This is a genomic window from Tissierella sp. P1 (assembly GCF_002266425.1).
In the GTDB taxonomy this organism is placed as follows: domain Bacteria; phylum Bacillota; class Clostridia; order Tissierellales; family Tissierellaceae; genus Tissierella; species Tissierella carlieri.
In genome coordinates this window covers 57672-115342 of the sequence record NZ_NPMN01000007.1, presented here as the reverse complement: position 1 = coordinate 115342, position 57671 = coordinate 57672, and the positions used below count along the sequence as shown (strand labels likewise).

68 protein-coding genes and 2 pseudogenes (2 of these 70 cut by a window edge) are annotated in these 57671 nt (G+C 30.2%); all 70 read right to left on the bottom strand.

The genetic code is table 11. The features are described 5' to 3' along the window. Window positions 1–3947 carry the 5' portion of a PolC-type DNA polymerase III gene (locus CIW83_RS06935; RefSeq protein WP_094900114.1) on the bottom strand. Its footprint begins 328 nt before the window's first position, so only the first 3947 of its 4275 coding nucleotides appear in the window; the start codon lies at window positions 3945–3947; the stop codon falls past the left edge of the window. A 40-nt stretch (window positions 3948–3987) separates the two neighbouring features. Beyond that, window positions 3988–5037: a flavodoxin-dependent (E)-4-hydroxy-3-methylbut-2-enyl-diphosphate synthase gene (gene ispG / locus CIW83_RS06930; RefSeq protein ID WP_094900113.1), complete on the bottom strand. Its 1050-nt coding sequence runs from the start codon at window positions 5035–5037 to the stop codon at window positions 3988–3990. A gap of 12 nt (window positions 5038–5049) precedes the next feature. Continuing rightward, window positions 5050–6057: an RIP metalloprotease RseP gene (gene rseP / locus CIW83_RS06925; protein ID WP_094900112.1), complete on the bottom strand. Its 1008-nt coding sequence runs from the start codon at window positions 6055–6057 to the stop codon at window positions 5050–5052. Between the two features lie 18 nt (window positions 6058–6075). Next, window positions 6076–6852 (bottom strand): phosphatidate cytidylyltransferase, encoded by a 777-nt coding sequence (locus CIW83_RS06920; protein ID WP_094900111.1) that lies wholly within the window; start codon window positions 6850–6852, stop codon window positions 6076–6078. Next, window positions 6853–7602 (bottom strand): isoprenyl transferase, encoded by a 750-nt coding sequence (locus tag CIW83_RS06915; RefSeq protein WP_255374300.1) that lies wholly within the window; start codon window positions 7600–7602, stop codon window positions 6853–6855. 51 nt (window positions 7603–7653) lie between these two features. Further along, window positions 7654–8211: a ribosome recycling factor gene (gene frr, locus CIW83_RS06910; protein WP_094900110.1), complete on the bottom strand. Its 558-nt coding sequence runs from the start codon at window positions 8209–8211 to the stop codon at window positions 7654–7656. Window positions 8212–8213: 2 nt separating this feature from the next. After that, window positions 8214–8927: a UMP kinase gene (gene pyrH / locus CIW83_RS06905; protein WP_094900109.1), complete on the bottom strand. Its 714-nt coding sequence runs from the start codon at window positions 8925–8927 to the stop codon at window positions 8214–8216. Window positions 8928–8994: 67 nt separating this feature from the next. Further along, window positions 8995–9642, bottom strand: a complete 648-nt coding sequence (gene tsf / locus CIW83_RS06900; protein WP_094900108.1) for a translation elongation factor Ts — start codon at window positions 9640–9642, stop codon at window positions 8995–8997. A 72-nt stretch (window positions 9643–9714) separates the two neighbouring features. Beyond that, complete coding sequence (gene rpsB / locus CIW83_RS06895; protein WP_094900107.1) at window positions 9715–10422, bottom strand: 30S ribosomal protein S2; 708 nt, start codon at window positions 10420–10422, stop codon at window positions 9715–9717. 222 nt (window positions 10423–10644) lie between these two features. Continuing rightward, complete coding sequence (locus CIW83_RS06890; protein ID WP_094900106.1) at window positions 10645–11088, bottom strand: hypothetical protein; 444 nt, start codon at window positions 11086–11088, stop codon at window positions 10645–10647. A 12-nt stretch (window positions 11089–11100) separates the two neighbouring features. Continuing rightward, the gene (locus CIW83_RS06885) at window positions 11101–11412 is read right to left on the bottom strand and encodes a hypothetical protein (RefSeq protein WP_094900105.1); all 312 of its coding nucleotides are present in this window, start codon (window positions 11410–11412) and stop codon (window positions 11101–11103) included. An 11-nt stretch (window positions 11413–11423) separates the two neighbouring features. After that, window positions 11424–12809 (bottom strand): DUF342 domain-containing protein, encoded by a 1386-nt coding sequence (locus tag CIW83_RS06880; protein WP_094900104.1) that lies wholly within the window; start codon window positions 12807–12809, stop codon window positions 11424–11426. A 10-nt stretch (window positions 12810–12819) separates the two neighbouring features. After that, window positions 12820–13569 carry a sigma-70 family RNA polymerase sigma factor gene (locus tag CIW83_RS06875; protein ID WP_094900103.1) on the bottom strand — a complete coding sequence of 250 codons (750 nt, stop codon included), beginning with the start codon at window positions 13567–13569 and terminating at the stop codon, window positions 12820–12822. 20 nt (window positions 13570–13589) lie between these two features. Next, on the bottom strand, window positions 13590–14078 hold the full coding sequence (locus CIW83_RS06870) for a chemotaxis protein CheD (RefSeq protein ID WP_094900102.1): 489 nt from the start codon (window positions 14076–14078) through the stop codon (window positions 13590–13592). A 1-nt stretch (window position 14079) separates the two neighbouring features. Continuing rightward, window positions 14080–14694 carry a chemotaxis protein CheC gene (locus CIW83_RS06865; protein ID WP_201259712.1) on the bottom strand — a complete coding sequence of 205 codons (615 nt, stop codon included), beginning with the start codon at window positions 14692–14694 and terminating at the stop codon, window positions 14080–14082. Window positions 14695–14706: 12 nt separating this feature from the next. Next, window positions 14707–15138 carry a chemotaxis protein CheW gene (locus CIW83_RS06860; protein ID WP_094900101.1) on the bottom strand — a complete coding sequence of 144 codons (432 nt, stop codon included), beginning with the start codon at window positions 15136–15138 and terminating at the stop codon, window positions 14707–14709. 12 nt (window positions 15139–15150) lie between these two features. Next, complete coding sequence (locus CIW83_RS06855) at window positions 15151–17148, bottom strand: chemotaxis protein CheA (protein ID WP_094900100.1); 1998 nt, start codon at window positions 17146–17148, stop codon at window positions 15151–15153. Window positions 17149–17150: 2 nt separating this feature from the next. After that, window positions 17151–18191, bottom strand: coding sequence for a chemotaxis response regulator protein-glutamate methylesterase (locus CIW83_RS06850; RefSeq protein ID WP_094900099.1), 1041 nt, complete (start codon window positions 18189–18191; stop codon window positions 17151–17153). After that, window positions 18192–18857 (bottom strand): flagellar brake protein, encoded by a 666-nt coding sequence (locus tag CIW83_RS06845; RefSeq protein ID WP_094900098.1) that lies wholly within the window; start codon window positions 18855–18857, stop codon window positions 18192–18194. Then, a complete protein-coding gene (locus CIW83_RS06840) occupies window positions 18858–19751 on the bottom strand; it encodes a MinD/ParA family protein (protein WP_094900097.1) in 894 nt (297 codons plus the stop codon). Beyond that, window positions 19744–20451 (bottom strand): 50S ribosome-binding GTPase, encoded by a 708-nt coding sequence (locus tag CIW83_RS06835; protein WP_094900096.1) that lies wholly within the window; start codon window positions 20449–20451, stop codon window positions 19744–19746. Before CIW83_RS06835 ends, CIW83_RS06840 begins: the two co-directional genes overlap by 8 nt. A 13-nt stretch (window positions 20452–20464) precedes the next feature. Continuing rightward, the gene (locus CIW83_RS24270; RefSeq protein ID WP_255374299.1) at window positions 20465–20587 is read right to left on the bottom strand and encodes a hypothetical protein; all 123 of its coding nucleotides are present in this window, start codon (window positions 20585–20587) and stop codon (window positions 20465–20467) included. 101 nt (window positions 20588–20688) lie between these two features. Beyond that, window positions 20689–20829, bottom strand: a complete 141-nt coding sequence (locus CIW83_RS22725) for a hypothetical protein (protein WP_201259711.1) — start codon at window positions 20827–20829, stop codon at window positions 20689–20691. Further along, window positions 20829–22856 (bottom strand): flagellar biosynthesis protein FlhA, encoded by a 2028-nt coding sequence (flhA, locus tag CIW83_RS06830; RefSeq protein ID WP_094900095.1) that lies wholly within the window; start codon window positions 22854–22856, stop codon window positions 20829–20831. The genes CIW83_RS22725 and flhA overlap by 1 nt, the downstream gene beginning before the upstream one ends. 11 nt (window positions 22857–22867) lie before the next feature. Then, window positions 22868–23950, bottom strand: a complete 1083-nt coding sequence (flhB, locus tag CIW83_RS06825; RefSeq protein WP_094900094.1) for a flagellar biosynthesis protein FlhB — start codon at window positions 23948–23950, stop codon at window positions 22868–22870. A 15-nt stretch (window positions 23951–23965) separates the two neighbouring features. Next, complete coding sequence (gene fliR / locus CIW83_RS06820; protein WP_094900093.1) at window positions 23966–24733, bottom strand: flagellar biosynthetic protein FliR; 768 nt, start codon at window positions 24731–24733, stop codon at window positions 23966–23968. An 11-nt stretch (window positions 24734–24744) separates the two neighbouring features. After that, entirely contained in the window at window positions 24745–25014 is a 270-nt protein-coding gene (gene fliQ, locus CIW83_RS06815) for a flagellar biosynthesis protein FliQ (protein ID WP_094900092.1), read from the bottom strand. A gap of 10 nt (window positions 25015–25024) precedes the next feature. Next, on the bottom strand, window positions 25025–25786 hold the full coding sequence (fliP, locus tag CIW83_RS06810; protein WP_235601248.1) for a flagellar type III secretion system pore protein FliP: 762 nt from the start codon (window positions 25784–25786) through the stop codon (window positions 25025–25027). After that, window positions 25767–26273 carry a flagellar biosynthetic protein FliO gene (locus tag CIW83_RS06805; RefSeq protein ID WP_094900091.1) on the bottom strand — a complete coding sequence of 169 codons (507 nt, stop codon included), beginning with the start codon at window positions 26271–26273 and terminating at the stop codon, window positions 25767–25769. The genes fliP and CIW83_RS06805 overlap by 20 nt, the downstream gene beginning before the upstream one ends. Window positions 26274–26276: 3 nt before the next feature. Beyond that, complete coding sequence (locus CIW83_RS06800) at window positions 26277–26639, bottom strand: response regulator (RefSeq protein ID WP_094900090.1); 363 nt, start codon at window positions 26637–26639, stop codon at window positions 26277–26279. 24 nt (window positions 26640–26663) lie between these two features. Next, entirely contained in the window at window positions 26664–27854 is a 1191-nt protein-coding gene (gene fliY / locus CIW83_RS06795) for a flagellar motor switch phosphatase FliY (protein WP_094900089.1), read from the bottom strand. Next, entirely contained in the window at window positions 27844–28842 is a 999-nt protein-coding gene (gene fliM / locus CIW83_RS06790; RefSeq protein ID WP_094900088.1) for a flagellar motor switch protein FliM, read from the bottom strand. Before fliM ends, fliY begins: the two co-directional genes overlap by 11 nt. A 13-nt stretch (window positions 28843–28855) precedes the next feature. Beyond that, complete coding sequence (gene fliL, locus CIW83_RS06785; RefSeq protein WP_094900087.1) at window positions 28856–29272, bottom strand: flagellar basal body-associated protein FliL; 417 nt, start codon at window positions 29270–29272, stop codon at window positions 28856–28858. Between the two features lie 22 nt (window positions 29273–29294). Beyond that, window positions 29295–30011 (bottom strand): flagellar motor protein MotB, encoded by a 717-nt coding sequence (locus CIW83_RS06780; protein WP_094900086.1) that lies wholly within the window; start codon window positions 30009–30011, stop codon window positions 29295–29297. Next, complete coding sequence (locus CIW83_RS06775; protein WP_094900085.1) at window positions 30011–30799, bottom strand: motility protein A; 789 nt, start codon at window positions 30797–30799, stop codon at window positions 30011–30013. The genes CIW83_RS06780 and CIW83_RS06775 overlap by 1 nt, the downstream gene beginning before the upstream one ends. Before the next feature lie 3 nt (window positions 30800–30802). Then, a complete protein-coding gene (locus CIW83_RS06770) occupies window positions 30803–31015 on the bottom strand; it encodes a flagellar FlbD family protein (RefSeq protein WP_094900084.1) in 213 nt (70 codons plus the stop codon). 56 nt (window positions 31016–31071) lie between these two features. Continuing rightward, window positions 31072–32448 carry a flagellar hook protein FlgE gene (locus tag CIW83_RS06765; protein WP_094900083.1) on the bottom strand — a complete coding sequence of 459 codons (1377 nt, stop codon included), beginning with the start codon at window positions 32446–32448 and terminating at the stop codon, window positions 31072–31074. 76 nt (window positions 32449–32524) lie between these two features. Then, window positions 32525–32905 carry a TIGR02530 family flagellar biosynthesis protein gene (locus CIW83_RS06760; protein WP_094900082.1) on the bottom strand — a complete coding sequence of 127 codons (381 nt, stop codon included), beginning with the start codon at window positions 32903–32905 and terminating at the stop codon, window positions 32525–32527. 15 nt (window positions 32906–32920) lie between these two features. After that, window positions 32921–33367 carry a flagellar hook assembly protein FlgD gene (locus tag CIW83_RS22720; RefSeq protein WP_201259710.1) on the bottom strand — a complete coding sequence of 149 codons (447 nt, stop codon included), beginning with the start codon at window positions 33365–33367 and terminating at the stop codon, window positions 32921–32923. Window positions 33368–33381: 14 nt separating this feature from the next. Then, window positions 33382–34701, bottom strand: coding sequence for a flagellar hook-length control protein FliK (locus CIW83_RS06750; RefSeq protein ID WP_094900081.1), 1320 nt, complete (start codon window positions 34699–34701; stop codon window positions 33382–33384). A gap of 13 nt (window positions 34702–34714) precedes the next feature. Next, complete coding sequence (locus CIW83_RS06745; RefSeq protein ID WP_143598530.1) at window positions 34715–35146, bottom strand: hypothetical protein; 432 nt, start codon at window positions 35144–35146, stop codon at window positions 34715–34717. Further along, window positions 35134–35955 (bottom strand): hypothetical protein, encoded by an 822-nt coding sequence (locus tag CIW83_RS06740; RefSeq protein WP_094900079.1) that lies wholly within the window; start codon window positions 35953–35955, stop codon window positions 35134–35136. The genes CIW83_RS06745 and CIW83_RS06740 overlap by 13 nt, the downstream gene beginning before the upstream one ends. Window positions 35956–35965: 10 nt before the next feature. Further along, window positions 35966–36403 (bottom strand): flagellar export protein FliJ, encoded by a 438-nt coding sequence (gene fliJ / locus CIW83_RS06735; protein WP_094900078.1) that lies wholly within the window; start codon window positions 36401–36403, stop codon window positions 35966–35968. A 25-nt stretch (window positions 36404–36428) separates the two neighbouring features. Next, complete coding sequence (locus tag CIW83_RS24660; protein WP_304440617.1) at window positions 36429–36677, bottom strand: hypothetical protein; 249 nt, start codon at window positions 36675–36677, stop codon at window positions 36429–36431. Between the two features lie 61 nt (window positions 36678–36738). Then, a complete protein-coding gene (locus CIW83_RS06730) occupies window positions 36739–37755 on the bottom strand; it encodes a FliI/YscN family ATPase (RefSeq protein ID WP_304440616.1) in 1017 nt (338 codons plus the stop codon). Between the two features lie 4 nt (window positions 37756–37759). Continuing rightward, on the bottom strand, window positions 37760–38527 hold the full coding sequence (locus CIW83_RS06725; RefSeq protein WP_094900077.1) for a FliH/SctL family protein: 768 nt from the start codon (window positions 38525–38527) through the stop codon (window positions 37760–37762). Then, window positions 38520–39524, bottom strand: coding sequence for a flagellar motor switch protein FliG (gene fliG / locus CIW83_RS06720; RefSeq protein WP_094900076.1), 1005 nt, complete (start codon window positions 39522–39524; stop codon window positions 38520–38522). The genes CIW83_RS06725 and fliG overlap by 8 nt, the downstream gene beginning before the upstream one ends. A 12-nt stretch (window positions 39525–39536) precedes the next feature. Next, window positions 39537–41054 carry a flagellar basal-body MS-ring/collar protein FliF gene (gene fliF, locus CIW83_RS06715; protein WP_094900075.1) on the bottom strand — a complete coding sequence of 506 codons (1518 nt, stop codon included), beginning with the start codon at window positions 41052–41054 and terminating at the stop codon, window positions 39537–39539. 25 nt (window positions 41055–41079) lie between these two features. After that, a complete protein-coding gene (gene fliE / locus CIW83_RS06710) occupies window positions 41080–41376 on the bottom strand; it encodes a flagellar hook-basal body complex protein FliE (RefSeq protein WP_094900074.1) in 297 nt (98 codons plus the stop codon). A 5-nt stretch (window positions 41377–41381) separates the two neighbouring features. Beyond that, complete coding sequence (flgC, locus tag CIW83_RS06705; RefSeq protein WP_094900073.1) at window positions 41382–41822, bottom strand: flagellar basal body rod protein FlgC; 441 nt, start codon at window positions 41820–41822, stop codon at window positions 41382–41384. A gap of 2 nt (window positions 41823–41824) precedes the next feature. Beyond that, the gene (gene flgB, locus CIW83_RS06700; RefSeq protein ID WP_094900072.1) at window positions 41825–42226 is read right to left on the bottom strand and encodes a flagellar basal body rod protein FlgB; all 402 of its coding nucleotides are present in this window, start codon (window positions 42224–42226) and stop codon (window positions 41825–41827) included. Between the two features lie 214 nt (window positions 42227–42440). Continuing rightward, entirely contained in the window at window positions 42441–43220 is a 780-nt protein-coding gene (gene codY / locus CIW83_RS06695) for a GTP-sensing pleiotropic transcriptional regulator CodY (RefSeq protein ID WP_094900071.1), read from the bottom strand. Between the two features lie 127 nt (window positions 43221–43347). Next, a pseudogene (gene topA, locus CIW83_RS06690) lies at window positions 43348–45431 on the bottom strand (type I DNA topoisomerase). Window positions 45432–45455: 24 nt separating this feature from the next. Beyond that, entirely contained in the window at window positions 45456–46550 is a 1095-nt protein-coding gene (gene dprA, locus CIW83_RS06685) for a DNA-processing protein DprA (RefSeq protein WP_094900070.1), read from the bottom strand. Between the two features lie 6 nt (window positions 46551–46556). Beyond that, window positions 46557–48085 (bottom strand): annotated as a pseudogene (locus CIW83_RS06680) (YifB family Mg chelatase-like AAA ATPase). A 99-nt stretch (window positions 48086–48184) separates the two neighbouring features. Beyond that, window positions 48185–48538 carry a YraN family protein gene (locus CIW83_RS06675; RefSeq protein WP_094900069.1) on the bottom strand — a complete coding sequence of 118 codons (354 nt, stop codon included), beginning with the start codon at window positions 48536–48538 and terminating at the stop codon, window positions 48185–48187. Further along, complete coding sequence (locus tag CIW83_RS06670) at window positions 48528–48827, bottom strand: EscU/YscU/HrcU family type III secretion system export apparatus switch protein (protein WP_094900068.1); 300 nt, start codon at window positions 48825–48827, stop codon at window positions 48528–48530. Before CIW83_RS06670 ends, CIW83_RS06675 begins: the two co-directional genes overlap by 11 nt. Window positions 48828–48831: 4 nt before the next feature. Further along, window positions 48832–49014, bottom strand: a complete 183-nt coding sequence (locus CIW83_RS06665; protein ID WP_094900067.1) for a hypothetical protein — start codon at window positions 49012–49014, stop codon at window positions 48832–48834. Window positions 49015–49156: 142 nt separating this feature from the next. Next, a complete protein-coding gene (locus CIW83_RS06660) occupies window positions 49157–50296 on the bottom strand; it encodes a hypothetical protein (protein WP_094900066.1) in 1140 nt (379 codons plus the stop codon). A 19-nt stretch (window positions 50297–50315) separates the two neighbouring features. Next, complete coding sequence (locus CIW83_RS06655; RefSeq protein WP_094900065.1) at window positions 50316–50924, bottom strand: ribonuclease HII; 609 nt, start codon at window positions 50922–50924, stop codon at window positions 50316–50318. 11 nt (window positions 50925–50935) lie between these two features. Then, on the bottom strand, window positions 50936–51784 hold the full coding sequence (gene ylqF, locus CIW83_RS06650; RefSeq protein WP_094900064.1) for a ribosome biogenesis GTPase YlqF: 849 nt from the start codon (window positions 51782–51784) through the stop codon (window positions 50936–50938). Window positions 51785–51829: 45 nt separating this feature from the next. Then, window positions 51830–52177: a 50S ribosomal protein L19 gene (gene rplS, locus CIW83_RS06645; RefSeq protein WP_094900063.1), complete on the bottom strand. Its 348-nt coding sequence runs from the start codon at window positions 52175–52177 to the stop codon at window positions 51830–51832. A 108-nt stretch (window positions 52178–52285) separates the two neighbouring features. Further along, entirely contained in the window at window positions 52286–53017 is a 732-nt protein-coding gene (gene trmD, locus CIW83_RS06640) for a tRNA (guanosine(37)-N1)-methyltransferase TrmD (protein WP_094900062.1), read from the bottom strand. Further along, complete coding sequence (gene rimM / locus CIW83_RS06635; RefSeq protein WP_094900061.1) at window positions 53014–53517, bottom strand: ribosome maturation factor RimM; 504 nt, start codon at window positions 53515–53517, stop codon at window positions 53014–53016. Before rimM ends, trmD begins: the two co-directional genes overlap by 4 nt. Window positions 53518–53564: 47 nt before the next feature. Next, complete coding sequence (locus CIW83_RS06630; RefSeq protein ID WP_094900060.1) at window positions 53565–53795, bottom strand: KH domain-containing protein; 231 nt, start codon at window positions 53793–53795, stop codon at window positions 53565–53567. Between the two features lie 33 nt (window positions 53796–53828). After that, on the bottom strand, window positions 53829–54086 hold the full coding sequence (rpsP, locus tag CIW83_RS06625) for a 30S ribosomal protein S16 (protein ID WP_094900059.1): 258 nt from the start codon (window positions 54084–54086) through the stop codon (window positions 53829–53831). A 33-nt stretch (window positions 54087–54119) separates the two neighbouring features. Further along, entirely contained in the window at window positions 54120–55460 is a 1341-nt protein-coding gene (gene ffh, locus CIW83_RS06620; RefSeq protein ID WP_094900161.1) for a signal recognition particle protein, read from the bottom strand. Beyond that, window positions 55460–55843 carry a YlxM family DNA-binding protein gene (gene ylxM / locus CIW83_RS06615; RefSeq protein WP_094900058.1) on the bottom strand — a complete coding sequence of 128 codons (384 nt, stop codon included), beginning with the start codon at window positions 55841–55843 and terminating at the stop codon, window positions 55460–55462. The genes ffh and ylxM overlap by 1 nt, the downstream gene beginning before the upstream one ends. 83 nt (window positions 55844–55926) lie before the next feature. Continuing rightward, window positions 55927–57210, bottom strand: coding sequence for a signal recognition particle-docking protein FtsY (gene ftsY, locus CIW83_RS06610; protein ID WP_094900057.1), 1284 nt, complete (start codon window positions 57208–57210; stop codon window positions 55927–55929). A 10-nt stretch (window positions 57211–57220) separates the two neighbouring features. After that, window positions 57221–57671, bottom strand: partial view of a chromosome segregation protein SMC gene (gene smc, locus CIW83_RS06605; RefSeq protein WP_235601253.1) — the 3' end only. It continues 2399 nt past the right edge of the window; the window shows 451 of its 2850 coding nt (coding positions 2400–2850); its start codon lies off the right edge, out of view; the stop codon is at window positions 57221–57223.

Sequence of the window (57671 nt, the reverse complement as noted above, 5' to 3'; positions counted from 1 at the left end):
TTTGCGGTCATATCATTTCCTAGTTTTTCCAATTCCTGAATCTTGTTTTTAACAGTTTCTTTACCTTTAATAACTAAATCTGCATCGAAATCATTAGCCTTAATAGTAAAGTAAGTGGCATAAAACGTTTCAGGAAAATATACTTTAAAATAGGCTATTCTAAAAGACATCATAACATAAGCAGCAGCATGAGCTTTGGGGAACATATATTTAATTTTATTACAAGACTCTATGTACCATTCCGGCACATTTAAACTTCTCATTTCCTCTTCATCTTCCTTAGATAAGCCTTTCCCTTTTCTAACCTTTTCCATGATTTTAAAGGATTTCTTCTTATCCATCCCTGAGTTAATTAAGTTTAACATTATATCTTCTCTAGTAGAAATTACCTTGCTTAATGGTGCAATATTTTCTTTAACAAGGCTTTGAGCATTATTTATCCATACATCTGTACCATGAGATAATCCACTAATTCTTACTAGTTCAGAAAAGGTACTAGGCTTGGTATCAATAAGCATTTGTCTTACAAATTTTGTACCGAATTCAGGTATTCCTAAAGTTCCTACTTCACAATTTATATCATCTTTAGTTATTCCTAATGATTCAGTACTGGTAAACAACTTCATAGTCTTTGGCTCGTCTAGAGGGATTTTAGTAGGATCAACTCCCGTTAGGTCACCGAGCATTTTGATTATAGTAGGCACATCGTGCCCAAGAATATCTAACTTTAATATTCTTCCACCAATAGCATTATAATCAAAATGAGTTGTTATTACACCTGACTTTTTATCATCTGCAGGATATTGAATGGGAGTGAAATCCAAAATATCCTTATATTTTGGAACAATCATAACTCCACCAGGATGTTGACCTGAAGTCCTTTTGATTCCAGTACACCCTTGAACCAGTCTATTAATCTCGGCCACATTGACACTTATATCTCTTTCTTCAAAATATTTTTTAACAAACCCATATGCAGTTTTTTCAGCAATTGTTCCAATAGTTCCTGCTCTAAAAACATAACCTTCTCCGAAAAGTTCTTCAGTGTACTTATGTGCTACAGACTGATATTCTCCTGCAAAATTTAAGTCAATATCTGGCTCTTTATCACCTTCAAATCCTAAAAAGACTTCAAATGGAATATCATGACCATCTTTGTTCAATTTAGCTTGGCATTTAGGACAGATTTTATGTGGAAGATCTGCACCAGAAGCTATAGATCCATCATTAAAAAATTCACTATATTTACAATTAGGACAGACATAATGCGGAACCAATGGATTTACTTCTGTAATACCACTCATTGTAGCTACAAAAGATGAGCCTACTGAGCCCCTAGAACCTACTAAGTATCCATCTTCTAAAGATTTCCAAACAAGCTTCTGTGCAATTATATACATAACAGCATAACCATTTTTCATTATAGAACCAAGTTCCCTTTCCAAACGTTTTTCCACAATTTCTGGCAAAGGATTGCCGTATACTTCTACTGCTTTATCATATGTTATCCTTCTTAATTCTTCTTCAGCACCTTCAATGACTGGTGGAAAAGTTCCTTCTGGGATTGGTAATATTTCCTCTATCATATCATTTATCAAATTAGTGTTTTTTATAACTACTTCTTCTGCAATTTCCTTACCAAAGTATGAAAATTCTTCTAGCATCTCTTCGGTGGTTCTAAAATATAAAGGCGGCTGAATATCTGCATCTTGAAATTTTTGACCCGACATTAGTATTCTTCTATATATCTCATCTTCTGGATCTAGGAAATGTACATCTCCAGTTGCTACAACAGGCTTTTTATTCTCTTTTCCCAATTTATATATTTTTTTATTTATTTCTCTCAACTGATTCTTATCTTTTACTATCCCTTCCCTAACTAAATACATATTATTTTCAATTGGTTGAATTTCTAAATAATCATAAAACTTTACAATTTTTCTTATTTCATTTAGGCTTCTATTTTTTATTATTGCTTTATATAATTCTCCTGCTTCACATGCACTACCAATTATTAGACCTTCTCTATTTGCTTCTATAAGAGATTTTGGAATTCTCGGTCTTCTATGGAAATAGTTTATATGTGACTCTGATACTAATTTATATAAATTTTTAAGACCAATTAAATTTTTAGCTAGTATAATTATATGAAAGCTTTCATCCTTTGAAAAATCTTTTCTAGAATTTAAAGTATTTATCTGTCTAAAGTTTATTATATTTCTTTCTTTTAAAATATCTAATATCTTAAGAAATATTTTAGCTGTAGCAGTAGCATCATCTACAGCCCTATGATGATTAACTAAATCTACATTCAGGTGTTTAGCCACAAGATTCAATTTATGGCTCTTCAAAGATGGAAACACCGCTCTAGATAACTCCAATGTATCTAGTACTGGATTGTTTAGTTCTATATTGACCAGCTTCATCTTTTCTCTAATGAATCCGATATCAAAAGAAGCGTTATGTGCAACTAAAACATCGTCTCCAATAAATCTTACAAAATCTAAAATTACATCTTTAATAATTGGCTTGTCTTTTACCATATTATCTGTAATACCTGTAATGTTGGTAATTAATTCTGGTATTGGTCTTTCAGGATTTATTAACTGACTATAAGTATCTATAATTTCTCCATCTCTAATTTTAACAGCACCAATCTCCGTTATCATATCATTTATAGCAGATAATCCAGTAGTCTCTATATCAAAAACAATATAAGTTGAATAATCTTTATTTTGATCAAAATTGGTTATTATTTCTTTCTTATCATTTATTAAATAGCCTTCCATACCATATATCATTTTTATACCTAATGATTTACTCAGAATCATGGCTTCTGGAAAGCTTTGAACAATACCATGATCAGTTATAGCCAACGCTTTATGTCCCCATTCTTTAGCTCTAGTTGCGATTTTTTTCAGTGGCGTAACTCCATCCATCGAACTCATTTGTGTATGAAGATGTAATTCCACTCTTTTTTCCTCTGCATTATCTTTTTTTCCAGATTTATCAATTCTATTAAGTGATTTCAGTATTATTACTGTACTCTTAGAGTAGTTATCAAACATTACATCTCCTTCAACTTTTATATGAGAATCATTTGCTACATTTATAAGAAACTCAGATGTTTGTTCTTCTGATAAAAATACTTTCACAGTAATAGAGTCTGTAAGATCTGAGACATAGAATGTGACTAGGGTCTTATTGTCTCTAATTTCTCTAGTTTCAATTTGAAAAACTATACCTTCTATTACACAAGAGCCAGTTTGCATATTAATATCTTTTACTTTAATAGGTGAATCTTTTATTTCTTTTCCATAGATATAATACTTATTAGGCCTGTTTGAGCTATTATTAAAGGAATTGGTTTTAGAACTTTCAGCTATATTGATAATAGCATCCTTTGCAATTTCTTTTTCTTCAACACTCTTTTGATCAAGAAAGCCTTCCGCTTCCATAAATTGATGCTCAGAAATTTTGATGTCTATATTTAAATCTATTTCTTCTAAAATTGCATTTTTAATTTTTTCTATAATTTCATTTTTTTCTAGTGAGTGATATGCTACCTCATTCGGCGGAAAAATTACAAGGGAGTCATTAATGATCTCCCATTTTAAACCTTTAATCCAAGAATTACTAGACTCAATTTCCAATTTAATAATTTCTAGAATATTGTCTTCATAAAACTTTATCTTGTCTTCAATGCTTCCTATGACATTATATCTAAATCTTATCTGCACTTTAAATTGAGTAAACTTATCTTTGAAAACTTTATTTATTTTATTAGATATTATATTATTAATTAAGATAGAAGATTCAAGGTATACTATTAAGGTCATTGTTTTTTTAAATATCTGAATTTTATTAATGATAATTTTTAAGTTCCTAATATCCTCTAGTCCTTTTTTTGTAATAAATTCTGAAAGATATAGTTGATTATTCTTCATGTATAATTTATCCCCCTTCTCCTCCTGGGATATGAATATATTATAACTTTTCTATTTCTTTTAATAATTCATCAAGTAAATTTTCTTCTCTGACCTTTTTTATTATTTCGCCTTTTCTAAAAATAAGTCCTTCACCTTTTCCTCCAGCTATTCCTATATCTGCTTCCCTAGCTTCTCCAGGACCATTTACTGCACATCCCATTATAGCAACTTTTATATGTTTATTAATTCCTTCAAGCCTTTTTTCAGCCTCTTCTACTATATTAATTAAATCAATATTTGTTCTTCCACAAGTAGGACATGATATTATTTCTAAGCCTTCATTCAATAGGTTAAGGGATTTAAGAATTTCTCTACCTACTTTCACTTCTTCTACAGGGTCACCTGTCAAAGATATTCTTACTGTATCTCCTATACCCATTGACAACAAGGCACCTATTCCAACAGAGGATTTAACAGTTCCCCTCCAAATTGGTCCAGCTTCAGTTATTCCTAAATGTAACGGATAATCTACCATATTAGACATCTTTTCATATGCTTTAATAGTAAGAGGTACGTTACTTGCTTTTAAAGAAATTTTTATATCATAGAAATCCATATCTTCTAATAATCTGATTTGTTCTAAAGCGCTATAAACCATAGAATCCTCATTTACACCATTATATTTTTCTAAAAACTCCTTCTTTAGAGAACCAGCATTTACTCCAACCCTAATAGAGATATTATTTTCTTTACAGGCTTTTACAACTTCTTTTACTTTGTCTAAAGAACCTATATTTCCTGGGTTTAACCTTAGTCCATCAGTTCCATACTTAATAGATTCTAAGGCTAGTCTATAGTCATACTGAATATCAGCAATTATTGGAATATTAATTTGTCTTTTTATCTCTTTTATAGCCTTTGCATCTTCCAAATCCGTAATAGCAGATCTAATAATGTCGCAACCTGCATCCTCTAATTTTTTTATTTGACTAATAGTAGAAACAATATCTTTTGTCAATGTATTAGTCATAGATTGAATTGAAATAGGGTTATCTCCACCAATTAGTACATTACCAACTTTGATTACCTTAGTTTTTTTTCTAATCAATTTTATCACCTACTAAAAAATATTAAATTTGAGTATATCTCTATAAGTTACTAATAACATTAGTGATATCAATAGAACAAAGCCAACAAAATGTATGAATCCCTCTTTCTCTGGAGCTATTGGTTTTCCTCTGACCAATTCTATTAACAAAAATACTATCCTACTTCCATCTAATGCTGGTATAGGAAGTAAATTGAAGAAGCCTAAGTTAATGCTAATAAAACCTAAGATATAGAGTAGATTATATACTCCAAGTTTTGCAGCTGCTCCTACTTCATGAATTACACCAACGGGACCTGATAAATGCTTAATTCCAACTTTACCTTTGAATATCATTCCTACGAAATCAAACATTAATCCTAGAAACATTAAAGTTTTTTCAAATCCACCTTTTATAGCTAAGGATATAGACTTTTCATATTTAGGTGCTATACCAATTATAGTTCTTCCTTCTTCATCAACTGTAGGTTTAACCATAAGTTTTTTTACTTGACCATCTCTTTCAACTTGTATTTCTATCTCTTTATTAGGGTCAGAGTTGTTTATGGAGTTAGCTATAGATTCCCAGTTATTTGTTTCTATACCATTTATGCTAATTATAACATCATTTGATATTAATCCACTTTTCTCTGCAGGTGAATCTGGCAATGCCTTATCTACTATATTTATTGGCATACCTATTCCGTAAGAAACAATGGCTAATATAACAATTGCTAAGATGAAATTCATAATTGCTCCTGCTGCTACAACTGCTATTCTTGACAATGCAGAAACCTTATTGAAACCTCTAGGATCGTCAGAAACTTCATCTTCACCTTCCATTTTTACATATCCACCAATTGGTAATGCTCTTAAAGTATATTCAGTTTCTCCTTTTTTCTTTTGAAATAATTTAGGCCCCATGCCTATAGAAAATTCATTAACTTTAATTCCTACAATTTTGGCTACGGCAAAGTGACCAAATTCATGTACTAATATTACCATCAAAAAAACAAATATTGCTGATACCGCTGTTAACATTTAAACACCACCTATATTTTAAATTAAAAAGATACTAATATAGTAGTATATTACTGGGACAGTAAAAATTATACTATCAAATCTATCTAATACACCACCATGTCCAGGCATTATAGACCCATAATCCTTTATTCCACAAATTCTCTTTATTTTTGAAGCCGCTAAATCTCCTAATTGAGCTATTACTGAGCAAACAATAGAAAGTAGAATAATTTTCCACATAGGATTTAAATTAAAGTATATTGAATATATGATAAGTAAAATAGTACTACCTAATATACCTCCTATAGATCCTTCTATTGTTTTCTTAGGGCTGATTTTAGGGCATAATTTTCTTTTTCCAAATAAATTCCCTGCTATATATGCAAATGTATCTGTACCAAATGCTATAATAAAAACTAGCCAAATATACTTACTATTATCTAAATATATAATATGAAAAAGCAAAAACGGAATATATGCTATTCCCAAAAGAGTTATTGATATATCCTCTATAGATATATTTTTATTAGTAATAAATAAGATAAGTAAAGTAATAATAAGTAAAGTAATAATAAGTCCTAAATATTTATTTTCTAACATAATATTTATAAACAATCCAGTTACTCCTAAATATCCTATTAGATAAATAGGCTTAATATTAACTTTCTCTATAGCCTTATAAAATTCTCTTAAACCAATTATCGAAACTATATAAACAGCAAAAGATAACAAATATCCTCCCTTTGAGACAATGAAAATTAATAGGATTAAACCAACTAAGCCACTAAAGAATCTCTTGCTTAAATCTTTCACTTATATTCCTCCAAATCTTCTATTTCTTTTTTGATAATCAATAATGGATAATAATAAATGTTTTTCTGTAAAGTCTGGCCATAGTATATCATAAAAGCAAAATTCTGTATAAGCTATTTGATATAACATAAAATTACTAAGTCTAAGTTCTCCACTTGGTCTAATAAGCAAATCAGGATCAGGTTGCCCTTTTGTATAAAGATAATTGGAAAAGTTAGTCTCATTTAAATCATCTATATTAATTTTACCCATTTCTATATCAATTAAAATGTTTTTAATTCCAAATATTATTTCATCTCTTCCACCATAGTTTAGTCCAATATTTAATATCATTCCAGTATTTTGGGATGTAGTTCTCATGGTTTTTATTACTTCATCTTTAGCATACTTTGGTAATTTTTCAATATCTCCCATAATTTGTACTTTGACATTATTCTTATGTAATTTATCTAATTCTCGCATTATATATTGGACTAAAATTTTCATCAAGCCTTGTACTTCCTCCAGAGGCCTCTTCCAATTTTCTGTTGAAAAAGCATAAAGTGATAAATGTTTTATCCCCAAATTAGAGGCAGCTCCAACAATTTCAATTACTCTTTCCATTCCTTCTTGATGACCGAAATTTCTTGGTAAAAATCTTTTTTTTGCCCATCTACCATTTCCATCCATAATTATTGCAACATGTTTCGGAAGATTTATCATATCAATTTGAGATTTAAGTTGTTCTATTGTTTGATTAATATCTGCCACATATATCACCTCATCACTAAAAACCCCTTCCTATGAAGAAGGGGTTTCTTATTATATTTCCATTAATTCGTCTTCTTTTTTCTTTGTTACTGCATCTAATTCTTCAATAAATTTATCAGTTATTTTTTGGATTTCAGCTTCTGCTAATTTTTTGTCATCTTCACTAATTTCTTTGTTTTTTTCCATCTTTTTTAATTGTTCATTTAGGTCTCTTCTTATATTTCTAATAGCAACTTTAGCATTTTCTCCATTTTTCTTAACTACTTTTGTTAATTCTTTTCTTCTTTCCTCAGTTAGCGCAGGAATCAGCAATCTGATTACTTTACCATCATTTGATGGATTTAGACCTAAATCAGATTTTAATATTTCTTTTTCGATTACCGGTATCAATTTTACATCCCAAGGTTGAATGACTAACATTCTTGGTTCTGGAGCTGAAACACTTCCTACTTGTTTTAAAGGTGTTATCTGTCCATAGTAATCTACTGTGATTTTGTCAAGTAATGACGGGTTTGCTCTCCCTGCTCTAATGCTTTGTAACTCTTCTTTGTAAACCGAAATAGTCTTTTTCATCTTTTCTTCTGCTTCTTTGTAAAGTCCAGTATACATAATTAATCCTCCTTTACATGTGTTCCAATTTTTTTACCTAAAACAACATTAATAATATTATTTGGTTCATCAATGCCAAATACAATTAGGGGAATCTTATTATCCATACATAATGAAGTTGCAGTTGAATCCATTATACCAAGCCCTAAGTTTAAAATATCAATATATTTCAATGTATCAAACTTCTTTGCATTGCAATTCACATTTGGATCTGAGTCATAAACTCCATCTACACCTTTTTTAGCTAGCAATATTACCTCTGCCTCTATTTCAGCAGCCCTAAGAGCAGCCGTAGTATCAGTTGAAAAATAGGGATTACCTGTTCCCGCAGCAAATATCACTACTCTCCCCTTTTCTAAATGCCTAACAGCTTTTCTTCTTATGTAAGGCTCAGCTATCTGTCTCATCTCTATTGCAGATTGTACTCTTGTGTCTACACCTAATTGTTCTAGGGAGTCTTGTAATGCAAGTGCATTCATTACTGTTCCAAGCATTCCTATATAGTCAGATGTGGTTCTATCCATTTCTTTAGTTGATCTTCCACGCCAAAAATTTCCTCCACCTACTACAATAGATACTTGTACACCCAAGTTGTGTAATTCTTTGACTTCCATAGATATTTGATTAATCATATCTATATCAATTCCAGCACCCTTAGGACCGGAGAGGACTTCACCACTTATCTTTAAGACGACTCTCTTAAATATTGGGTCCATCTAATTCACTCCTAATGTCAAGTATAGTGTTATTTAAATGGAGAACAAATGTATGTTCTCCATTTAATTACATATTAATTTGCTTTGCAACTTCATCAGCAAAGTTTTCTTCTTTCTTTTCAATTCCTTCGCCTACTTCAAATCTTGCAAATCTTCTAATCTTTAGATTCTCACCTATTTTAGCGATTTTCTCATTTAGTAAATCTCTAATCTTAACATCTGGATCCTTTATGAAGTTTTGGTCTAGTAGACATATTTGTTCAAAGAATTTTTCTAATCTACCCTCAACTATTTTAGCAGCTACATGCTCTGGTTTACCTTCATTAATCGCTTGTTGGGTAAGTACTTCTCTTTCTCTGGCTATTTCTTCTTCAGATACTTCTTCTCTTGATACATATTTAGGATTTGAAGCAGCAATTTGCATAGCTATATCCTTAACAAATTGTTTAAATTCCTCAGTCTTAGCAACGAAATCTGTTTCAGAGTTAACTTCTACTAAAACACCTATTCTACCACTATGGATATATGCCTCTACTAGGCCTTCAGCTGCGATTCTTCCTGATTTTTTTGCAGCTTTTGATAATCCTTTTTCTCTTAATAGGTCGATAGCTTTTTCTATATCTCCATTTGTTTCTACTAAAGCATTTTTACAATCCATCATTCCAGCGCCTGTTCTCTCTCTCAAATCTTTTACTATTGAAGCACTTATATTCATTCTATCCCTCCTATATTGTTAAAAATGGTAAGAGTAGAAGGGACCGCCCCTTTTAAACCCTTACCCTTTTATTTACTCTTCTATATTTTCTATTTGTTCCCCTTGCTTTCCTTCTAAAACTGCATTAGCCATAGTTTCTGTTAGTAGTTTAACAGCTCTTATAGCATCATCGTTACCAGGGATAACATAATTAACTTCGTCTGGATCACAGTTAGTATCCACTATAGCAACAACAGGAATTCCAAGAATTTGAGCTTCTTTTACTGCAATTCTTTCTTTTCTTGGATCTACAACAAACAGAACATCTGGTATTCTATTCATATTTTTAATTCCACCAAGGAATTTTTCTAGTCTTTCTGCTTCATGTCTTAATTTGATAACTTCTTTTTTAGGTAAAAGTTCAAAAATACCTTCTTCTTCCATTTTAGCTAATTCATGAAGTCTGTCAACCCTATTTCTGATAGTTTTATAGTTTGTTAACATACCACCAAGCCATCTTTGATTTACAAAATGCATATTACATCTTTTGGCTTCGCTCTCAATAGCTTCTTGAGCTTGTTTCTTTGTACCTACAAATAAAACTTCGCCTCCATCTGCAATAGCTTCCTTAATAAAATCATAAGCCTCTTCTACCTTCTTAACTGTTTTTTGTAAGTCAATAATGTAGATTCCATTTCTTTCAGTAAAAATATACTGTGCCATTTTGGGATTCCATCTTCTAGTCTGATGTCCAAAATGAACTCCTGCTTCTAATAAACCTTTCATTGTAATTACTGACATACTATTCACCTCCAAGTTTTTTTCCTCCATCCCTTTCATATATTAGAGGAACCATCAGGCACTGCCTCAAATATCAAGGAATGTGTGTAATCACTATAGTAGTATAACATACCATAATTCTTAAAGCAATCATTTTTACATAAAATTGTCTATTTTTTATAATCATAATATAACTTTGACCTGATTAGATTTTATGAAACATTTCTTTCATGCGTTAATGATTCAATGTAAGCTTTTTATATTCTCGTACATTTTTAGTATAATTTCAACCTCTCTAATACCTTTATTCAATTTTTTTGCGATCTCTTCATTTGTTAATCCAATTTTTTTTAGCTCAACGACATTTTTATGGATAGAGCTTGAATTTATGCTGACCATATCTGAGCTGTCATTACTTAAAAGATTATTATCACTATTAATGATAGAATTTAATTGTTCATTATGTATCTTCTCATTTTTTTTATTTATCATTTCTAATTTAGAATCAATTATTTCATCAAATTCTTCAATTATTTCCTCAGTAAGATTATAATATTCCTTTACCCTTTCTTCAATTTGATTTAAATCATTAACTGCAGTATTATGATTTGTCAAATCCTTTCTTATAATATAAATTGAATAAATAATTAAAATTAATCCAATTATATTTAAAATGATAGTTATCATCTTACACCTCTATTATATACGTATATCGATATTATTTCCTATATTTTTAGTATTTATTTTCTTATTAGTAGATTTTTCAGATTTTTTATTGTCCTTTTTCCGTGAATATCCTTGTTTATTTGATCTATTATCATCAGTAATTCTCGATTTGTTACTCTTATCTGTATCCATGACTTTTTTCTTGTTTTTGTTTATGATTTTTTCCTGTTGAATAAATCCACTTTCTACAATATTTTTGTTTTTAATATTTTCTATATACTTTGCACTTGATACTTCTTGAGTTTTTGGAAGCATAACATTGTAATCAATAGGTTTAATAGACATATTATCACCTCTTAATATGGTCCAATCCTTATATCTCCATCTTCTTTATAGAATGTACATCTTTTCATTTCATCTCTTATATACAAAAAACTATTTCCTATAATAATTTTAACACCTGGATAAATGGTATCAGCAACTTTTATCTGTCCCCTAGATAAAGTATTCATTTGATTTTTTACTTCAATTAATTCTCTTTCTACTTTACTAATTTCTAAACTTAGGGTTAATTGGGCTTTGCTGAGTTCATTGTATAACTCTTCTTTCCTTACATCAAGTTTATTTGATCTCTTTAATACCTCCAATACTTTTAAAGACTGATCTATTTTTTCAAGATTCTCTTTAGATGTTTTAAATTTTTCGTCTAATTCATCATGTCTTTGCTTGACATCTGGATCAATACCTACTTCCAAGACTGTTGTCGTTGCCATTGTAGAACCAATGATTCTAGCTCTGATTTCATACTTAGCTTTACAAACACCACCAACAATTAATCCTTTTTTTCCAAGAACAAGAATGTTAGACTTGGAAGACACATTACTATGCATAATAGCTTCTGCTGTTATATTGGATCCAGCATTGACAACAGAATTTTCAATAAACTTAGTAGATAAGTTTCCCGTAGTATTAATTGTTAATCTATTGTATCCTTGAATTCCTTGTCGTATTAAAACATCTCCATTAGACTCAATTAGTCCTCCCTCTACTGCACCCTTTACTTCAACAGAACCTCCTGCCCTTAAGGTAAAACCATTGAGAATGTCTTTATTCACAATTACATTTCCATCAAAATTTATATTACCTGTACTATTATCAATATTTTCCACTGACAGTACTTCAGAAACACTTACCTTACCATTCTTTAATTCAACTAATCCGTTACTTTCTGAAATCAAAAATATACCATCTAACGATACTTTAACATTTTTTCCATATTTAAATTTTGGCACCCTGCCTTTAGCATATGGTATTGTATCTCCATTAACTTTTTTTCCTTCTTCTCCATCGGTTGGAGGTATAATCTCAGCTAAGACATCTTCTTTGTTAACTGTATTAATAGAATCTAGCTCTCTATAGTCCACTGTCCCATCATCATTTAATTTAGGTAATAAAGGTTTTTCCATATCAAAATGATATTTGATACTTCCATCCTTTCCTGGTATTGGTACTTTCCCTTCAGCTATGCAAAACTTCTCTCCAGTGATTCTATTATCTAAAAGATTCTGTAATAGACTTTCTTTTAAGCCATATTTTATATGTTTTTTTATTTCATTTAATAAATCCTTATTATCAATCTGAATATAATCTTGATCTTCACCTTCATATTTTAATATAGTAATATAGCCATATAACCCATCTCTACTAATTTCAAGCACTATGTCATTACCGATATTATACATACTCCACCCCCTATGATCCTTTAACTATTCCTTCTTTTTCTAAAAAAATTTTAATTTTTAAAATAGCTTTGCTATGTATTTGTGAAATTCTGGATTCTGATAGTTCCATAACATGTCCTATTTCTTTATAAGTTAATTCTTCGTAATAATATAAGGAAATTACTAGTCTTTCATTTTTATTTAAGGCATCAATTGAAGTTGATAAAATCTCCTTTATTTCTTTTCCTTCATAAATATCTTCTGGTGTTCCTATATCCTGTTGAATTTCAGAAGAATAATCCCCTTTTGTTAACAGGACTTCTTCTAATGAAGAAACATTAAAAGTTGATATATCAGATAATAATAATTCTAACTCACTTAGTGAAATTTTTAAATGTTTTGCAATTTCTTCATTTTTGGGGCTTCTTCCAAGTTTATTTTCGAGAAAAGATATGGAGTTTTGCACATCCTTAGATTTTTTTCGCAATGACCTAGGTATCCAATCTAATTTTCTAATATTATCAATTATAGCCCCTTTTATTCTTATTTGAGCATAAGTTTCAAATTTAATATTTTTGGTTATGTCAAATTTATCAATACTGTCTATTAACCCTAGTACACCATATCCTAATAAATCATCATATTCAATTTTACTTCCATAAAAATTATACATTCTTCCTGCAACAATTTTAACTAAACTTATATAATATTCTATTAACTCTTTTTTTAATTCTTTATCTTTAGTATCAGTATATTTTATCCATAAGTTCTCAATATTCATTTGATTTCCCCCCATGGAAATTATATTGTTTTTTCTCCATGGCCAATAGTCCTGACTTGTAATGAACCATCATTAGCATTTAATATTATTGTTCTACCGAAATTTCCTCCAGTGTCTTCAGAAATAATTTTTATATTTAACTCCTTAAGCTTTGTTTTAGTAGCAATTACATTCCTTTCACCAATTTTTAAAATATCATTGCTAGAATTAAAGTTAAACATTTGGGATCCTCTGGCTATTTTAGCTACAAAATTATTTCTATCTCCACCTATCTTTATCATGACTTCTACTAACTCTTCAATTCCAGTATCTGCAAACTTTGCTTTATTTTCATTGTTTTTTATTTCTTTACTAGAAGGTAACATAATATGAGCTAAGCCAGCAATTTTATTGACTTTATCATATAATGTGATCCCTACACAAGATCCTAAGCCTAAAGTAGTTAAGAAGTTAGGTGATTTTGTTGCGTTGAGATCGGCCATTCCAACTTTTATAGTTTTAACATTCATCCTATTTTACCCCTAACGCTAATAATATTTTATCGAAAGAAGATAAGTCTGGAAGAAAAAATAAATTTCCAGCAACAAGATTTTGTTCTTCTTCGAAAATTGTTTCTATCATCAAAGCATGATCTGAAACATGTCCATATTGTATAGCTGGCACACTAAGGATAGCACCTGCCATATCAATTGAAATTGATGGAACAGATATATACATTTTTAATCCAGTAAGTGAAGAGAGTGAATTTGCATATGAAGAAGCGATAATATTCCCTACCTCAGATAATGCAGATATATCCATTTCATCAAGTTCCTTACCTTCTTTTTCACGATTATATAACATATTAGTCAAATTTATAGCAGAATTTATATCTAAGGCAAACATCATATTACCAACGATATCTTCCATTAATTCAAAATAAATTCCAATTACTAAGTTTTCTTCTCCTCCTAATATCTCAGCTACATCTCTAAACTCCATTATACGAACATTAGGAACCTTCATATCGATTTTCTTAGATATCATATTTGCTAGAGCAGTAGCAGCATTCCCAGCCCCAATATTTCCTAATTCTTTAAGTACATCTATCATAAAATTATTTAAATTATCAACATTGATTGTCATATTATTACACCTCTAATACTCAAGGACTTTTGATAATTCAAGTAATATTATCAATCTATCCTTAACCTTACCGATTCCTTGTATATAAGATAAGTTTTCATTTTCAGAAGAAGTAGGTGGATTATCAATGTTTTCTTTAGCTATTTCTATTACCTCAGATGAAGAATCTACAATTAAACCTGCTATTATCTCATCATGTGAAACAATTATTATACGAGAGTTATTATCTATTTCTTTAGGTTCCATATCAAGCTTTAGCCTTAAATCAATTAGACAAATAACCTCGCCCCTTAAATTAATAACTCCTTTAACATGTATAGGACCATTAGGTATTCTTGTTGTTTCTTGCATTTTCTCTATAGAAATTACTTTGTTAATAGGAATTCCATAATATTCTTTGTCTAGTTTAAATACTACATATTTATTGTCTATTACCTCAGACATGTTGATTCCCCCTTATATTAGTGAATTAATGTCTAGAATTAATGAAATATTACCATTACCAAGGATTGTAGCACCAGATAAATATTTTACTCCTCCTAAATATTTTCCTAATCCTTTAATAACAATTTCTTGCTGACCTATTAGGTTATCTACAATTAAACCTGCTTGTTTATCTCCCTTTTTTACTACGACAACTACTAAATCTTCACTCTCTCTATTATCATCTATACCTAGTATGTCTTTTAATCTTATAATTGGTAAAGTCATGCCTCTATATAATACAATCTCTTGTCCTTGCACATCTCTTATTTGATCATTAGAAATATTAATAATCTCCGTAATAGAACTCAAAGGAATCGCATATATTTCATCATTTAATTTTATTAGTAATGCCTGAATTATAGCCAATGTCAATGGAATTCTAATTATAAACTTAGTACCCTTATCCTTTACACTCTCAATTTCTATATTTCCATTTATTGATTCGATTTTAGATTTAACAACATCAAGTCCAACCCCTCTTCCTGAAACATCTGAAATGGTCTCAGCTGTACTAAATCCAGGTTCAAATAGTAAATTAATACTATCCTCTATTGATAAATTTTCAGCTTCTCTTTCATCTAATATTCCTTTTTCAACTGCCTTTCTCTTAATTAAATTATGATCCATGCCTCTTCCATCGTCTTCTACCTCGATTACTACATTGTTTCCATCTGGATAGGACTTAAGTACAACGGTTCCCACTTCAGGCTTCCCAATCTTAATTCTGTCTGCTGGTAGCTCAATCCCATGATCTATTGAATTTCTAATCATATGAATTAAAGGGTCTCCAATTTCATCAATAACTGTTCTATCTACTTCAGTTTCTTCTCCACTCATTTGTAAATCTATTTCTTTTCCTAATTCTTTAGATAAATCTCTTACTAACCTTGGGAATCTATTAAAAACTCTTTCTATCGGCACCATTCTAACTTTCATAACCGCATCGTGTAAATTAGTGGTTATTCGTTCTAAATATTCAATAGCTTCTGTCATATTTTCGCCAGTTGTCTTTTCACTTAAATCATCCATCCTAGTCTTGATTATTATTAGTTCACTGACTAGGTTCATTAGATTATCTAATCGGTCGATATCAACTCTAACAGTCTTTCCAACTTTACCAGAGTGAGTTTGAGTTGTCTTCTCACTTTTAACATTAACTTCATCCATTATAATATTTGAATCAGTAGGTATTTCTGATTCTTTTGGCTCAATTATCTTATTAGAATTATTATCCTCAGAATCTGTTAAAGTAATGTTTTCTATTTCCGATATCTGATTTAATTCACTTAATATAATTGATTTATCATTATCACTTACTAAAAGAACAGAAAACTTTAAATCAAATTTCTCATCTTCAATATCTTCAACAGACGGATTAGAATAAATAATTTCTCCAAAGGTTTCTAAAGTATTAAATATAATAAAAGCTCTTGCAGATTTTAACATACATGATTCACTTAAAACAAAATCTATTCTGTATATATTCAAACCTTCTTTTTTTGCTTTATTTACGGCTTCTAAAACAAAATTATCAATCTTTAAATCATCAACAGGGATATTTTCATGTTTTCCATTTTTTTCTTCATTTAATAAATTTGTTAATTTATTTATTATTATCTGGTTATTATCATCTTCTTCTGTTCCGAAATCTATAATATGACTTACTGAAGAATCTAACGCATCAAAGCATTCAAATAAAATATCAATTATATTTTCTGAAAGCTCTATATCATTATTTCTTGCAGCTTGCAAAACATTTTCCATCTCATGAGTTAAATTAGCCATATTATGAAATCCCATAGTCCCAGACATACCTTTAATTGTGTGAGCTACCCTAAAAATCTCATTTATATGTCCCAAGTGAGAAGGATTTTTTTCTAATTCTAATAAAACATCATTCATATTTTGTAAATGTTCTTTTGCTTCTTCAACAAATATATTTATATATTGACTAATATCTAAATCCATGACTACACCCCCACTTTATTTATTATTTTATTTGCAATTTTGTCTAGAGGCAATATTATATCTATACAATTTGTAGCGATAGCCGACTTAGGCATACCATATACAACTGAGGTTGCTTCATCTTGGGCTATAGTATAGCTACCAGATTGTCTCATTTTCATTATACCGTTTGTTCCATCAGATCCCATACCTGTCAAAATAACACCTATTTTTGAGTATCCACTGATTTTAGCTACTGACTCCATCATCTTATCAACAGTTGGTCTTAACCCCATAACCTGAGGTTCTTGATTTAATCTTATTACAAGGTCATTAGACTCTTTAACCACTGTCATGTGATAATCTCCTGGTGCGATATAACCACATCCTCTTGATAATACATCTCCATCTTCAGCTTCTTTAATTTTAATATTAGAAATGGAATTTAATCTATCAGCTAAAGACTTCGTAAATTTAGGTGGCATATGTTGTACTATAAGGATAGAAGCATTAATATCACTAGGTAACTCTGAAATCAAAGATTGTAAAGCTCTTGGACCACCTGTTGAAGTCCCGACAGCTATAATATTTTGAAATCCTTCATAAGTTATATTTAACCTATCCACTTTTACTGTAGTTGTTTTTTTAACAGTTTCCTTAATATAAAATTTTGACTTTGCACCAGCCTTGACTTTTTCTACAATTTCTCTTTTTATATCCGCTTGACTTAAACTAAAAATATTTGTAGGCTTAGGTAAAAAATCAACTGCACCTTCATCCAGTGCTTTTAATGTAAGCTCTGCCCCTTCAGAAGTTAGAGAACTAATCATTATAACAGGTAGTTTATACTTAGATACAATATGTCTTAAAGTTGTTAAGCCATCCATTAAAGGCATCTCAATATCTAAAGTTACTATATCGGGTTTTAAGATTTCTATCTTATCTAAGGCCTCTTGTCCATTTCTAGCAGTACCTACAACAGATATTTCAGTATCTGAACTAAGTATGTCTGTTAATATTTTTCTAATTAAAGCAGAATCATCTACTATTAAAACTTTTATCATCTATATCAGCCCTTTTAATCTTAAGATTCTTTGTTTTTCAAAAATATATTTGATGATCACTTCTCTATCCTCTTCTCTCATCTCTAAAAATGAAACCCCAATACTAAATCTATAATTAAAACTATTGATTTCTTCTGTTCTTACAACTAAGGCTTTAGATTTTATTAAATGATCACCTATTTTAAATGAACAAATTATCTCATCTCTTACTTTATGTTCGTAATTACAATAAAGTTTCATTCCACCGCCTGAAATATCTTTAGTATCACATGTTTCAATTAGTGTTTCAACATTATCGCCTTCAACTGTTAAATGTTCTTTATATACACTTAATGTAGTCAAAAGCCTATAATGGTTTCTTAATTGAATTTTATTAATTTCAGATATTTTTTTTATGTGTAAAGTATATATAGAAGAATAATTTCTAGATAAAACCTTAGCAGTAAAATAATAATTTCCTTTGTTTTCAACATTATATGAAACTCTTATATGCTCATCCTTGTGTATAAAAACTAAATTATTCTGCTTAATTGGACCGCTAATTATTAATTCTTTAGGTTTAATTATATCTAAAACCTGTGATGGATATGAGATTTCTTCTTTATCATTTATTTTTATAATTTCAATCTTCGCACCTATATTTAAAGAATCAAATGTGAAACTCACTTAATCACCTCTCTTGAAAAAAACATCTAATATTCTTTTGGCAAAGCTTGTCTTATCGCTTTCAGTTTTTAGAGATTCATTTCCTAAAAACCCCATAGCCATTATATTTATTCTCTTAGAAATGGGACTATTTGGATGTGAAATTATAAACGGTATTTGATTTCTTACGGCAAAATTAACTAGGTCATTTTTTTCTATATACCCTAAATAATTAATTTGAACTCTTAGAAAATTATTTGCTGCATTACTTAATTTATCATAAATTTCCTTGCCCTCATTTCTATTATTAACTAAATTACAAACAACATTTATTTTGCCTGCAAATCCAGAATAATTTATTGATTTTATTAGTGTATAAGAGTCCATAAGTGAAGTTGGATCTGGAGTACAAATAACAATTAACTCATTAGAAGTCATAATAAAATCAGTCACAGAATTAGAAATTCCAGCTCCTGTATCAATTATAATATAATCTGTAGCCGTTTGTAACTTTTCTATTTCTTGAATTAACTTTGGAAAATTATCATCTTTAAGTAATCTCAACTCTTTCAATCCAGAACCGCCAGAAATAATCTTAATCCCTTCTGGACCATCAGTCATTATTTCAAATATATCTTTATCTGAAAATATTATATCTGATATGGTATTGTTAACATTGAGACCAGCTAGTATTTCAATATTACTTAATCCAATGTCAGCATCAATCACTACGACTTCATAACCTAGTCTTCTAAGAGATATAGAAAAATTTATAGCGAAATTGGTCTTACCCACCCCACCTTTACCACTAGATATTGCAATAACCTTTGCTTTATTTTCAGTTAATGGTTCTCTTTCATTTCTTATATCTCTTGATTGCATAATTTTTCTTAGTTTTTCTGCCTGATCAATCATTGTTATTCTCCTCAATGAGTTTTTTAACAATATTTTCAACATCAATGATTTGAATGTCATCTGGAACATTCTGACCTGTCGTAAAATATGAAAGCTCTTTATTCGCAATATGTTTAATATTTAAAATATTCCCGTAGTTTTCGGCTTCATCAATTTTAGTAATAATTAATTTGTATTCATCTAAAAAGTTATATTTATCTATTACTGATTCCAATACCTTATAGTCAGTAGTTGCACTAACTAATAAAAATACTTCCTTTTTTTTAACCGTATTCAGTATCTCTTTTAATTCTTCTACTTGTCCTAAGTCGTTATGATTTCTTCCAGCAGTATCTACTAAAATAATATCTTTATTTTGAAAATGATCAATTCCCTTAATCATCTCTTCTTTATTATAAGCTATTTCTAATGGCAATTGCAAAATATCACTATAAATTTTTAATTGCTCTACTGCAGCAATCCTATATGTATCTGAGGTAATTAAACCAATGTCATATTTGTTTTTTAAAACAAAATTTGCAGCTATTTTAGCTAGAGTAGTTGTTTTACCTACACCTGTTGGGCCAATAAAGAAAATAACTTTTTGCTCCTCATTTACTATAATAGGTCCAGGACTTCCTAAGCATTCAGCTAAATTAAATCTTACTATTTTCTCGATAGTATCTGTATCTTTTTCTTCTAAGTTTATTTTACTATTCATTTTTTTAAATAATTTAATTGGCAGTCTCAGGATCTACACCATTATTTACTATTGTGTTATAAAACTTTTTTAAGACAGGTGAAAAAAATTCATCTTCATTCTTATTTACAGAAATATTCATTACAAGATTTCTCAACTCAACTAGCTCTTCATTGATACTATTTAGTTTGTTTTCATATTTGCTAATGGTATTTTTATTTAATAAATCTTTATCTTCAAATGCAGCCGTGATCTCAACTAAAGGTTTCTTAAAATATCTAAATAAGCCCTTAGGCTAATAGTTTTTGTATTTAATACAACTGCATCAGGCCCTAATTCCATTTTTAATTTTAACATAGCCTCATGGGCTGTTTGACCAACATATTTCTTTATTTTCATTATATACCTACCACCCCAACTGATTGAACTTCCACAGAGGATTCTAGTTCATTATAGGATATGACTACCACGTCTCGAGTCATTTGCTCAGTTAATTTCTTAAAATACAGTCTAACAATTGGTGCTGTAAGCACTATGGGTTGTTCACCAATAGAAGTAAGTTTTTGTATAGTTTTAAAAGTATTATTTAGAATTGTCTGTGCCTTATTAGGTTCTATTGATAGATATGAACCAGTTTCCGTTTTATTAATTGAGTTCATAATAAGTTCCTCTACCTGATTATCCAATGTCACTACACTTAGATTGTTATTTTCAACATATTTATTAGTAATATACCCAGACATTTTTTGTCTAACATACTCCGTAAGTAAATCAGTATCACTAGTAATGTTTCCATAATCTGCTAATGTTTCTAGTATAGTAACCATATCTCTTATACTAATTTGCTCTCTAAGTAAATTAGATAAAACTTTTTGTACTTCACCAAGAGATAACACTTTAGGTACAACTTCCTCAACAACAGCAGGAAATTCCTCCCTTACATTTTCAATTAAAGTTTTTACATCTTGTCTTCCAATTAGTTCATAAGCCTTTTCTTTTATTACTTCTGTCAAATGAGTAGCTATTACAGACGGTGGATCGACTACAGTATATCCAAATATCTCTGCCTTTTCTCTTTCCTTTTCTGTAATCCATTTAGCAGGCAAGCCAAAAGCAGGCTCTATAGTGTCTATACCTTCTATATTACCTTCTCCAATTCCTGGATCCATTGCTAAATAGTGATCAAAATAAACTTCTCCCTTTGAAACTTTAACTCCTTTTATCTTAATTATATACTCATTTGGATTCAATTGAATATTATCTCTTAATCTAACTATTGGAACTACTAATCCCAATTCCATAGCAATCTGGCGTCTAATCATTACAATCCTATCTAATAAGTCTCCACCTTGATCAATATCTGCTAATGGTATAAGACCATATCCAAATTCAAGTTCAATATCATCAACTTTCAATAAGTTTAATACATTTTCTGGTTTCCTCAATTCATCTGCCTCTGTAATTTCATCTATATGCTCACTTATTTCTTCCTTAACAGTACTCTTTGTTTTTAATCCAGCAATAATAAATATAATTCCCAACAAGATATTGGCGAAGTTTGGTAAAGGAGTAAATACTCCAAGCATAATCATAACTCCTCCAATTATATATAAAATAATTGGATTGTTAGAGAATAACTGTTTAATTAAATCTTGTCCAAGATTAGATTCAGAAGCTGCCCTAGTAACTACTAAACCTGTGGCAGTTGAAATAAGTAATGCAGGAATTTGCCCTACTAGTCCATCTCCAACTGTTAATAACGTATATCTCTGAAGTGCTTGACTCAAAGGCATACCTTTTCCGATAATCCCAATAAGAAAGCCTGCACCAATGTTTATAATTGTAATAATAATACCTGCAATAGCATCTCCTTTTACAAACTTACTGGCTCCATCCATAGCGCCGTAAAAATCAGCATATTTTTGCACATCTTTTCTTCTTTTCTTCGCCTCTTCTTCAGTAATTAGACCAGAATTCAAATCAGCATCTATAGCCATTTGTTTACCAGGCATTGCATCTAAAGTAAATCTAGCAGCTACTTCTGAAACACGCTCAGCACCTTTAGTGATTACTAGGAAATTTATAATAACAATAATGAAGAATATTATAAATCCAACAACATAATTTCCCCCAATTACAAAGTTTCCAAAAGCTTCTATAACCTTGCCAGCATCTGCCTCTAAAAGAATACCCCTTGTAGTTGAAATATTAAGGGCAAGTCTAAATAATGTAGTAAGTAATAATAAAGATGGAAAAATAGTTATCTGTAAAGCATCTTCGGCGTACATAGATAATAATAGAATTAATAAGGATAGAGAAATATTTAAACTTAGTAAAAAATCTAAGACACCTGTATTTATGGGTATTATTATTATAAGTATTATTCCAATTACAGCTAAAGCTACCAATATATCTCCTAACTTCATTTTCTATCCTCCTAGAATTCGTCTTTTAAACTATAAACATATGCCAATACTTCAGCAACTGCTTCATATAAATCTTCTGTGATAATATCACCAATTTCAATTGAATCATATATAGCTCTAGCCAATGGCTTATTTTCTATTATTGGAATCATATTTTCCTTGGCTACTTTTTTTATATTTTCAGCTATTATATCTACTCCTTTCCCAATAATATAAGGAGCATCAAATTTATCTTTATCATATTTTATAGCAACTGCATAATGAGTAGGGTTAGTGATTATTACATCTGCTTTTGGTATATCTTGCATCATCCTACTCATAGCTATTTTTCTTTGCTTTTCTTTTATTTTTCCTTTAATGAATGGATCTCCTTCAGTTTGTTTATACTCTTCTTTTATTTCCTGTTTACTCATCATAAGATTCTTTTCATGTTCTCTCCACTGAAAAAAATAATCCATAATTGCTAAGACTAATAAAATTCCTAAAATTCTTATAACAAAACCATACATTAAATTGGAAAAGTTTATAAATGACTCAAAAGGTTCCATACTAGAATATTTAATCACTCTAGTCACTTGACTATTTGCATATTTTACAGCAATATACCCAACTAGAGTAACCTTCAAAATAGATTTTACAAGTTCTACTAAAGCACGTTTTGAAAATATCTTTTTAAAACCTTCAACAGGATTTAGCCTATTAAATTTTATTTTTAACGTCTTAGTAGTAAATAAAAAACCTACTTGAAAATAGTTGATAATCAAAGAAGATAAAAAAGCAACTATTAGAATAGGTGAGCTTATTATTATAAAAATCGTTGAGATATTTAGAAAATTAATCATTAAGTTATTGGGATTTAAAAAAACTTCTACATTACTGATTTCAGTAAAAATATCAACCATAAATTTTTTTAATTGCTCACTCATAAATCCCCCAAATAACTTTAACCCTAAAAAACAGCTAAAGAGAATTACAACTGTGTTAACTTCTTTACTTTGGAGTATTTGTCCTTCTTCCCGAGCATCTCTTCTTTTCTTAGGGGTAGGCTTTTCAGTTTTTTCAGAGAATAGTTGCAAATTAATTTTTATTATCATAATATCAACCTTATATTAAGTCTTAATAAATTTGTATATATCATTAACTATTAGATCAAAAATACCATTTATGGCAGTAAAAAAAATAGGCATGCTGATTAAAATAATTAATAACCCAATTAGTACCTTGAGAGGCATTCCAACAACAAAAACATTCATTTGAGGAATGGTCTTTGATATAATGCCTAAAACTACGTCAGTAAGAAATATTATTGCTACTATTGGCGTACTTAGCTTAAATCCAATTTCAAAAGATCTAGATAAAGAATTTATAAGGAGATTCATAGTATCTCCTGTATATTTAAAACCACCAATAGGTAAGAAATTATAGCTATCTACTAAAGCCGATATAATTAAATGATGACCATTAAAGCTCATTAATAAAAGAAATGATAGAATATAATAAAAGTTTCCCATTAATGGAACTTGTATCCTGTTTAGGGGGTCTATTACATTGGCCATTCCAAATCCAATTTTCATATCAACAATTTGTCCCATTACATAAAAAGCCGAAAAGAAAGCATAGGATATGAATCCAATAATTACTCCTACCATCAACTCCTTTAATATAAGTAATATCAATATCTCATTACTAAAATCAGGAGGAATTGATAAAGTTGATGTTATTAATAAAGATACTGAAAAAGACAATCCTATTTTCATTATATTTGGTATGTTTTGAGAACTAAAAAAAGGTGAAAAAATAAAAATTCCTGATGTTCTTACCATAACTAATAAAAATAATTGATACTTACTAAAAATTAATTCCATAACTGCATCCATAGTAGTCACCCTTAATAAATATACATATTAATATTTGTAAGTAACTCTGATGTAAATTGAGTTACCAATTTTATTATCCAAGGGCCAAATAAAAGCAATGATAAGAATACCGCAACAATTTTAGGTACAAATGCAAGAGTAGCCTCCTGTATTTGCGTAACAGCCTGAATTACACTAACAATCAGCCCAACAACTAAACTAATTATCAGCATAGGGGCAGAGACAAAAAGTACTGTTCGTATAGCATCTTGAGCAAGTTTTAGCATATCTACATTATTCATAATATCACCCCTATTTAAATCCAAGTACTAATGATTTTACAATCAAGTTCCATCCATCAACAAGTATAAATAATAATATCTTAAAAGGTAAGGATATTATTACTGGCGGTAACATCATCATTCCCATTGCCATTAAGGTACTTGCAACTACCATATCTATAACTAAAAAAGGAATGTATATAATAAAACCTATTTGAAATGCAGTTTTTAATTCAGATATTATAAAAGCAGGAATTATTACGTGAGTAGGTATTTCATCTAAGTTACTTACGTTATCTGTTCCCTTCATACTCATAAATAGTCCCAAATCCTTATCTCTCGTCTGTTTAAACATAAAATCGCGAACTGGTTTCATAGCTCTTTCAATTGCTACATCTTGAGTGATTTCCTCTCTAACAAATGGTTGAATAGCTTCATTGTTTATTTCTGTAGCAATAGGTGTCATAATGAAAAATGTTAAAAACAAAGCTAATCCAATAATCACCTGATTAGGAGGAGTTTGCTGAAGACCTAATGCGTTCCTTATAAAGGATAAAACAATAAGTATTCTAGTAAAACCAGTCATCATTATTAATAAAGATGGTGCTAAAGTAAGAATTGTTAGAAGAAAAAGCAATTGAAGAGAAAATACATAATTTTGCGGGTTATTATTATCTTCTAAACTAACACTTTTTCCAAATAAGGATATAGATGGCTCAGCGGAAGCAATGTTTGTAAATACAATTACTAAAACAATAGAAAGAATAATTATTTTAATATTTTTTTTCATCATTTCTGTCTTCCTTATCCTTTTTGATATTAAACTTATCAAATAAGTTTTCTAATTTCTTATTTATTTTATTATCATCATTGTTTCCATGTAGATATTTACTTAAATAATTATCAAAATTTTCTTCATGAGTGGGAAAATTATCCGCTTCAATTGTATCAATAACATTTGTGTTGTTATCAGCTACCGATAAAATATATATTTTATCATTAATTTTAGCTATGATAATTTTAGCACCACCTGGAATATTTATTACATCTAATAAAGAGATATATTTACTAGATGTAATTCCTTTAAAATTTTTTGCAATAAGTTTCGTTCCGTATAAAGTAAGAAATATAACTAATATAAATATCACAATATAAAAGATCAACTGAAAAATTATCTTAGTTGGACTAATTTCCTCATATCCCGCAGCATAAGCCGGTAACCCGTATAAAGTTACGAAGATAAATATAAATAACAAATTGATTCTTTTTATTTTGCTCATATTTTAGCTCAAAACCTTTTTCACAGCTTCTACAACCCTATCAGCTTGGAATGGTTTAACAATAAAGTCTTTTGCCCCAGCTTGTATTGCTTCTATTACCATAGCTTGCTGACCCATCGCCGAACACATTACAATTTTTGCATTACCATTTATTTTTTTAATCTCCTTTACCGCTTGAATTCCATCCATTTCAGGCATAGTAATATCCATTATAACTAAGTCTGGATTCAACTCTTTATATTTTTCTATAGCCTTTACTCCATTTTCAGCTTCTCCTAATATCGTAAAACCATTTTTTGATAAAATATCTTTTATCATCATTCTCATGAAAGATGCATCATCTACTACTAAAATTCCATTTGACATTTAAAAAACCTCCTGTTTTGACTATTAAATGATTTTTCTATTTGAATTTTCAATCTCTGTTACCCTAACTCCAAAATTATCATCAATAACTACAACTTCTCCCTTAGCAATATACTTACCATTAGCGTAAATATTCAGAGATTCTCCAACTAGCTTGTCCAGTTCTACAACAGTTCCCTGTCCAAATTCTAATATTTCGCTAATTTTCTTGTGTGTCCTACCTAATTCTACTGTTATTTCAACAGGAATATCTCCTACTAAATCAATAGACTCATTATTATGAGATAAGTTAAAAGAGGTATCAAAACTTTGGAATTCAGGTTTTTTAACTATAACTTTTTCTTCATTAATCTTGCTAACATTATTATAATTGATATTCTCAGTTCTCGCAACATCCCTTGTTAGGGTTTGAGAAACATTATAGGATTCTTGATTTATTGATTTTGTTGGAACTTCAATATGATCTTCAGCATAATTCATTGACTGAACAGGGGTTTGTTCCTCCATTGTCAACTCGTTAGTATTGTGAGAAGACCCCATTAATTTGTCAACCATAGACTTCCCAAATTCGATTGGAATTAGCTGCATTATATTACTATCAATTAAGTCACCTATGACCATTTTAAAGGATATCTTAATAATAGGTAAAGATGAATTTAATAAGTCAATTGTATTTTTTCCTTCAGCGAAAGTTATTTCTATAGATTTAGGGGGTTCTATATCTATTTTTCTCATAAACATTTCAGACAGTGAAGTTGAAGCAGACCCCATCATTTGATTCATAGCTTCACTAACAGCACTTAAATCAAGCTCTGTTAATTCTCTTCCTGTATCAAAACTATCTTTGCCCATCATAAGATCTGTAATTATTTTAGTATCATCAGTATTAAGTATTAAAATATTTGAACCCTCTAAACCAGCTTTATAACTAACATCTATGGCTACAAAAGGTAATTTATAATCATCTGCTAGTTCATCAGCAGTCGTTATAGTTACTTTAGGAGTAGTTATGTTTACCTTTCTGTTTAATAAGGTAGATAAAGTTGTTGCTGCTGTCCCCATACTAATATTTCCTATTTCCCCTAAAGCATCTATTTCTATATCTGATAACAATTCTTCATGATCATCCTCATAAAATTCAACCATATGCCCATCATCTGCTCCACCTCTCAATAGAGCATCTATTTCTTCCTGAGATAACATATCACTTGCCATTTATCATTTCACCTTCCTTTAGAACTTCAACTATTTTTATAGCCATTTTTCTATTAATTACACCTATTTCGCCCTTAAATTTCACATTAGATCCAATTTTAATTGGAATTTTATTATCTTCATTATTTTCTAGTTTAATAACATCACCAGGAAGTAAGTTTAATATATCTCTTACTGCAATTTTGGTAGATCCTAATTCTGCAACCATTGGAATTCTAGTTTGCAATATCCTATCTCTAATTGCCTTTAATTCTTCTTTAGAATGTTCTTTTGTAGAAGTCGTAAACCAAAATTTTGTATTCAATTTATCCAGTACAGGCTCCAATAATATATATGGAATACAAATATTCATCATTCCTTCTATAGATCCGACTTCTATGCTCATAGTTATTAATGCAATAGTTTCATTAGGTGGAACTATTTGAGCAAATTGTGGATTAGTTTCAATTTTCTCTAATATCGGCTTTAATTCTATGACGTTGCTCCAGGCTTCTTTGATATCACCTACTATCTTATGCATCATGGTTCTTAAAAGAGATAGCTCAATTTCTGTGAAACTTCTCATTTCCTGCTTTCCAATGCCATCTCCTCCCAAGAGTCTATCAATTACTGTATAAATAATATTAGTAGAAATATCTATTAATATTTGCCCATCTAGAGGTTTGAAATCTATAATAGTTAAGAATGCTGGATTAGATAAAGCATTGCTAAACTCACTATATGCAAATTGATCTACAGTTAATATATTTATCTTAACAGGTGCTCTAAGATAACCGGTTAAGAAAGTTTGCATATGTCTTGCAAAATTTTCATGAATAACTTCTAATGTCCTTAATTGATCTTTAGAAATTTTTTGAGGATTTCTAAAATCATACTTCCTCGTTTTCTTAGAGTTATCAACTTCTTGAATTTCCTCAACATCCACCTCACCGGAGCTAAGTGCATTGAGAAGGGCATCAATTTCAGATTGTGACATTACTTCAGACAATAGAATCCCTCCTCTACTGAATTATAAAATCATTAAAATACACATTAATTATACTTTCATCGTTAAATAATTCTACCATATTAGTTTTTATTTGATTTTGTAAGTTAATTTGTCCTTCTTTTCCTCGCAATTCTTCCTCTGTTAAATTAGTTATTATTTTATTGACATCATCCCTAATAAGAAATTGTTTTTCAGTTAGAGTTGTAAGAGTGTCTTCATTAATAGTTTCTAAAGTAATTTTTATTTTTAATATTCTCTTACTATCTTTAATATTACAATAAAGATCTTCTAATGTTATGGAATAAGTCTCAATTTTTTTTACCTTTTTTTCTCCAGAGTTATTTGAAAAGAAAAATATGCCTACAGCTATACCAGCGATTAATGACAACAACAAAACAATAATTACTATTAAAATCGTATTTTTAGACATATTATCACCCCATTTTATTTTACTATGGTTCTAATTCTTCATAAGAATCCCTTAATATAACAATATCTACTCTTCTATTTTTAGCTTTATTTTCAGGTGTATCATTTGGTGCAATTGATCTATAGTAACTATACCCAGAAGAAGATACTCTATTTCCCTCTATATTTTCAGTTTCAACTAAGTACCTTAATACATTTGTTGCTCTAGCAGATGACAATTCCCAATTCGTAGGAAACTTAGGTGATCTCAGAATTGGGTCTGAGTCGGTATGTCCCTCAACTTTAATTTGTCTCTTTGAAAATTCATCTCTATTCAATATTTCCGCAACAGATTTTAAAATTTCTATAGATCCCGGCTTTATATCTGCACTTCCAGAATCAAAAAGTATATTTTCCAAAAATCTAACAACCAAACCTCTTTCTTCTGGCTTGATAATAATTTTTTCTTCTAATCCTAATGTTTCCGTATATTCTTCTAGATCTTTCAAAAGGCTAAGAAGTTCTTCATCTAAATCATCTTCAAAAGATTCTATTGGAAACTCCAATGTAGTTCCTCCATCTAAAACACCTGAACCACCTTGAAAACTTGCCATTATACTTCGAAATTTTTCGGCATCTACGTTAGAAAAAGAATATAGAAGAATAAAGAAACACAATAATAATGTAACCAAATCACTATAAGTAGTTAGCCATTCAGGTGCTCCTCCACTTGATTCCTCTTGTCTCCTTCGTCTAGCCACTATGCTTCCTCCTTCCCAAGTTGTTCCTTTTTAATAGAACCTCTCATTTCAGGTGGAATAAAAGTCTTTAACTTTTCTTCAATTATTCTAGGATTTTCTCCTGCTTGAATTGATAGTAATCCCTCTATCATCAATTCTTTAATTAATACTTCTGACTTACTTCTCACATTTAGTTTTTTAGCTAATGGCAAAAATATAACATTTGCTAGAAAGGAACCATAAAAAGTAGTTATCAATGCTACAGACATATTTGGCCCTATTGCTTTTGGATCATCCATCTTTTGAAGCATGTTTATCAATCCTATTAGAGTACCTAGCATACCAAATGCAGGAGCGAATGAACCCATAGCCTCTAAAGTTCCTTGTCCTTGTCCATGTCTTTCTTCCAAAAACATAAGCTCAGTTTCAAGTATATTTCTAACAAGATCTGGATCAGTTCCATCTACAATCAACATAATTCCTTTTTTTAAAAACTCATCATCTAGTTTAGAGCCATATTCTTCTAGAGAAAGTAAGCCTTCTTTCCTAGCAATATTAGCCAGCTTTATTATATCTTCAATTATCTCATTAGCTGATGTAGCTTTGTATAAAAATGCTTTTTGAAAAACTTTTCCTATTTTAACTATATCCTTCAATGGATATGCCAGAAAAGTAGCGGCTACAGTACCACCCAGTGTAATTACAATTGAAGCAAAATCATAATAATCCCACAAACTTCCTGACTCTAAAATTCCCCAAACTGTAAATCCAATCCCTAAAAGCAAACCTACTATTGTTGCAATATCCAATCCCTACACCTCGTTTCCATCATGTCTTCTTTCGAATGCATGTATCCTTGCCTTATATTTAATTACTTTATCTACTATTTCATCAACAGAGTCAGAAACTACAATCTTATGACCATTTGTAAGTGTAATAACAGTGTCTGGAGTGGCTTCTATGTAAAGTATAAGTTCACTATTTACTACAAATTCTTTGTCATTTAATCGTTTTACTTTTATCATAATTATCCCACCTTTTTTTTGAATAGGGTAGAAAAAATCTACCCTATTCAATTAGATTATCTCTTCATGTTAACTAGTTCTTGCAGCATTTCATCTGAAGTTGTTATAATTCTTGAATTTGCTTGGAATCCCCTTTGTGTAGTTATCATTTCAGTAAACTCAAGAGATATATCTACATTAGACATCTCAAGATTTCCTGGGCTTATTGCTCCAAAGCCACTAACACCTGCACCACCGAATTGTGGTTCACCAGAGTTTCTTGTATCTCCAAAGAAGTTACTTCCTAGCTTTTGAAGTCCCATAGGATTGTCAAACTTAGCAAGCATAATTTGACCTAATGCTTTTCTTTCACCATTAGTAAATGTACCCGTAATTATTCCTTTATCATCTATAAAGAATCCTTCTAGAGTACCAGATGTATTACCATTTTTTGCTTTAGGTTTAACATCCATTTCATTTGCATATTGAGTCAAGTCCTTAAAAGTGCTATCATCATCTGGATCAAATAATTTTATTTCTTTAAATGTACCAGAGGGAGTAACTGCTGCAGGAAGTTCAACATCATCTTTATTATGTGTAAAAGCAATACCACTTAAATCCAGCTTCACATTTGCTATCTCCCCATCAGCATCACCAACTGTAGTTAACTTTCCATCACTATTAAATTTCAAAGAAAGAGCATCAAGTACATTATTTGGATATTCCACATAATTCTTTGTACCTTGATCTGTTATTCTCTTAACTACCATTTCCCATCCATTACCATCTGCCTGACTTTCTGTTACTTTTTTTAATTCAAAGGTTATTTTATAGGAATTTCCAAGTGAATCTTTTATCTCAGTGTCTATAAGATGTCCTTTTTTATTTGGATCAGCTGGGTCAATTAATTCAGTATTAGAATTTAAATTACCTTCAAAGCAAATTAACTCTGTTGCAGTAGGTGCTTTCGTTGCAGATCTATTAATCCTAATATTAGTTACATCTGTTAATATATTTCCATCTGAATCTGCACCATATCCTAATACCTTAAATCCATCTGCTGTTACCAAGTTACCATCTCTATCTAAAGTAAAGTTTCCCGCTCTTGTGTAATATCTATTGTTGAAGTTTACATCATCAGATACTACAAAGAAACCTTCCCCATCTATCATTAAATCTGTAGGGTTATCTGTTCTTTGACCTGGTCCCTTGGTATGAATAGTGCTGATCGAACCTAGTGCTGCACCCATACCTATTTGCTGAGGATTTGTACCACCTTTGCCACCAGTTGGAGCACTAGCACCTCTTACAACTTGACTAAACACTTCTTGAAATGTAACTTGTCCCTTTTTAAATCCTACGGTATTAACATTTGCTATGTTATTACCGATTGTATCCATCTTACCTTGATGTATTCTCAAGCCTGATACGGCTGAGTACATTGACCTCATCATATTTCATTCCTCCATTTTATCGGGCAGTTATAGACCATCTGTCAGTCCGGTCTATATAGCTTCCTACAAGGTCCAGCTATATTATTACTGCTCCGTCAATATTCGTAAATATATTATCTTTTAATTGCTCTTTGTTAACTGTCGTAATTATTATTTTATTCTGGACATTAGCTATAAAAGCCTTATCATCCATTAAGATTAAAGCATCTTTTACTCCTCTGCTTTCAGCTTTATAAAAAGCTGATTTTAACCTATTCATTTCATCTAAACTTAAACTTACATCCCTACTATTTAATCTTTCAGTTGCGTGTTTTGAAAACTTAATTTCTTCATCTTTGTTTTGAATTTTTTCTAATATTTGCCCAAAGTCTTTATTTGAGTTAAATTGTTTTTTTTCAATTGATTTTGATGAATTAATCAACCGGTTTTCAAGTTGCCTGATATCTATTTTACTCATAAAAACAACTCCATATTAATCTTCTATTGTGTTATCTCCTTCTGTATTCTTTCCACCACCGTCATCTACTGGATCGTTTTCCTCTGGATCCTTTATTTCTGGTTCTTTGCCTATATAGGCCTCCATTGCTTTTCTTATATTTGTAATTTCCTTAAGGATCTCAACATTAGCTTGTATTTGATTCAAATTCATCATATCTAATGCATCAAGAGTCTCTTTAGATTTATCAGCAAATACTTTATTTAAGTTTTGCATCTGTTCTAATGAACTAAACTGTGCTAACTGTGCAATAAATTCTCTATCCTCCATTGGGTTAAGAGGATCCTGATTAGCTAGCTGTGTAGTCAATAATCTTAAAAAAGCATCTTTATCTAAATCATTATTTCGTTTATCTTCTTTTATTTGGTTTTCATAGTCTTTAAATTTATAAATATACTCTGTATAATTCTTATTTACCTCCATTTTTTTCCTCCTCCCTAAGCGAATAAATTTAAGTTGTTTTCTAAATATGCTTCATTAGCATTGATTCCATTCTCTATAGGCTGTTCACCATATAGCTTTATAGTCTTATTTTCTTGAGATTTAATCTTTATTTTTTTGTTATTCTGTTTAAAACTAAATTGTCCAGAGTTATGTTTGTCAAAATCACTATTGTTTCCTACAAAAACTTCAACTGTCTTAATCTCCAACCCTGTATCTTTTATTCCTTCTTTAAGCTGTATTAAGTTTCCTTCGATAATTTCCTTAGTTCTTTGATTGTCAACCATAATCTTAGCTGTAACTGCACCTTTAACCACTTCAATGTTCATAGTCATTTCACCCAGCACTTCTGGTTTCAATCTAACCCTTATTTCATTTTTAGTATTAGATAAATCAATTTTAATCTTTTCAACTATTTGTTCTATTACTTCTTTGTGATTTATTGTGTCAGGCTTATCTAATTCCACAGTGTCATCTTTTATAAACTTAATACCATCTTTATCCATGGAAATAAAAAATTCATCATTAACTTCTATATCTGTATCTGTCTTTTCCACTTCATTAGTATCTAAATTATGTTCAAACAAAGATGTTTTGGAATTATTCTTTTGTTCTGAGCTAAACTCCATTTTCTTATCCAAGGATTCAATATAAGATGAATTTTTTTCATTAGTTGGAGATATTTTATCATTTTTTTCTTCATCAGTTTTGTTCTGTAAGGCTTTAGAATTTGGATTAAATTCTTTATTATCCAATTTGCTCTCTCCTACATTCTCATTTATATCTTTAGTTACATAAGCTAAATTAGATTCCTTAATATTGATCTCTTTATTGTTTTCATCTTTTTTTATCATTGAATCAATGTTTTTGTCTTCTAAAAGTATTTCATCAGTTTCATCCTCTGTCTCTAAAATATATTCTAGATTTTGCTCCGGGATTAGAGTCTCAGAGCTATCAACAGCATCTAACTCCACTTCTTCACTACCTTTAGAATCATCTTCTATATCAGAAATATTATTAAAAAAATACATCATATTTCCATATACTAAGGAATAATCGCTCTTCTCATCATTATCTTCTATCGGCTCCGAATCGATATCCTTATTTTCATTCAGAACCTCATCCTTTTTAGATATGGTATTTTTATTATCTTCATTAGATTTTAAAGTATTTTGAGAAGAATCTTTACTATTAATCTTTTTATTTAGAGATTCAAATGTAGAGGAAAAATCCTTGCTTTTTGGCAAATCGCTTTTACTGCTCAATTCAGTATTTAATTTAATAGGTCTTTTAAAATCAACAACTATAGTTTCCACTTATTCACCTCCTTCAATTGTTATTTTTCGGCTTAGCTAAAAGCCTTGTAATTTGTGAAGCCTTGTCTGGCTCCATAAAATCTAAAACCTTTGATAAGGTTTGATTTTTCATTTGTGACAATACATCAATAATAATACTACTATCAGACAATTCATAAACCTCTTCAGAACTTAATTCAAAAGATGTTATAGTATCATTATTTTTAATCATCTGTTCCACAATCTTAGCTACTTTATCAGGCGACATTTTTTCATAAATGGCCACTAAATCTTTTACTTTATTACCGTATTCATTTAAAAACTCCATAGCTTTACTTATATCACCAGTAATATTAGTATCTGAATTTGTCAATTTTTCTTCACGCATTATTGATGCAAACAGGTCTTCTATGAATTTTTCATCTTTTATATTAGATAATAGTTCAGCTGACTTTAGCACTGACAAATTTTTATAAATAATTCCAGCTTATATAATGAATAGTTATTGGTATTACCTATTGCATCTATCGCTACATCTATTGGTTTTGTTTCATATACTTTAGCTATATCTATTAAAGTATTTACCTCGTTTGTCTTTTCATAAATAATAGCTTCTACTAACATCTTTTTGTCTTCTTTAAAGGTATCTAATATATAATTTCTTATGTCAGAGTCTATATAGTAAAGTACCTCACCTAATTTATCTGTTTTGATTTCAGCTAAAATCTTTAAAAATTCTCTGTCTGAAAATCTTTTTTCTGTCTCCAATAATGAAGTCATAATATCTTGCTTCTCAACTCTAGATACTTCTGATAAAAATCTTTCTTTTTCTTCTTTTTGTGCATCATCATAAAGTGAAAACAATAAATCTTTTCTTAGCTCCATATTTCGTATTTTAAGTACTATTTCTTCTGTTTTAGGTATCGAAATAGAATTCATCACCCTAAGAATATCAATATAAAGCTTTTCATCATCTTTTTTTATTATATACATTTTATCAGCAGCTGTATTTGCGTCTAGATTTATAAAATAACTAGATAAATAATCTATCTTCTCACTTTTTTCTACCTCTGTTGGATAATTCCTAAAATGCTCACCTACGCTTCCAGGCATTTTTGATAGTAGGTTGTTTACATCATTTTTAAAATTTTTATTAGTATTATAAATAAGGCCAACAATAGCTAAAGGAATAGCTATTAGACTAATAAGTAATATAATTACTATCTTAGATAATTTATTGTCCTTTTTATTTTTTTCTGTATTGGCTATTTCCATAGATCTGCCCCTATTTTTGGGTAGTACTATTAAATGTAACTATTCCATCAACAATTTTTTCTTCATTCTTTTTAATTTCTGAAAGAAATTCATTATAGTCATTTTCCTTTAATTTCTCAAATACCTTTTTTTCCTTCACTGCAACTAGTAATTCTTCTTTTGTTTTCTCAAGTTCCTCTTTTATATCAGCAATTATGCTCTCTTGTTTCTTTATATTAGAAGATATATCTTGTAAATAATTATTATATAGTTTTAAATTACCAACACTAGTATTTTTAGTGGATTCATTTTTTTTAGTCAGCAAATTTTCTTTATGAATATTATAATTCAGTAGTTTCTCTTCTTCATCATTAAGCCTTCTATTAACATCTCCATACTGAGCTTTTTTCAGGTTCTCTATGTTTTCTTTATAGCCTAGAACCTTTTCTAATCTAAAACTATAACCCATCAATTGAATTTACCCCCATTGCTATCTAGTTCATTTTATTGATAATATTCTCCATCGCCTCTATTGTCTCCTGAAAAGTTGAAGTTTTATAGGTTTCCTGTTTTAAGAAATTTTCTATATCCTCCATCAAATCAATTGCTGTGTCGATTTTTTTATTTGACCCTCTTTTATATGCTCCAATATTTATTAAATCTTCAGCTTCTTGATATACAGCCATAATATCCTTTATATAATTGGCAATTTTAATATGTTCTCTACTTGATATATTTGGCATTACCCTACTGATACTAGCAAGAACATCTATGGCAGGATAGTGGGTAGCATTTGCAAGCTTTCTAGATAAAACAATATGTCCATCTAAGATTCCCCTTGGCAGTGTCAGTTACAGGCTCAGTTAAATCATCCCCATCTACTAGTACAGTGTAAAGGCCTGTAATAGTACCCTTATCTGAAGCCCCTGTTCTTTCCAATAATCTTGGCATAGTTGCAAAAACAGAAGGTGTATATCCTCTAGTAACAGGTGGTTCTCCAATTGCTAAACCTATTTCACGTTGAGCCATAGCAAATCTTGTTAATGAATCCATCAACAGCATTACATTTAATCCCTTATCTCTAAAATATTCTGCTATAGCAGTAGTAACCATCGCTCCCTTTACCCTTATTAAAGCAGGTTGGTCTGAAGTTACAACAACCACTACAGATTTTTTTAGGCCTTCCTCTGTTAGGTCATTTTGGATAAACTCATTAACTTCCCTTCCACGTTCTCCGATTAAACCTATAACATTGACATCAGCTGTACTATTTCGTGAAATCATACCCATTAAAGTACTTTTTCCTACTCCTGAACCTGCAAATATACCAACTCTTTGCCCTTTACCACAGGTCAACAAGCCATCAATTGCTCTAACTCCTACGGACAAAGGTTCTTTTATGACCATTCTATCTAATGGACTTGGTGGAGCATTAGATACTGGATAATATTTATTTGATTTAATTGGACCTAATCCATCAATTGGATTGCCTAGTCCATCTAGAACTCTCCCAATTAAATCTTCTCCTACATTTACCCTAAGAGTTTTACCACTTCCAACAACTACACTACCACTAGCAATTCCCTCCATTTCACCTAGGGGCATAAGAAGTATTTTATCCTCTTTAAACCCAACAACTTCAGATAAAATTGGTTTATTGCTCCCATAAGGGTATATGTAGCATAGTTCTCCAATAGTAGCCATTGGTCCATTAGACTCAATAGTGAGTCCCGTAACCTTTGTTATCTTGCCAGTATATTTAACAAATCTTTTTTCTTTTATAGCCTCAATATATTTCTTTATATTAATTGTATTTTCCATATCATCACTCATTATTTAATATTGTTGTCAGTAATTCTCTAACTTCATCTAATTGGTTTTTAAGACTTACATCAATATTTCCCTTAGAGGTTTCTAAAATACAATCACCTTTTTCTAAAGAAATATCATATTTAATATCAAGTTGAGAAATCATACTTGCTTTGGCTAATATTTCATCCTTAGCCATTTCTAAGATATTATAATCTTCTTTAGAAGTAATAATAGTTAACTTATCTGTTAAATCCAAACTATTAATTCCATTTAAAACTAAAGAAACTATCATATCAGTATCTTCTTCATTTTTTTTATTTATTACCTTTTCATAAATGCTTGTAACTAATTCAATAATATCTGCTTCTAGCTCTTTTAACATACTTTCTTTTTTTGATAGATATCCGTTTTTTATTTCCAAAGCTTTTTCTATTAGGGCGTCAGCTTTAATTTTCCCTTCATTATAACCTACTTTATACCCTTCATCATGACCTTCGTCATAACCTTTTTTATAACCTTCTTCTTTAGATTGTTCTAAAACTTCCTTGGATCTAATATAAGCAGAGCTTATCATGGATTCTTTTTGAGTCTCAGCATCTTCTATTATTCTTGCTGATTCTTTTTTAGCATCATCAATTATTTTTTCATATTCATCTTTTGCCTCATCTCTTGCTTTTTCAATAATTGATTCCATAAGTTTTTCATGTTCATTATCTGAGTCTTTCGATAAATGCACTGGCTCTGTCTCTACTACTCTAAAGGATTTAATAACACTAGACAATTATCTCATCTCCTCCTCTAGGAGTAATTATTTCCCCATCATCTTCTAGCTTTCTAATAATATTAACTATATTTTGTTGTGCATCTTCTATATCTCTAATACGCACAGGACCCATGAATTCTATATCTTCTTTTATCATTTCAACTAAACGTTTTGACATGTTAGCAAATATAAGGTCCTTAACTTCTTCACTTGCACCCTTAAGGGCAATAGCCCATTGAGAGTTATCAATCTCTCTAATAATTCTTTGGATACTTCTATTATCAAGGGTAATAATATCTTCAAATACAAACATCCTTCTTCTAATCTCTTCACTTAATTCTGCATCACTAATATCAAGATCTTCCATTATATGTTTTTCTGTTCCTCTATCTACAGAGTTTAAAATATCTACTACTGCTTGAATTCCGCCAGTAGTTGTATAATCCTGTGCTAAAATATTTGAGAATTTACTCTCTAAAATATCTTCTATTTCTCTTACAACCTCTGGAGACGTTCTATCCATTATTGCTATTCTTCTAGTAACATCTGATTGCTTTTCCAATGGTAAAGATGAAAGAATTTGCGCTGCCTGTGAAGATCCCAAATAAGATAATATTAATGCTATTGTTTGTGGGTGCTCATTTTGTATGTAATTTAAAAGCTGATTTGGATCAGCCTTTCTTATAAACTCAAACGGCCTCACATGTAATGAAGATGTTAATTTATTAATTATATCTATGGCCTTATCAGATCCTAAAGCTCTTTCTAATACATCTTTAGCATAGTTAATACCGCCTTCAGATATATACTCTTGAGCTAAGCATATTTGATAAAATTCCTCAATTACCGTTTGCTTCTCCTCAGGAGAAACCATTCTCATATTTGCAATTTGCAATGTTAACTCTTCTATTTCTTCTTCATTTAGATGTTTAAATATCTCAGCAGATTTTTGAGGTCCTAATGCAATTAGTAATATTGCTACCTTCTCTTTCCCACTAAATTGTCTCTTAGACATATTAACTCGCTCCTATTCATTTAACCAATTTCTAAGCAACTGAGCAACTGAATCAGGCTTCTTTTCAATAAATTTATCAATTTGAGCCTTCATTTTTGATTCTTCTGCATCAAAGTCAAGGTCCGCAACTTCTAATTCAATTGAAGATCTCTCTTCCAACATTCTTTCTAATTCATCAGTAGCAGATTTTTTAGCTTTTAACCTCATATAAATAATTATTGCTAATATTAGTAACACTAATAAAATAATACCAATATATAACCAATTATTTGACTTTCCTTGAAGAATATTAGTATCTACTGCTTGTTTATTAAAGCTCACTGCCTTTACTTGTACTTGCTTAGTGTCTAAACCAGTTGCTGCAAATATTAAATCAGAAAATTCCTTTTCTCTTTCTGGAGTCATTTCACCATCTACCAAAGCATCCTTATTAATCAGTACTGCTACAGTAACACTTTCTACTTGACCTGGTGTCTTTCTAATTTCTTTATTTATCTCATTTAGCTCATTATTTATTATTCTACTTACTTTATCATATCTACTAGAGCCATCGTCAACCATTTGATAATCTTCTACATTGGTGTCAGTTCCTGGAATTCCACCTGTAGCACCACCTACCATATGCTCCTCTACTTCTTCAAGGGAACGAATAAGCCCCTCTTCATTTCCTTCAATAGGCGGAGAAAATTCTACTATTGTAGTATTTTCTATATCCATGTTAATTTTTACACTTGACATAACATCAACATTTCCCAATCCAACGATATTCTCTAGAAATTTCTTTATACTATCGTTAATTCTAGTTTCTAGATTATGTTTCACTGCAAATTGATCAGCTGCAAAAACATCATTTTCATTTTCTTCTTCTAAAAGTCTTCCCTCATCATCAACTACCCTAACATTTTCTGGATCTATATTTATTGGACCTGATATAAGATGCTTTATAGCTTTTACTTTTTCTCCTGATAATTTCCCACCACTATCTTTTACAATAAATACGGAAGCAGTAGTTTTATCATCATCATTATTATTTAAAATGAAGTTTGTTGTTTCTTTTTCAGCTATATATACCTCTGCACTATGGATTCCATCGATTTCAGATATGGTAGATGCTAATTCACTTTGTAAAGCTAACTTCATCCTTTGCTTCTTATCATAATCTGTCATTGTCCAACTACTATCATTAAAAGCATCCATATATGTGTATCCTTCTTTGGGTAAACCATAGGTAGCCAATTCTATTTTAATACGATTTTTACTTTCAGCTGGCACCAAAATGCTTTTCTGGTCATCTCCGGTTTTCCAAGGAGTACCCATTTCATCTAGCTTAGTAGTTATTTGTCCCATATCTTTTAAACTTAAATCACCATATAGTACCTCATATTTGGTACGTGTCAATGTAAGAATAAGTGCAGTTACAGCAAAAATGATAAACAAGCTAATAAGCACTAGTCTAATTTTCTTCTTTTTATCCATCTCTTTCCAATATTCAGTTAGTTGTAGACTTACTTTATGTATTGATTCCTGCACCGTTGCACCTCTTCCCTATGGATTACTAAATTTGAATTCTCATAATTTCCTTATAAGCCTCTACAACTTTACTTCTTATACTCATAACAACTTGTAGAGCAGTATCTGCCTTATCTGCAGCTATGGTTAGATCATGGAGGTTGTCCAATTCTCCTACAGCTAATAATTTTTTATATTCTGTACTTTCTAATTGCATTTCATTAACCTGATTTAAGGCATTTGTTAAAAAGTTACTAAAGCTCTTTTCTTCTTTTGAATCAAGTAATTTCTTTTCGCCAATCTCGGCAAGGCTTTTATACCCATCAATTCTGTTTACATTCATATATCTTACCTCCTACCAATTTCCAAAGCCTTCATAAGCATTGACTTGGATGCATTCATGGCTGTTATATTAGCATCATAGGAACGCTGTGCACTAATTAGGTCAACCATTTCTTTTATAGTGTCGACATTTGGCATTTTAACATAACCATTTTCATCAGCATCAGGATGCCCTGGTTCATAGACAAGTTTAAAAGGTGATTCATCTTCGACGATTTTACTAATCTTAACACCTTTTCCCTCAAATTTATTAGTTTGCCTACTTAGATATTCTGAAAAAGGTGTTGATTTATTTTCTTCAAAAACAACCATTTGTCTTCTATATGGCATTCCACCTGTGCTTCGAGTGGTACTTGCATTAGCCATGTTCTTAGCTATAATATCAATTCTTGTTTTTTCTGCAGTTAAAGCAGTTGCTGATACATTTATTGAATTAAAAATACTCATAATTACTTGCTCCCTTCAGCGATAACATTTTTTATTTTATCAAACTCACCTATTACTTGCTTGATTAAAGTGTCATACATAATATTATTTATAGCTAGATTAGCTGATTCTGTATCACTGTTCACATTATTTCCATCTAATCTATAGGATGTGGATTTATCTTCCATAACCCTAGGAGCAAAATGGCTTGTCCCAGAACCAATATGCTTTTCATGAGTTTTCATTAAATTGATTCTGCTATTCTGAACTGATTGTTTTAATTGATCTTCAAATGTAACTACTTTTCTTTTATAATTAGGCGTATTTTCATTTGCAATATTATTTGTTATTGCTTTATGTCGTTCCCAAGTTCCATCTAAAGCCTTTTTATAAAAGTCCACATTGTTATAAATACCCCTTAACATATAGTTCACCTCTTACTATTCTAGTATCTCTATATTACCCTATTTTATAAGAATTTTCTACATAATAATTAGAAAAACCTTATAAAACGATAAATATCTTCTTTTTTAATATTACATATTTTAACATTTTATTGCAAGTAAAAATTACGTTAATTAACTAAATCACCCTAAAGTCCCATAGACCAAAGTCCCATAAAAAAGAATAGTAAATTTACTATTCTTTTGATTTTAGAAGCTCTTCTATTAATTTATCATTTAAGATTTTAATATGTGTTCCTTTCATTCCTAAAGATCTAGATTCTATAACTCCTGCACTTTCAAATTTCCTCAAGGCATTTACAATAACAGATCTTGTTATACCAACTCTATCAGCAATTTTACTCGCAACAAGTAAGCCTTCATTACCTTCTAGTTCACTAAAAATATGTTCCATTGCTTCTAACTCAGAATAAGATAAAGTTCCTATAGCCATTTGAACAATGGATTTCTTTCTAGCCTCCTCCTCTATTTCTTCTGATTTAGCTCTTAGTATTTCCATTCCTACTATAGTTGCACTATATTCAGCTAGTACAAGATCATCTTCAGTAAATTCTTTTCCAAAGCGAGCTAAAACTAAAGTTCCTAATCTTTTTCCCCCACTATTTATTGGAATTACAGTTGCAATTTTATCTGGATAAGGGCATTCTGATACCTGGTCAAAAACACAATCGGTAACTTCCCGCATATTTTCATTTGTTTCATTATATCTCAACAATTCTTCATTGTATTTTTTAGGAAATCTTTTTTCTTTGACTATTTCAGCTTGAACTATATCACAATCAAATCCTCCTGATAATTCGTATCCTAAAACTTTCCCACTAGTACTAGCTATATAGACATTAGCATCAAGTATATCACTAAGTATTTCACTTAAATCTGAAAAAGACACAGCTCTAGAGCCATATCCCTGCAACGTCTTGTTTAGTTTTCTAGTTCTTTGTAATAAACTTTCCATATATACATCCTCCTTAAAATAAACTCAATTTATTATCTATAAGATTTTAAATCGATTGTTTTTTACATTTAACTACATATACAATTCTACTACAAAAAAATAAAAATGTACAGAAAATTTTAATTATTTATACTTTTTTGACTTCCATGTATTCACATTCCTTGCTTATGCATTTAATTATTTTTTCTTTCTTATTTCTCTTTATTACCATTACTCCTCCACATTGTGGACATTTCTCCTCTATAGGCTCATCCCATGATACAAAATCACAATTTGGATAATTACTACATCCATAGAAAACCCTACCTTTTTTTGATTTCCTTTTTACAAGATTCCCATCACATTTAGGGCATTTAACATTAAGTTCATCTACAATTGCTTTAGTATTCTTGCATTCAGGATATCCAGGACATGCTAAAAATTTTCCAAATCTTCCATGTTTAATCACCATATTTTTACCACATTTCTCACAAATTACATCGGAAATTTCATCTTGTATTTCAATCTCTTTGATTTCTTCTTCAGCCTTTTTTAAAAATAGGTCGAAATCCTTATAAAAACTTTCGACAACTTTGACCCAAGGTAAATCTCCTTCAGCAATTTCATCAAGTTTCTCTTCTAATTCAGCTGTAAACTCTTCATTTACTATGTCCTTGAAATATTCTATAAGTAAATCATTAACTAATATTCCTAATTCTGTAGGCACAAAAGATTTTTTATCAAAAACGACATAATCTCTTGCTAATATAGTCGCTATGGTAGGTGCAAATGTACTTGGCCTACCAATTCCCAATTCTTCCAAAGTCTTAATAAGAGATGCTTCTGTATACCTAGCAGGCGGTTGAGTAAAATGTTGATTTGGATTAATATCCTTTAATTTTAACTTATCACCTATTACAAGCAGTGGAATTTGCATATCCTTTTCTTCTTCATCTGTAGTAGTATATATCTTTAGGAAACCATCAAACATTAGCTTTGAGCCACTAGATTTAAATAAAATATTATTACTTTCTATTGTAACAGAAATTGTGTTGTAAATAGCTGGAGTCATTTGTGAACCTAAAAATCTTTCCCAAATCATTTTATATAACTTAAATTGTTCCGATGTTAGAGAATCTTTAATTAAACTTGGAGATCTAGTAATACTTGTAGGTCTAATTCCTTCATGAGCATCCTGTGAATCCTTCTTTGATTTATTAATAAAATCTTTCCCACCATCAGTATATTTCTCACCAAAATGTTCTTTAATATATAAATTAGCTGCTTGGATAGCTTCTTTGGAAATTCTTGTAGAATCGGTTCTCATATAAGTAATTAAACCTACAGAGCCCTCACCCTTAATATCGATTCCTTCATATAATTGTTGAGCTATAATCATAGTTTTTTTAGTAGAAAATCCAAGTTTTTTTGAAGCATCTTGTTGTAATGTACTTGTAGTATACGGTGGATAGGGATTTCTTTTTTTTGTCCCATTTTTTACATTACTAACTGTAAAACTATTATTATCAACTTTTTTTAATATATCATCTACATCAGACTTTGTCTTTAATTGGATTTTTGTTTCCTTACCATTTATATTTTCTCCATAAAAATTAGCCTCAAATTTCTCTTTATCTTTTTCTAGTTTTACCTTTATACTCCAATATTCTTCAGGTATAAAATTTTGAATTTCATTCTCTCTATTACAAATTAATTTAACAGCAACAGATTGTACTCTTCCTGCACTTAAACCTTTTCTGATTTTTCTCCATAACAAAGGACTAATTTTATAACCAACAAGTCTATCTAATATTCTTCTAGCCTGCTGTGCATCAACTAAGCTTAAATCTATTGCTCTAGGTTTCTTAATAGCATTTGTTATAGCATCTTTAGTTATCTCATTAAATTCTACCCTTACTTTTTCTTTTTCATCTATCCCTAAAATATGAGCCAAATGCCAAGAAATTGCCTCCCCTTCTCTATCAGGTCAGTAGCAAGAAATATCTTCTTTGATTTTTTAGCCACCTCTTTTAAATCCTTAATTACAGGACCTTTACCTCTTATCGTTATATATTTAGGCTCAAATTGTTTATCTATATCAATTCCTAAACTACTCTTTGGTAAATCTCTTATATGCCCTACAGAAGCTACAACTTTATAATTTTTCCCTAAGAATCTTTCAATAGTTTTTGCTTTAGCTGGGGACTCAACTATTACTAAGTTTTTTTGCAATATTTACACCTCCACTAAATAAATCTAACAAATGGTAAATACTCTACCAGATAGTTCTTTAACTGAACCCTTTAATTCTAAAACTGTTAGTATACTATTTAAAGTAACTATATCTATGCCCATTTTATATGCAATAGTATCTGAATGTAAAGGTCCTTCTTCTAAAAACTTGATTATTTTAATTTCTGTTTCACTATAATTTGAATAATCTAAACCATCTTTTTTACTTAATATTAATTTTTCTTGCAGTTCATTAATTTCTTCAATTATATCATCTATTTCTAAAAGCGGCTTTGCTCCATCTTTAATTAGTTTATTTGTTCCACCACTAAATATACTATTAATATTACCAGGCAATGCAAAAATATCCTTTCCTTGCTCTAATGCATGATGGGCAGTAATCAGTGACCCTGATTTTTCCTGGGCTTCAATTACTATAACTCCCATAGATAATCCAGATATTATTCTATTCCTTTGTGGAAAATTAAAAGCCAAAGGAGGAGTTCCCAGAGGAAACTCAGAAACTATGCCGCCATTTTTTTCTATGTCATTATATAAAAATAAATTTTTCTTTGGATAAACAATATCAATGCCATTGCCTAAAACGCCAATTGTTCTAGTTCCATTATCTAAAGCTGTTTTATGTGCAATTGTATCTATACCTGAAGCCAACCCACTAATAATTGTTACTCCTAAATTTGCTAATTCTTTAGTGAATTTTTCACAAGCCCATTTACCATATGCTGTTGCTTTTCTAGAACCTACTATGGCAATTGCAACCCTGTCTTCTTCGATTATATTACCCTTAACATAAATCACTCTTGGATTATCATTAATATATCTCAATCTAGTAGGATAGTTTTCGTCGTATATAGTAATAACATGAACATTCTCTTTCTCTATATTATCAAATAATCTTTTTATATATTCATTGTTTCGATTATATATGAGTTTTTCTCTTACTTCATTATTTAGATTTTTTATAAAACTAAATTGATTACTATTAAGTTCCCATAAATCTCTTATATCATTAAAATGATCAATAATCTTCCCCATATTAACATTTCCTACTCCCAAACTACTTAACCAAATAAGAATATCCCTTTGAGTAATATTCAAATCCTTCTACCCCCAATATTTATCATCTAAAGTTCTATATCTAATAGCTTCCAAAATATGTTTATCCTGAATAACTTCTTCCCCATCTAAATCTGCAATAGTTCTAGATACCTTCAGCAATTTATTATAAGTTCTACCGCTAAATTTGTATTTTTTGAAAGCTTGATTCATTATATTCTCAGAGCTATTAGTAAGCTTACAATACTTTTTTATATCTTTGTTGGGTATTTGCGAATTATTAAATATCTTCTGGTTTCTATATCGATTAATTTGAATATCTCTTGCCTTTCTTACTCTTTCTCTAATAATTAAAGATGACTCTTCTTCCCTATCTCCTTTCAAATCGTTATATTCTACAGGTGATACCTCAATATGAATATCAATTCTATCAAGTAATGGATTACTAATTTTACCTAGATATCTATCAATACTAGCTTGAGAACATGTACATTCATGTAGGGGATCTCCGAAATAACCACAAGGACAAGGATTCATACTTGCCACTAACATAAACTTAGCAGGATATGACAAGCTTGCATTTGCTCTTGAAATAGTAACGATTCCATCCTCTAATGGTTGACGTAGCACTTCTAATACATTTTTCGAAAATTCGGGGAGCTCATCTAAGAATAAAACACCATTATTTGCCAATGAAACTTCTCCAGGTTTTGGAATTCTGCCACCACCAATTAAAGATATAGCAGAAGCAGTGTGATGAGGAGCCTAAATGGGCGCTCTTTAATTAAAGAATTAGACTGTAATAGTCCTGAAACACTATAGATTTTGGTCACTTCTATTGCTTCTTCAAATGATAGTTTAGGTAATATTGTGGGCAGTCGTCTTGCAGCCATAGTCTTCCCGGCACCAGGAGGTCCTATAATAATCAAATTATGAGAACCTGCGGCAGCTACCTCCAAGGCTCTCTTAAGACCAATTTGCCCTTTTATATCTGCAAAGTCTAAAAGATACTCACTATTCTCAGTATTAAACTCATTTAATTCTCTAATATATGGATCTATGTATAAATCATTATTGAGAAAATCAACCGCATTATTTAGGCTTCTTACGGGTATTATTTCCATGTCCTCTATAACACTACATTCTTCTTTATTATCATAAGGAACTATGCATCTTGAAACATTTAATTCTCTCATTGAAATAACCATCGGTAATGCCCCTTGAACTGGATTTATCTTTCCTTCTAAGGACAGTTCTCCTATAAAAATTGTATTATCCATGTTTTTTTCTATTATAACACCAGAAGATTTCAAAATACCTATAGCAATTGCTAAATCTATTTGAGAGCCTTCTTTTTTCAGGTTAGCTGGAGCTAAATTAATAGTGATTCTGCTAAGAGGAAATTCATATCCACTATTCTTGATTGCCGCCCTCACTCTTTCCTTAGATTCTTTTATAGATGTATCAGGTAATCCTACTATATTAAATACTGGCAAACCTCTAGATAAATCGGCTTCAACCTCAACGATACTACCATTGAGTCCTTGAAGTACACAAGTATTAATTTTTGAATACATAATAAACCCCTTTTCCCCATTTAATTTATCCCTTTATCCCATCAATAGTTTACTTTATTACCTAGGCAATAGTGAAAATTTTCAATTTTCCAATCATTATCAACAAAAAGCATTTTCTATATGATTTATTTTTATATTCGGTGTTAAATATACTTCTATTATGTCATATCTTATCTGATACGACATTAATCTTTTTTGATTTAGATATAGATAAGAGCAATAAATAATCTTCTCCTGTTTCCTTCTATTAACTGCTTCATAAGCATATCCAAAATTTGTACTTGTCCTTGATTTAACCTCGATAAAAACCAATGTATTTTTATCTAAAGCAATTATATCTATTTCTCCAACTTTATTTCTATAATTTAAATCTAAAATATTATATCCTTTTAAAATAAGGTGCTCTTTAGCAATCAATTCACCCTTTTTTCCCTTTTTTATATTATTTCCCATAATTTCTTCCTCTTTGTGTATCTAAATTATAGATATAAAAGATTATCTCTGCAACAGCATCATATAACTCTTCAGGTATTTCTTCATCTATTTCCAATCCAATAAGGCTTTCTACTAAGTTTTCATCTTTATAAATAGTTATATCTTCCTCTAATCCCTTTTCAATTATTTTATTTGCAACAAATCCTTCACCTTTAGCGATGACTTTTGGTGCTACATCATTAGTTTCATAAGATAATGCAACTGCCTTACTTGTTGTTTTTTTAACTAAATCTTTTCCTTTATCCATGGGATTACACCTTCAAATCTAAAATATAAATTGGATTTGGATTAGAAACCATGGTATCAATTATTTGAATATCATTATCTAATACAAAATCAATCTTGTCTAGACTATAACCTATTAATGAAATTTTTTCAACTAATTGTTTTTCTGTTGATTTAAATAATTCTAAATCTTCACTTTTTATATTCATTCTTATAGATAAGGAATTAGATATAAGCTGGCAAGAAACCTTAATATTTCCTAGATTATGTGTTTCTACATTTATATAAATATTCGTTCTTTCATTATAGTTTTTTCGTTTTTTACTCTCTTTTATAAAAGTTAATATACCATCAAGTTGTTTTTTGTCTATTGCTAATAGGCAAAAATATAAAAGATAGGTCTCTATTCATGTCTCTAAAAAAATCTATTTTGTTATTTAAGCTTTTAAGATCTTCCTTCAATTTCAAATCTGTTATATTATCTAAATTGCGAATATTCTTTTGTAAATCAATAAGCTTTTCATCTCTATTTGAAATTATATATCTTTTATTAATGTTTTCATTATCATCAGACAATATTTTATTTAATTCATTAAATTCAGGTTTATTTATCATTTTATCTATTAGTTTTAATTCATTTATAAACTCTATAGGATTTTTATTGAACTCTTGAAAGTTTTTTATGTTATTAAGTGAGGGTTTAATATTGTTCTTTAAAAAGAAACTAATTATTTTAATATATTCATCTTCTCTATCTATATCTACTTGGTTTCCTAGAAATTCTTTTACCAGCTGAGTTACATCCTCACTTCCCTCATAATCATCTTTAGGAATAACTAACAAAGATTTTATATCTACTTTTTCTGATGGAACATACTTCTCTAAAGCATTATCTCCAGTTAATGATGCTTTCTTTGTTTCTAAATCTATAGTAAAATTTTCTTTATGGACTTCTATTTTATCCAATTCTATTTTTCCTAATATAGAATCTTTCTCTACAGTAGGGGAATTAACTTGAATAACCTTTTCTCCATCTTCTAAATTAGATAATTGAAATAACTTTTCTAAGATTTTTATCCCATCTGTTAAATTTTGCTCAGTTATAGGTGCATTATATTTCATTAGATTTTCTACAATTCCAATTGATAATTTAGTTTCTTTTATATTAATACTCTTAAGCAAATGGGATATAGGATTGTTTTCTTTATAATCCTTAGATAATTGTACTTCTGGAAGTTTGTCTTTGATTAAAGGCTTTAGGATAATCTCATTATTATCCACTGATTCTACTAGAAAGGATATTTCATCATTTACAGCGATCTTTACATTGGAATCTAATTTAGCTTGAATTGTTCCATGCCCCTTGATATCAATAAGTATTAGATTATCTATTAATTCTAACACCTCCCCCTTAAAAGAATATCCTTCTTTGAATATTCCTTCCCTATTGTCTAATATAAATTTATTTAATAAAAGATTCTCAATTCTCAATAAAATCACCCTTTATAATCTACTTTAATATATTTTTTAAAAATGTTATTCTATGTATAGGTGATGGACCTAACTCTTTAATAAGCTCTCTATGTTCTTTAGTTCCATAGCCTTTATGTTTTTTCAAATTATATCCGTGAAATTCCTTATCCCATTCTATGCATAATCTATCTCTAAACACTTTAGCAACGATGGATGCACAAGCTATACCATGAGATCTATCATCCCCCTTTATAATAGATTCTTGTGGTATCTTCAGATCAATCTTTTCTGCATCAATAAGTAAAAAATCTGGATAAATTTTATTTCCATCTCTATCCTGCAAATTTTCTACTGCTATCTTCATAGCTAAGAGAGTAGCTTTTTTTATATTAATTTTATCTATTATATTGGAATTTACTCTGCCTATACCACATGCAATTGAATTAGATAAAATTTCATCATATAAAACTTCACGTTTTTTTTCGGAAAGTTTTTTAGAATCCTTTACCCCATTAATTATTAAATCTTTAGGCATTATTACTGCACAGGCAACCACATCTCCAGCTAAGCATCCTCTACCTACTTCATCTATGCAAGCAACATTATCAAATCCTAATTGCCAAATATTGTTTTCAATCTCTAACACGGTAACATCTCCTATTCTTTAGGGAATTCAAGTGTTATATTCCCAATTACACCTTTTCTGAATTCATCTAGAACAATATTACTAACCTTTGTATAATCTATTTCTCCACCTTTAATGATACATCCTCTTCGTCTGCCAATTTCCTCCATTATTTCTAAATATGATTTACCCTCTATTTCAATATTATAACGATTATTTAAAAGATTTGGAAAATAATTGGCAAGTCTTTCCACTAATCTAAGAGCTAAGGTTTCTATATCTAATATTTCATCCTTTATTGCGCCCGTAAAGGCAAGATTTAAACCTACATCTGGATCTTCAAACTTTGGCCATAATATACCTGGTGTATCTAATAATTCTAAATTTCCCTTAGTTTTAATCCATTGATTAGATTTTGTGACACCTGGCTTATTCCCAGTTTTTGCTCCTTTTCTGCCGGAAAGGGAATTGATTAAAGTTGATTTTCCTACATTTGGTATTCCTAAAATCATAGCTCTTGTGGGTCTACTTATTACACCACGCTTCTCATAGGCTTTTCTTTTTTCATCTGTAAGACTATAAGAAATTTCTAGCAATCTATCTATGCCTTTCCCACTTAATGCATCTAGACAGACTGAAGAGATGTTTTTTTTCAAAAAATATTCTTGCCATATCTTATTTCCATGGGAGTTAGCTAAATCTGATTTATTCAATATAATTACTCTAGGCTTTTCTCCAACTATTGAATCTATAACAGGATTCTGACTACTTGCGGGTATTCTAGCATCAATTAATTCAAAAACAATATCTACCATTGTAAGAGATTTTTGTATGGATTCTCTTGTTTTCTTCATATGCCCTGGATACCAGTTAATATTCATGATTTCACCACCTAAATAAAATTGGGACTATATAGTCCCAATAAATTAGTAAATTCTTTTTTCCTTAACCTTAGCAGCTTTACCTTGTCTATCTCTTAGATAGTAAAGTTTAGCTCTTCTTACTTTACCCCTTCTAGTAACAACTAATTTCTCAATTCTTGGAGAGTGTATAGGGAAAGTTCTTTCTACACCTACACCATAAGATAATCTTCTTACTGTAAATGTCTTTCTTGCTCCGCCACCTTGAATTTTAATTACTGTACCTTCATATACTTGGATTCTCTCACGAGTTCCTTCAACAACTTTGTAATGAACTTGAACAGTATCTCCTACATTAAAACTTGGTAAATCATTTCTTAATTGTTCATCTTCTAACATTTTAATTATATCCACTGTATAGACCTCCCTTCTCCTTAGATGTTCTTACCCCAATGGTAGAGGACCATCCGTAATTCCATACGCTAGGTATTATAGCATATGCGTGATTTAATTACAACTAATTTATAGTTCTAAATCTTTTTTTATTTTTGATAGAATAACTACTTCTTCCTTTGATAAAGTTTTCTTTTCAAGTAAATCAGGTCTTTTTAACAAAGTAGCTTTTAAAGCCTCCTCTTTTCTCCATGTCTCTATCTTTTGATGATTACCAGATAGTAGTACATCAGGCACAAAATGTCCTTTAAACTCTCTAGGTCTAGTATATTGAGGATATTCTAATAACCCATTATAATGAGATTCATCTATAAAAGATTCATCTGAACGAAGTACACCTGGTAATAGTCTTACAACAGCATCAATGATTAACATTGCAGGGATTTCTCCGCCTGTCAATACAAAATCACCAATTGATATTTCTTCATCTACATAATGTTCAATAACCCTATTATCTATACCCTCATAATGTCCACATAGTAGAATTAAATGCTCTTCTTTCGACAATTCATTTGCTAGTTCTTGATTAAATTTCTTACCTTGAGGTGATAGATAAATTACCCTAGAGTTTTTATTTTTTACACTACTAATAGCATCAAAAATTGGCTCTGGCTTCATGACCATACCTGAGCCTCCTCCAAAAGGATAATCATCTACCTTTCTATGCTTATTTTGGGAAAAATCTCTAATATTTATACTATTTATTGCAATTTTATTATCCTCATAAGCTCTGCCTATTATACTCCAACTTATTAGTGGAGAAAAAAACTCTGGAAACAGTGTTAGAATGTCTATCTTCATTCTATCATTCCTTCAATAGGATCAATAACTATTTTCTTGTCAACTGGATTAACATCAACTACAAATTGTTTCACAGCAGGGATAAGATATTCTTTATCTTTTTCAATATCTTTAATTACGTAGATATCATTACTAGCCCCTTGTAAAACATCTACTATGGTGCCAATCAAATTAGATTTTGTATCGAAAACTTGAGAGGCTAATAAATCATAAATAAAAAAATGGTTCTCAGGCAAAATAATTTTTCCCTCTTCATCAACATAGATAAAACTATCCTTGAATGGAATTATTTCATTAATATCATTGAATTCTTTAAATTTTAATATAGCTAAATTTTTATGATATTTAACTTTCTCTAATTCTACTTTGATTTTTTTATCACCAATATATGCAGTTTTCAAATAATCAAACCTATCAAGGTTATCAGTCATTGGATAAACTTTTACTTCTCCTTTAATTCCATGGGTACTAATTATCTTTCCAATTATTGTATAATCCATTTTTTCACCTATCTTTATTATTTAAAGGGATTAGGTCCTCTAATCCCTTACTGAATAATTTCAACAACAACTCTTTTGTTATCTTTAATAGCAGCTGCTTTAACCACAGTTCTAATGGCCTTTGCAATTCTACCTTGCTTACCTATTACTTTACCCATATCTTCAGGGTGGACTTTAAGTTCAATAATGATAGATTGACTTCCTTCTATCTCATTGACTACCACTTCATCTGGATTCTCCACAAGAGATTTTGCAATAAATTCTACTAATTCTCCCATTTCTAGCACCTCCTAGATACTATCCCTAAGTAATTATTCAGTTTCCTTCTCATATAGACCATTTTCCTTAAATAGTCTATCTACAGTATCAGTTGGTTTTGCTCCATTTTTCATCCAGTTAATTGCTTTTTCATTATCTATTTTAACTGTCTTAGGCTCAGTTAATGGATTATAATAGCCAATTTCTTCAATAAATCTTCCATCTCTTGAAGCACGAGAATCAGCAACAACTATTCTATAGAAAGGACTTTTTTTAGCTCCCATTCTTCTTAATCTAATTTTAACAGCCACTATTTTCACCTCCTTATAAATTTAACTATCTATTTAGAAAAAGGGGAATCCAAATTTCCCTTTTTTCTTCATGGTTTTTTCCATATCTGTAAATCTTTTCATCATTTTTTTTGTTTCTTTAAATTGTTTTAGTATCTTATTTACATCTTGGACGGTAGTACCACTACCTTGGGCAATTCTCTTTCTTCTACTACTGTCTATTATGTCAGGATTATCTTTTTCCTTCTTAGTCATAGACTGAATTATAGCTTTGATTCTATTAATATCTTTTTCATTTACATCTAAACCTTTTAAAGCCTTAGAATTCATTCCTGGAATCATACCTAATAATTGGTCAATAGGTCCTAAATTCTTCATCTGATCTAGCTGGTCTAAAAAATCGTCGAAAGAAAATTGCTGGCTTCTAATTTTTTGCTCCAACTCCATTGCCTTCTTAGCATCTATATTGGCCTGTGCTTTCTCAATAAGACTAAGTACATCACCCATTCCAAGTATTCTTGATGCCATTCTATCTGGATGAAATGGTTCTAATTGATCAAATTTTTCTCCCATAGCCGCAAACTTTATAGGTTTTTCTGTTACAGCTCTTATGGATAATGCAGCACCACCTCTGGCGTCACCATCCAGCTTAGTAAGTATAACTCCTGTAATACCTAATCTCTGATTGAAAGAATCAGCAACATTAACTGCATCCTGACCAGTCATAGCATCTAGTACTAAAAGTACTTCATTTGGCTTTACCGCTTCATGAATGTTTTTTATCTCAATCATTAATTCTTCATCAATATGAAGTCTTCCTGCAGTATCTATAATAATGACATCATTACCATGTTTTTTTCCATGTTCTAAGGCGGCTTTAGCTATATCTACAGGATTTATCTTATCTCCCATAGTAAAAACTGGAGCACCTACTTTTTCCCCTACAACTTCAAGCTGTTTAATAGCAGCAGGTCTATAGATATCACAAGCCACTAACAAAGGTCTTTTATTTTGTTTTTTTAAATTAAAAGCTAATTTACCAGTAGTAGTTGTTTTACCAGCACCCTGCAAACCACACATAAGAATTACTGTAGGTGGAGTCGAAGAGAAATTTAGCTTAGCTTCGCTCTTACCCATAAGATTAGTTAATTCTTCATTTACTATTTTAATAACTTGTTGTCCAGGAGTTAAGCTTTCCATTACTTCAGAACCAATAGCTCTTTCCTTGACTGTTTTAATAAAATCCTTTACTACTTTAAAGTTAACATCAGCCTCTAATAAAGCTAATCTTACTTCTCTCATAGCCAAGTCTACATCTTTTTCTGAAAGTTTACCTTTTCCTTTTAATTTTCCTAAAGCATTTTGAAGCTTTTCTGACAAAGATTCAAATACCATCAATCAACAACCTCCCGACTATTATCTAATATTTTTTTACCGATTTCATTAATAGTCATAGCTTTTTCTTGAATTTCATCATTATCCTCTGCCTTCGCAATTTTTATTATTTCTTCCGAAATATTTATTATGTTTTTAATCTCTTCATGGCTGCTATAAAATTTCCTTACCAATCCCAAATTTTCTTCATGCTGATATAGCTTTTGCTCTGCTCTCCTTAAAAGATCAAATACACCCTGCCTAGTAACACTAAGTTCATCTCCGATTTCAGCTAAGGATAAATCGTGAATATAATATAATTCCACTACTAAATATTGTTTTTCACTAAGTAGTTTCCCGTAAAAATCAAATAAAGTACCTATCTCTACAAGTTTCTCAACCATTATATCACCAACTAAATAATACTGTCAAGTGTTTTACTTGACAGTATTATTCTAGTATATAATTTCTCTTTTGTCAATGATTATTAGTGAAATATTGCTTCTACAAAATCTTCCACAATAAAAGGCTGTAAATCTTCGATTCCTTCTCCCACACCTACTAGTTTAACAGGTATTTTTAGCTCTGCTTGTAAAGCTATGATAACGCCACCTTTTGCTGTTCCATCTAGTTTAGTAAGTGCAACACCCGTGATATTTGCTACTTCTTTAAATACCTTTGCTTGGTTTATAGCATTTTGTCCAGTTGTAGCATCTAATACTAGCAACACTTCTTTAGTAGCATCCCCATATTCTCTTTCTGCAACTCTAAATATCTTATTTAATTCATTCATAAGATTAGATTTATTATGAAGTCTACCAGCTGTATCACAAATTAATATATCAGTTTTTCTTGCTTTAGCAGCTTGGATACCATCATAAATAACTGCTGCTGGGTCTGCACCTTCACTATGAGCTATAACTTCGACCCCAGCTCTATTACCCCATTCTTCTAATTGCTCAATAGCGGCGGCTCTAAAAGTATCTCCTGCAGCTATTAAAACCCTTTTACCTTGTTTTTTATAATTATTAGAAAGCTTTCCAATTGTAGTAGTTTTACCAACACCATTTACGCCTACAACCAAAATTAATGCAGGTGAAGGCTCTATGTTTAACTCATTATCAGAAACTGACTCTAACATAAGTTTTCTAATTTCATCTTTGAGAAGTTCTTTTACTTCTTCTGGCTCAGTTACCTTTTCTTCCTTAACTCTAGTCCTTAACCTATCTATAAGTTCCATAGTGGTGTTTACACCTACGTCAGCAGTAACTAATACTTCTTCTAGATCATCAAAAAGCTCTTCATCTATTTTCTTATAGGACTTTAAAATTCCGTCAATCTTATTGGAGATATCATCTCTGGTCTTAGTTAGTCCATTCATGAGTTTTTCAAAAAATCCAATTTTCTTTTTAGTATTTTTTTCTTCTTCAGCCTCTTCAGGTAGAGATTGCTGGAAATTTTCAATTTCCTCTTCCGCATCTATAGGTAACTCTTCTAAATTTTCTTCTATAATCTCTTCATCTTCAAATTCATGTTCTTCAAACTCTAAAGATTCTTCCACTAACTCTGTTTGAAAATCCTCTATAGTTTCTTCCACAGATTCTTCCATATCTTCTATAATTTCTTCTTGTTCTTCTAACTGATCTATTTCTTCTTCAATCAACTCCTCAATTTTTTCCTCAAGGAATTCTTCTTCATTTGTTTCAATAATTTTTTCATCTTCATTTAATTCTTCATTTTTTTTACTAAGTTTCTTAAACCACTTAAACATTTTATTCCCCCTAACTTGCTATTTCATCTACATTATCTTTTAGTTTAACCGATATTAGTTTGGATATTCCTTCCTCTTCCATAGCTACACCATATAATATATCTGCTATCTCCATAGTTGTTTTTCTATGAGTAATAAGAACAAACTGAGTATCATCGCAAAAAGTTTTTAAATAGTTAGTATATCTGCTAATATTAGCTTCGTCAAGAGCAGCATCTATTTCATCTAGAATACAGAAGGGAGAAGGTTTCAATTTTAATATTGCAAATAAAAGTGCTACTGCAGTTAAAGATTTCTCTCCACCAGATAATAAAGTCAAACTTTGAAGTTTCTTTCCTGGAGGTTGTATTTTAATTTCAATTCCAGAATTTAAAATATCTTCATTATTTTCTATAATTAACTCTGCTTGTCCTCCATTAAATAAAATCTTGAATATTTCTTGAAAGTTAGTATTTATTTCA

Bases quoted from the DNA above. Each gene is read 5' to 3' on its own strand.
- rseP (WP_094900112.1), bottom strand. From the start codon at position 6,057: ATGTTAACAGCGGTATCAGCAATATTTGTTTTTTTGATGGTAATATTA.
- frr (WP_094900110.1), bottom strand. From the start codon at position 8,211: ATGTATACTGGACTTTACAAAGAAGCAGAAGAAAAGATGAAAAAGACT.
- pyrH (WP_094900109.1), bottom strand. From the start codon at position 8,927: ATGGACCCAATATTTAAGAGAGTCGTCTTAAAGATAAGTGGTGAAGTC.
- tsf (WP_094900108.1), bottom strand. From the start codon at position 9,642: ATGAATATAAGTGCTTCAATAGTAAAAGATTTGAGAGAGAGAACAGGC.
- rpsB (WP_094900107.1), bottom strand. From the start codon at position 10,422: ATGTCAGTAATTACAATGAAAGGTTTATTAGAAGCAGGAGTTCATTTT.
- CIW83_RS06890 (WP_094900106.1), bottom strand. From the start codon at position 11,088: ATGATAACTATCATTTTAAATATAATTGGATTAATTTTAATTATTTAT.
- CIW83_RS06885 (WP_094900105.1), bottom strand. From the start codon at position 11,412: ATGTCTATTAAACCTATTGATTACAATGTTATGCTTCCAAAAACTCAA.
- CIW83_RS06880 (WP_094900104.1), bottom strand. From the start codon at position 12,809: ATGTATAATATCGGTAATGACATAGTGCTTGAAATTAGTAGAGATGGG.
- CIW83_RS06875 (WP_094900103.1), bottom strand. From the start codon at position 13,569: ATGAATATTGAGAACTTATGGATAAAATATACTGATACTAAAGATAAA.
- CIW83_RS06870 (WP_094900102.1), bottom strand. From the start codon at position 14,078: ATGAATGTTAAAACTATAAAAGTTGGAATGGCCGATCTCAACGCAACA.
- CIW83_RS06865 (WP_201259712.1), bottom strand. From the start codon at position 14,694: ATGACAATCAATGTTGATAATTTAAATAATTTTATGATAGATGTACTT.
- CIW83_RS06860 (WP_094900101.1), bottom strand. From the start codon at position 15,138: ATGTCTGAGGTAATAGACAATAAATATGTAGTATTTAAACTAGACAAA.
- CIW83_RS06855 (WP_094900100.1), bottom strand. From the start codon at position 17,148: ATGGATTTAGATATTAGTCAATATATAAATATATTTGTTGAAGAAGCA.
- CIW83_RS06850 (WP_094900099.1), bottom strand. From the start codon at position 18,191: ATGATAAAAGTTTTAATAGTAGATGATTCTGCTTTAATTAGAAAAATA.
- CIW83_RS06840 (WP_094900097.1), bottom strand. From the start codon at position 19,751: ATGATTGATCAGGCAGAAAAACTAAGAAAAATTATGCAATCAAGAGAT.
- CIW83_RS06835 (WP_094900096.1), bottom strand. From the start codon at position 20,451: ATGAATAGTAAAATAAACTTAGAAGAAAAAGATACAGATACTATCGAG.
- CIW83_RS22725 (WP_201259711.1), bottom strand. From the start codon at position 20,829: ATGAAAATAAAGAAATATGTTGGTCAAACAGCCCATGAGGCTATGTTA.
- flhA (WP_094900095.1), bottom strand. From the start codon at position 22,856: ATGAAGTTAGGAGATATATTGGTAGCTTTAGCTGTAATTGGAATAATA.
- flhB (WP_094900094.1), bottom strand. From the start codon at position 23,950: ATGATAATAAAAATTAATTTGCAACTATTCTCTGAAAAAACTGAAAAG.
- fliR (WP_094900093.1), bottom strand. From the start codon at position 24,733: ATGGATGCAGTTATGGAATTAATTTTTAGTAAGTATCAATTATTTTTA.
- fliQ (WP_094900092.1), bottom strand. From the start codon at position 25,014: ATGAATAATGTAGATATGCTAAAACTTGCTCAAGATGCTATACGAACA.
- fliP (WP_235601248.1), bottom strand. From the start codon at position 25,786: ATGATGAAAAAAAATATTAAAATAATTATTCTTTCTATTGTTTTAGTA.
- CIW83_RS06805 (WP_094900091.1), bottom strand. From the start codon at position 26,273: ATGAGCAAAATAAAAAGAATCAATTTGTTATTTATATTTATCTTCGTA.
- CIW83_RS06800 (WP_094900090.1), bottom strand. From the start codon at position 26,639: ATGTCAAATGGAATTTTAGTAGTAGATGATGCATCTTTCATGAGAATG.
- fliY (WP_094900089.1), bottom strand. From the start codon at position 27,854: ATGGCAAGTGATATGTTATCTCAGGAAGAAATAGATGCTCTATTGAGA.
- fliL (WP_094900087.1), bottom strand. From the start codon at position 29,272: ATGTCTAAAAATACGATTTTAATAGTAATTATTGTTTTGTTGTTGTCA.
- CIW83_RS06770 (WP_094900084.1), bottom strand. From the start codon at position 31,015: ATGATAAAAGTAAAACGATTAAATGACAAAGAATTTGTAGTAAATAGT.
- CIW83_RS06765 (WP_094900083.1), bottom strand. From the start codon at position 32,448: ATGATGAGGTCAATGTACTCAGCCGTATCAGGCTTGAGAATACATCAA.
- CIW83_RS06760 (WP_094900082.1), bottom strand. From the start codon at position 32,905: ATGAGTAAAATAGATATCAGGCAACTTGAAAACCGGTTGATTAATTCA.
- CIW83_RS22720 (WP_201259710.1), bottom strand. From the start codon at position 33,367: ATGGAGGTAAATAAGAATTATACAGAGTATATTTATAAATTTAAAGAC.
- CIW83_RS06740 (WP_094900079.1), bottom strand. From the start codon at position 35,955: ATGGAAATAGCCAATACAGAAAAAAATAAAAAGGACAATAAATTATCT.
- fliJ (WP_094900078.1), bottom strand. From the start codon at position 36,403: ATGGGTTATAGTTTTAGATTAGAAAAGGTTCTAGGCTATAAAGAAAAC.
- CIW83_RS24660 (WP_304440617.1), bottom strand. From the start codon at position 36,677: ATGCCAAATATATCAAGTAGAGAACATATTAAAATTGCCAATTATATA.
- CIW83_RS06730 (WP_304440616.1), bottom strand. From the start codon at position 37,755: ATGGAAAATACAATTAATATAAAGAAATATATTGAGGCTATAAAAGAA.
- fliG (WP_094900076.1), bottom strand. From the start codon at position 39,524: ATGTCTAAGAGACAATTTAGTGGGAAAGAGAAGGTAGCAATATTACTA.
- fliE (WP_094900074.1), bottom strand. From the start codon at position 41,376: ATGAATGTAAACAGAATTGATGGGTATAAAAGCCTTGCCGAGATTGGC.
- flgC (WP_094900073.1), bottom strand. From the start codon at position 41,822: ATGAGTATTTTTAATTCAATAAATGTATCAGCAACTGCTTTAACTGCA.
- flgB (WP_094900072.1), bottom strand. From the start codon at position 42,226: ATGTTAAGGGGTATTTATAACAATGTGGACTTTTATAAAAAGGCTTTA.
- codY (WP_094900071.1), bottom strand. From the start codon at position 43,220: ATGGAAAGTTTATTACAAAGAACTAGAAAACTAAACAAGACGTTGCAG.
- CIW83_RS06675 (WP_094900069.1), bottom strand. From the start codon at position 48,538: ATGGGAAATAATATAAAAAAGGGAAAAAAGGGTGAATTGATTGCTAAA.
- CIW83_RS06670 (WP_094900068.1), bottom strand. From the start codon at position 48,827: ATGGATAAAGGAAAAGATTTAGTTAAAAAAACAACAAGTAAGGCAGTT.
- CIW83_RS06665 (WP_094900067.1), bottom strand. From the start codon at position 49,014: ATGAATATAAAAAGTGAAGATTTAGAATTATTTAAATCAACAGAAAAA.
- ylqF (WP_094900064.1), bottom strand. From the start codon at position 51,784: ATGAATATTAACTGGTATCCAGGGCATATGAAGAAAACAAGAGAATCC.
- trmD (WP_094900062.1), bottom strand. From the start codon at position 53,017: ATGAAGATAGACATTCTAACACTGTTTCCAGAGTTTTTTTCTCCACTA.
- rimM (WP_094900061.1), bottom strand. From the start codon at position 53,517: ATGGATTATACAATAATTGGAAAGATAATTAGTACCCATGGAATTAAA.
- CIW83_RS06630 (WP_094900060.1), bottom strand. From the start codon at position 53,795: ATGGGAGAATTAGTAGAATTTATTGCAAAATCTCTTGTGGAGAATCCA.
- ffh (WP_094900161.1), bottom strand. From the start codon at position 55,460: ATGGTATTTGAATCTTTGTCAGAAAAGCTTCAAAATGCTTTAGGAAAA.
- ylxM (WP_094900058.1), bottom strand. From the start codon at position 55,843: ATGGTTGAGAAACTTGTAGAGATAGGTACTTTATTTGATTTTTACGGG.
- ftsY (WP_094900057.1), bottom strand. From the start codon at position 57,210: ATGTTTAAGTGGTTTAAGAAACTTAGTAAAAAAAATGAAGAATTAAAT.